This is a genomic window from Psychromonas sp. 14N.309.X.WAT.B.A12, from assembly GCF_030397575.1.
Classification (GTDB): domain Bacteria; phylum Pseudomonadota; class Gammaproteobacteria; order Enterobacterales; family Psychromonadaceae; genus Psychromonas.
Genome location: NZ_JAPNXS010000002.1, coordinates 1 through 57,671 on the forward strand (window position 1 = coordinate 1; position 57,671 = coordinate 57,671).

43 protein-coding genes and 4 tRNA genes are annotated in these 57,671 nt (G+C 38.5%); 7 read left to right on the top strand and 40 right to left on the bottom strand.

Annotated elements, in window-relative coordinates; translation table 11 throughout:
- From OW492_RS03010 to OW492_RS03030, 5 genes are all read right to left on the bottom strand, one after another.
- On the bottom strand, positions 1–817 hold an 817-nt coding region (locus tag OW492_RS03010; protein ID WP_290038343.1), incomplete at its 3' end, for a hypothetical protein.
- Positions 818–1,344: 527 nt separating this feature from the next.
- Positions 1,345–1,420: transfer RNA gene (locus tag OW492_RS03015), tRNA-Val, on the bottom strand.
- A 38-nt stretch (positions 1,421–1,458) separates the two neighbouring features.
- Positions 1,459–1,534, bottom strand: a tRNA-Val gene (locus OW492_RS03020).
- A 28-nt stretch (positions 1,535–1,562) separates the two neighbouring features.
- Positions 1,563–1,638 (bottom strand) — tRNA-Val (locus OW492_RS03025).
- Positions 1,639–1,682: 44 nt separating this feature from the next.
- Positions 1,683–1,758 (bottom strand) — tRNA-Val (locus OW492_RS03030).
- Positions 1,759–2,027: 269 nt separating this feature from the next.
- Here OW492_RS03030 and gltX point away from each other — a divergent pair.
- Positions 2,028–3,452 (top strand): glutamate--tRNA ligase, encoded by a 1,425-nt coding sequence (gene gltX / locus OW492_RS03035; protein ID WP_290038345.1) that lies wholly within the window; start codon positions 2,028–2,030, stop codon positions 3,450–3,452.
- Between the two features lie 86 nt (positions 3,453–3,538).
- Here the strand turns inward: gltX and OW492_RS03040 are convergent, their stop codons facing one another.
- The gene (locus OW492_RS03040) at positions 3,539–4,162 is read right to left on the bottom strand and encodes a DsbA family protein (protein WP_290038346.1); all 624 of its coding nucleotides are present in this window, start codon (positions 4,160–4,162) and stop codon (positions 3,539–3,541) included.
- A 193-nt stretch (positions 4,163–4,355) separates the two neighbouring features.
- Between OW492_RS03040 and OW492_RS03045 the strand changes: the two genes are divergently transcribed.
- Positions 4,356–4,937, top strand: a complete 582-nt coding sequence (locus tag OW492_RS03045; protein WP_290038348.1) for a thymidine kinase — start codon at positions 4,356–4,358, stop codon at positions 4,935–4,937.
- Between the two features lie 81 nt (positions 4,938–5,018).
- Here OW492_RS03045 and ppiD read toward each other — a convergent pair whose 3' ends face one another.
- The 16 genes from ppiD to OW492_RS03125 all read right to left on the bottom strand — a co-directional run bounded on the left by ppiD (position 5,019) and on the right by OW492_RS03125 (position 29,774).
- Complete coding sequence (ppiD, locus tag OW492_RS03050) at positions 5,019–6,914, bottom strand: peptidylprolyl isomerase (RefSeq protein WP_290038350.1); 1,896 nt, start codon at positions 6,912–6,914, stop codon at positions 5,019–5,021.
- A gap of 79 nt (positions 6,915–6,993) precedes the next feature.
- Positions 6,994–7,269 (bottom strand): HU family DNA-binding protein, encoded by a 276-nt coding sequence (locus OW492_RS03055; protein ID WP_290038352.1) that lies wholly within the window; start codon positions 7,267–7,269, stop codon positions 6,994–6,996.
- 152 nt (positions 7,270–7,421) lie between these two features.
- On the bottom strand, positions 7,422–9,779 hold the full coding sequence (gene lon / locus OW492_RS03060) for an endopeptidase La (protein WP_290038353.1): 2,358 nt from the start codon (positions 9,777–9,779) through the stop codon (positions 7,422–7,424).
- A 187-nt stretch (positions 9,780–9,966) separates the two neighbouring features.
- A complete protein-coding gene (clpX, locus tag OW492_RS03065) occupies positions 9,967–11,262 on the bottom strand; it encodes an ATP-dependent protease ATP-binding subunit ClpX (protein ID WP_290038354.1) in 1,296 nt (431 codons plus the stop codon).
- A 19-nt stretch (positions 11,263–11,281) separates the two neighbouring features.
- Positions 11,282–11,905 carry an ATP-dependent Clp endopeptidase proteolytic subunit ClpP gene (clpP, locus tag OW492_RS03070; RefSeq protein WP_290038356.1) on the bottom strand — a complete coding sequence of 208 codons (624 nt, stop codon included), beginning with the start codon at positions 11,903–11,905 and terminating at the stop codon, positions 11,282–11,284.
- Between the two features lie 112 nt (positions 11,906–12,017).
- Entirely contained in the window at positions 12,018–13,325 is a 1,308-nt protein-coding gene (gene tig, locus OW492_RS03075; RefSeq protein ID WP_290038358.1) for a trigger factor, read from the bottom strand.
- Between the two features lie 555 nt (positions 13,326–13,880).
- Positions 13,881–14,495, bottom strand: coding sequence for a MarC family protein (locus OW492_RS03080; protein ID WP_290038360.1), 615 nt, complete (start codon positions 14,493–14,495; stop codon positions 13,881–13,883).
- Positions 14,496–14,760: 265 nt separating this feature from the next.
- A complete protein-coding gene (ybaK, locus tag OW492_RS03085) occupies positions 14,761–15,222 on the bottom strand; it encodes a Cys-tRNA(Pro) deacylase (RefSeq protein ID WP_290038362.1) in 462 nt (153 codons plus the stop codon).
- Positions 15,223–15,286: 64 nt separating this feature from the next.
- Positions 15,287–17,401, bottom strand: coding sequence for an exodeoxyribonuclease V subunit alpha (gene recD / locus OW492_RS03090; RefSeq protein WP_290038363.1), 2,115 nt, complete (start codon positions 17,399–17,401; stop codon positions 15,287–15,289).
- Positions 17,395–21,180: an exodeoxyribonuclease V subunit beta gene (gene recB, locus OW492_RS03095; protein ID WP_290038365.1), complete on the bottom strand. Its 3,786-nt coding sequence runs from the start codon at positions 21,178–21,180 to the stop codon at positions 17,395–17,397. The genes recD and recB overlap by 7 nt, the downstream gene beginning before the upstream one ends.
- A gap of 2 nt (positions 21,181–21,182) precedes the next feature.
- Entirely contained in the window at positions 21,183–24,620 is a 3,438-nt protein-coding gene (gene recC, locus OW492_RS03100; RefSeq protein ID WP_290038367.1) for an exodeoxyribonuclease V subunit gamma, read from the bottom strand.
- Positions 24,621–25,133: 513 nt separating this feature from the next.
- On the bottom strand, positions 25,134–25,388 hold the full coding sequence (locus tag OW492_RS03105; RefSeq protein ID WP_290038369.1) for a hypothetical protein: 255 nt from the start codon (positions 25,386–25,388) through the stop codon (positions 25,134–25,136).
- Between the two features lie 166 nt (positions 25,389–25,554).
- Complete coding sequence (locus OW492_RS03110) at positions 25,555–26,274, bottom strand: NYN domain-containing protein (protein WP_290038370.1); 720 nt, start codon at positions 26,272–26,274, stop codon at positions 25,555–25,557.
- 112 nt (positions 26,275–26,386) lie between these two features.
- Positions 26,387–26,668, bottom strand: a complete 282-nt coding sequence (locus tag OW492_RS03115) for an antibiotic biosynthesis monooxygenase (protein WP_290038371.1) — start codon at positions 26,666–26,668, stop codon at positions 26,387–26,389.
- A gap of 95 nt (positions 26,669–26,763) precedes the next feature.
- Entirely contained in the window at positions 26,764–28,407 is a 1,644-nt protein-coding gene (locus tag OW492_RS03120) for an ATP-binding protein (protein ID WP_290038372.1), read from the bottom strand.
- A gap of 194 nt (positions 28,408–28,601) precedes the next feature.
- Positions 28,602–29,774, bottom strand: a complete 1,173-nt coding sequence (locus OW492_RS03125; RefSeq protein WP_290038374.1) for an SIR2 family protein — start codon at positions 29,772–29,774, stop codon at positions 28,602–28,604.
- A 1,242-nt stretch (positions 29,775–31,016) separates the two neighbouring features.
- Here OW492_RS03125 and OW492_RS03130 point away from each other — a divergent pair.
- The gene (locus OW492_RS03130) at positions 31,017–31,547 is read left to right on the top strand and encodes a peptidoglycan-binding protein (RefSeq protein WP_290038376.1); all 531 of its coding nucleotides are present in this window, start codon (positions 31,017–31,019) and stop codon (positions 31,545–31,547) included.
- Between the two features lie 143 nt (positions 31,548–31,690).
- On the opposite strand, the gene OW492_RS03135 is transcribed toward OW492_RS03130, so the two are convergent.
- Positions 31,691–33,157, bottom strand: a complete 1,467-nt coding sequence (locus OW492_RS03135) for a CotH kinase family protein (RefSeq protein ID WP_290038378.1) — start codon at positions 33,155–33,157, stop codon at positions 31,691–31,693.
- A gap of 242 nt (positions 33,158–33,399) precedes the next feature.
- Positions 33,400–34,314: a LysR family transcriptional regulator gene (locus OW492_RS03140; protein ID WP_290038380.1), complete on the bottom strand. Its 915-nt coding sequence runs from the start codon at positions 34,312–34,314 to the stop codon at positions 33,400–33,402.
- 92 nt (positions 34,315–34,406) lie between these two features.
- On the opposite strand from OW492_RS03140, the gene OW492_RS03145 reads away from it, so the two are divergent.
- Positions 34,407–35,351 (top strand): DMT family transporter, encoded by a 945-nt coding sequence (locus OW492_RS03145; RefSeq protein ID WP_290038382.1) that lies wholly within the window; start codon positions 34,407–34,409, stop codon positions 35,349–35,351.
- Between the two features lie 141 nt (positions 35,352–35,492).
- Here OW492_RS03145 and OW492_RS03150 read toward each other — a convergent pair whose 3' ends face one another.
- The 4 genes from OW492_RS03150 to OW492_RS03165 form a co-directional block, all read right to left on the bottom strand.
- A complete protein-coding gene (locus OW492_RS03150; RefSeq protein ID WP_290038383.1) occupies positions 35,493–35,684 on the bottom strand; it encodes a hypothetical protein in 192 nt (63 codons plus the stop codon).
- A gap of 422 nt (positions 35,685–36,106) precedes the next feature.
- Positions 36,107–37,372, bottom strand: coding sequence for a serine hydroxymethyltransferase (gene glyA / locus OW492_RS03155; protein ID WP_290038384.1), 1,266 nt, complete (start codon positions 37,370–37,372; stop codon positions 36,107–36,109).
- Positions 37,373–37,774: 402 nt separating this feature from the next.
- Positions 37,775–40,078, bottom strand: a complete 2,304-nt coding sequence (locus OW492_RS03160; RefSeq protein WP_290038385.1) for an FdhF/YdeP family oxidoreductase — start codon at positions 40,076–40,078, stop codon at positions 37,775–37,777.
- 6 nt (positions 40,079–40,084) lie between these two features.
- Positions 40,085–40,942 carry a formate dehydrogenase accessory sulfurtransferase FdhD gene (locus OW492_RS03165; RefSeq protein ID WP_290038386.1) on the bottom strand — a complete coding sequence of 286 codons (858 nt, stop codon included), beginning with the start codon at positions 40,940–40,942 and terminating at the stop codon, positions 40,085–40,087.
- A gap of 384 nt (positions 40,943–41,326) precedes the next feature.
- On the opposite strand from OW492_RS03165, the gene ettA reads away from it, so the two are divergent.
- Positions 41,327–43,006 carry an energy-dependent translational throttle protein EttA gene (gene ettA, locus OW492_RS03170; protein ID WP_290038387.1) on the top strand — a complete coding sequence of 560 codons (1,680 nt, stop codon included), beginning with the start codon at positions 41,327–41,329 and terminating at the stop codon, positions 43,004–43,006.
- Positions 43,007–43,290: 284 nt separating this feature from the next.
- Here the strand turns inward: ettA and OW492_RS03175 are convergent, their stop codons facing one another.
- From OW492_RS03175 to tyrS, 10 genes are all read right to left on the bottom strand, one after another.
- A complete protein-coding gene (locus OW492_RS03175; RefSeq protein WP_290038388.1) occupies positions 43,291–43,929 on the bottom strand; it encodes a PEP-CTERM sorting domain-containing protein in 639 nt (212 codons plus the stop codon).
- A gap of 241 nt (positions 43,930–44,170) precedes the next feature.
- Positions 44,171–45,349, bottom strand: coding sequence for a cytochrome c peroxidase (locus OW492_RS03180; RefSeq protein ID WP_290038389.1), 1,179 nt, complete (start codon positions 45,347–45,349; stop codon positions 44,171–44,173).
- Complete coding sequence (locus OW492_RS03185; protein ID WP_290038390.1) at positions 45,346–46,260, bottom strand: sterol desaturase family protein; 915 nt, start codon at positions 46,258–46,260, stop codon at positions 45,346–45,348. The genes OW492_RS03180 and OW492_RS03185 overlap by 4 nt, the downstream gene beginning before the upstream one ends.
- Positions 46,250–47,236, bottom strand: a complete 987-nt coding sequence (locus OW492_RS03190; protein WP_290038391.1) for an imelysin family protein — start codon at positions 47,234–47,236, stop codon at positions 46,250–46,252. The genes OW492_RS03185 and OW492_RS03190 overlap by 11 nt, the downstream gene beginning before the upstream one ends.
- Positions 47,233–48,633 (bottom strand): di-heme oxidoredictase family protein, encoded by a 1,401-nt coding sequence (locus tag OW492_RS03195; RefSeq protein WP_290038393.1) that lies wholly within the window; start codon positions 48,631–48,633, stop codon positions 47,233–47,235. Before OW492_RS03195 ends, OW492_RS03190 begins: the two co-directional genes overlap by 4 nt.
- 130 nt (positions 48,634–48,763) lie before the next feature.
- Entirely contained in the window at positions 48,764–50,170 is a 1,407-nt protein-coding gene (locus OW492_RS03200) for an imelysin family protein (protein ID WP_290038395.1), read from the bottom strand.
- 143 nt (positions 50,171–50,313) lie between these two features.
- Entirely contained in the window at positions 50,314–51,186 is an 873-nt protein-coding gene (locus OW492_RS03205) for an FTR1 family protein (RefSeq protein WP_290038396.1), read from the bottom strand.
- Between the two features lie 3 nt (positions 51,187–51,189).
- Positions 51,190–51,606, bottom strand: a complete 417-nt coding sequence (locus OW492_RS03210) for a cupredoxin domain-containing protein (RefSeq protein WP_290038397.1) — start codon at positions 51,604–51,606, stop codon at positions 51,190–51,192.
- Positions 51,607–52,058: 452 nt separating this feature from the next.
- Complete coding sequence (locus OW492_RS03215; RefSeq protein ID WP_290038399.1) at positions 52,059–52,808, bottom strand: hypothetical protein; 750 nt, start codon at positions 52,806–52,808, stop codon at positions 52,059–52,061.
- Positions 52,809–52,819: 11 nt separating this feature from the next.
- A complete protein-coding gene (gene tyrS / locus OW492_RS03220; RefSeq protein ID WP_290038400.1) occupies positions 52,820–54,091 on the bottom strand; it encodes a tyrosine--tRNA ligase in 1,272 nt (423 codons plus the stop codon).
- Between the two features lie 136 nt (positions 54,092–54,227).
- On the opposite strand from tyrS, the gene mtnN reads away from it, so the two are divergent.
- Together mtnN and OW492_RS03230 are read left to right on the top strand one after the other, a co-directional pair.
- Positions 54,228–54,923 (top strand): 5'-methylthioadenosine/S-adenosylhomocysteine nucleosidase, encoded by a 696-nt coding sequence (mtnN, locus tag OW492_RS03225; protein WP_290038401.1) that lies wholly within the window; start codon positions 54,228–54,230, stop codon positions 54,921–54,923.
- A gap of 14 nt (positions 54,924–54,937) precedes the next feature.
- Positions 54,938–55,891 carry a cobalamin biosynthesis protein gene (locus tag OW492_RS03230; RefSeq protein ID WP_290038403.1) on the top strand — a complete coding sequence of 318 codons (954 nt, stop codon included), beginning with the start codon at positions 54,938–54,940 and terminating at the stop codon, positions 55,889–55,891.
- Between the two features lie 255 nt (positions 55,892–56,146).
- Here the strand turns inward: OW492_RS03230 and OW492_RS03235 are convergent, their stop codons facing one another.
- Both OW492_RS03235 and OW492_RS03240 read right to left on the bottom strand, forming a co-directional pair.
- A complete protein-coding gene (locus OW492_RS03235) occupies positions 56,147–56,761 on the bottom strand; it encodes an FKBP-type peptidyl-prolyl cis-trans isomerase (protein WP_290038404.1) in 615 nt (204 codons plus the stop codon).
- A 162-nt stretch (positions 56,762–56,923) separates the two neighbouring features.
- Positions 56,924–57,481 (bottom strand): bifunctional adenosylcobinamide kinase/adenosylcobinamide-phosphate guanylyltransferase, encoded by a 558-nt coding sequence (locus tag OW492_RS03240; protein WP_290038405.1) that lies wholly within the window; start codon positions 57,479–57,481, stop codon positions 56,924–56,926.
- Between the last annotated feature and the right edge of the window lie 190 nt (positions 57,482–57,671).

Sequence of the window (57,671 nt, forward strand, 5' to 3'; positions counted from 1 at the left end):
CGGCACTGCCGTCATCTTCAGTAAAGTCATTGCTGCTAGTGATAGTTATTTCTGGTGCATCATTCGTCGTGGTTACACTTGGCTCAACAGAAACTGCTTCACCGTCAGTCGTGCCATCATTTGGAATCAAAGTAAATTCAGGTAGCTCTTCGCCGCTGTTGACCAGTGCTGCTCCGGCTTCAGTTAATACAACCGTGCCGTCAACAATTTCATAATTAACGGTATCGCTTAACGTAACAGTAACCTCGTCACCGTCTTCATCCGTTGTTTCGAAGGTCGCAACCACGGCACCTTCAACGGCACTGCCGTCATCTTCGGTAAAGTCATTGGTGCTGCTAATAATGATTGTTGGAGCTGTATTTGCAACAGTTAAAACACTACTGTCATCGGTTGTATCAGTAAATTCTTGCTCGTTTTCAGAGGCACTATCAAACGTAGTTGTATCGAAATTAGTCGTCGCAATAGTCTCTTCACCATCACGTTCAAAATCAACCAGAGAAAAACCACCACCATCAGACTCTTCACCGGCAGCTGTTTCGATGTCTAAATCTAGAACTTCTTCACCAAGAGCTAAAATAGCCTCTAAGTCATCAGTATCAATATCAGTAAGTTCTGTCTGATCATTTTGAATATCTGGTAGTTCAATATTTTCTGCTACAGGGGCTTCAGCCGTCTCTTCTAAAATTAATGGTTCTAGCTCAGGCACGATTGATTCACCAGTTACAGTTAATTGTTCTTCTGTTTGAACTGCCTGCTGATCAGTTAATTCAATTTCAGTTTCACTATTTTCGTTAACCTGGTTATTTTGCTTATCCATTACTATTCCCCACGAGACTATAAACTTCCAAAATTATGTTTTACATAATTATTAAAAACCGACAAAACTTTAACAATTAATACGGCTATTCAGATAACATTTGCTTAAAAAAGAGATTAAGAAGGGCTATATTCAAAGTTCCATCTTCGAAAAACATCCCCCCTAAAGTAATAACTATAGACAAACGCTCGTCAATAGTAAATTTGATTATTAATTAATATTAAAAGTGAAGTAAAAAACTTCTAAAAGGTAGCTTTGTTTCACATTAAATACGACTCTGATATAGCATTAAGTGCTTGTATATAGAGACTTGAACTAAAAATAAGACAAGAAATTTTGATTGGACTTTAATGTGTAGCAAATGGACTAGAGGGTTTAATAAATAAAAAATAAAATCATTAAGAACGAATATTTTCAGTACTTAAATTTGACTTAATTATTATAAACAATAAAAACTTAAGTAAAGTGATAAAGTTAATGATTAGAAAATATGAAGTTTAGATTAATTATAGATAAGAGATTAAAGATGGTGGGCGATACTGGGTTCGAACCAGTGACCCTCGCCTTGTAAGGGCGATGCTCTCCCAACTGAGCTAATCGCCCATCTTTAATTTTTATCTTAAATTGTAACAACTTGAAAGTGGTGGGCGATACTGGGTTCGAACCAGTGACCCTCGCCTTGTAAGGGCGATGCTCTCCCAACTGAGCTAATCGCCCATCTTTAATCTTATTTTGGTATATATCATGGTGGGCGATACTGGGTTCGAACCAGTGACCCTCGCCTTGTAAGGGCGATGCTCTCCCAACTGAGCTAATCGCCCACTTCAAGTTCATAGTTTCAGTTCTTATGATGAACTAAGTAATATGGTGGGCGATACTGGGTTCGAACCAGTGACCCTCGCCTTGTAAGGGCGATGCTCTCCCAACTGAGCTAATCGCCCATATTACTTAATAACAACTGCTTAACTGCTCTGCCGTTGTTTGTGGGGCGTATTATAGGGATAGCCTTTTTTCAGTCAAGGCCTTTTTGAATAAATTTGTAGTTTTTTAACTGACTGCTCAAAGGGTAGGCAACAAACGCTTAATATTTGTATTTTGCTGCATTTTATTATGCAAAATTAGTTTGTTAGCAAATAGTTAATGTAATTAGATAGCTTTCCGTTAAAATATGCGCACTACTCTTCAAGCTGTATTATAAGGAAGCTTTTTAATGACTGTTAAAACTCGTTTTGCCCCTAGCCCTACCGGCTACTTACACGTTGGTGGCGCACGTACTGCACTATATTCATGGTTACATGCTAAAAGTAAAGGTGGCCAATTTGTATTACGTATTGAAGATACGGATATTGAACGCTCTACTCAAGAAGCTGTTGATGCCATATTAGAAGGAATGAAATGGTTAGGTTTAGATTGGGACGAAGGTCCATACTACCAAACTAAACGTTTCGACCGTTACAATGAAATGGTTGAAAAACTATTAGCAGAAGATAAAGCTTACAAATGTTACGCACCTAAAACATTATTAGACGAAATTCGTGCCGAGCAAGAAGCAAATAAAGAGATGGCTCGTTACGATGCCAACCACCCTAAAATTGTTGCAGTAAATGCTGCAGCAACAGAAGATCAAGATTGTGTTATTCGTTTTCGTAATCCAAAACAAGGTACTGTTGTTTTTGAAGATGAAATACGTGGCAAAATTGAAATTGCTAATGACCAGTTAGATGATTTAATTATTCGTCGTAGTGACGGCTCACCGACTTACAACTTCTGTGTAGTCGTTGATGATTGGGATATGGGAATTACTAACGTAGTACGTGGTGAAGATCATATTAATAACACACCTCGCCAAATCAATATCTATGAAGCATTAGGTGCACCGGTACCTTCTTTTGCACACTGTTCAATGATTCTAGGTGATGATGGTGCGAAACTATCAAAACGTCATGGTGCAGTATCAGTGATGCAATACCGTGATGAAGGTTTCTTACCTAATGCACTTAATAACTATCTAGTTCGTCTTGGTTGGTCACATGGCGATCAAGAAGTATTCTCTGAGCAAGAAATGATCGACCTATTCAGCTTAGACAATGTCAGCAAATCAGCTTCAGCCTTTAATACTGACAAACTATTATGGTTAAACAATCATTACATCAAAACATCAGATCCAGCTTATGTAGCAGAACATCTACAATGGCACATGGATCAACAAAATATTGATACAAGTAATGGCCCTGAATTAACAGAAGTTGTTACAGCATTAGCAGAACGTGCAAAAACATTAGTAGAACTAGCAAGCTCAAGCCGCTACTTCTATGAAGACTACGAAGAGTTTGATGCAACAGCGGCGAAAAAACACTTACGTCCAGTAGCGAAAGAAGCACTAGTATTGGTACAAAGTAAACTACAAGCTACTGATGACTGGTCAATGGAAAACTTACATAAGATCATTGAAGACACCGCAACTGAATTAGAAGTAGGTATGGGTAAAGTAGGTATGCCTTTACGTGTTGCCATTACCGGAGCAGGTCAATCCCCTTCTCTTGACGTTACCTTGGCATTAATTGGTCAGGAACGCAGTGTTGCTCGTATTTCACGTGCTATTGAATTTATTGAAGCGCGAGAAAACGCTGCATAAAATCAATTTAAAAGGTTAAAAATAAAAGCCCATTGATACACTGTTATCAATGGGCTTTATAGTATCTTACCGTTTAAAAAACTATATTATTTATTGTTTATTAACTGCGTAATTTGCTTATGGGTCTTTTGCCAATTGTTATAATCAACCGCAATCGGAAAAACGTCTCCCCCTACCGTTAATACCAAAGATGGGAAGCCTTGAATTGGCATCGCCCTACTTACTGAAATTTCTTTCATTAATTTTGTATTAATTTCTTGGCTAGTTAACTGAGTAGCAAAGCGTTCCCCCTCCAAACCCACTTGTTCAGCTAATTCGATTAAAGTACTGCTCAAAGAAGGATTTTTAGCCTGTAAATAGTAAGCTTGTTGAATAGCTAATAGCATCTCTTGTTCTTTGCCCTCTTCCCTTGCAATTAAACAAGCACGACATGCAGGGTAAGTTGAACGTTGAGGCTGACACTCAGTCCAAAAATCAAAATTAAATTCAGTGCCTAACTTAGCATGAATGGTACGCCAAATACCTTGCAGTGTTTGCTGTAATTCTTCGGGCATTACTTGGTCGCTATCTGGGGCTAACCCTCCTAAATGATAATTTATTTCTACTTCATCATTCGCTAATGCTTCCACCAGTTGTAACCACGTTTTCTTAAAACCCCAACACCAACTACACATAGGATCGTAAACATAATGTAAAACAGCTTGATTCATAGTCGCTCCTTATTAACCAATGCAACTTGAAAAAGCACATCGATCATATTTTGACGTAAAACATGAAGCACATAAAAATGATTAGAATAAAAATTCAGTTGCTAATGTTATCATGGGCTATTCCCCCTACTATCCATAAAAAACTGTTATTAATCAATCAAGGGGGCTATTTAATTATTCATAGGACCATGTTTTGGCACAACTTTATTTTTATTATTCTGCAATGAATGCAGGGAAATCGACCTCTTTACTCCAATCTTCTTATAACTATCGTGAACGAGGAATGAATACCTATGTATTAACAGCAGGAATTGATGACCGTTCAGGTATTGGTAAAGTATCGTCACGTATTGGTATCGAAAGTGATGCACACATCTTTAACGAGAATGATGATCTAGCTGAAATGATAGGTAAAGTACATCAACAAAATAAACAACATTGCATCTTAATTGATGAGTCACAATTCCTAAGTAAAGAACAGGTTAGACAACTCACATACGTAGTAGATATTTTAGGAATTCCTGTATTGTGCTACGGCATCAAAACTGACTTTAAAGGAGAATTATTTCCTGGTAGCCAATACCTATTGGCATGGGCTGATAAATTAATCGAATTAAAAACCATTTGTCACTGTGGTCGTAAAGCCAATATGATTTTACGTATGGACGGTAATGGTAATGTCTTACATGAAGGTGCGCAGGTAGAAATAGGTGGTAATGAGAGTTACGTGTCTGTATGTCGAAAGCACTTCAGAAAAGAGTTTTGGGATAAATAAATAGAATGATTGATATAAAAAAGCGGCTTATGAAAGCCGCTTTTAGATTACTTAATGCGATGACTTAAGAATCAATATAGATTATTGGCCCGCGTAAGTAATATCAGCATTGTTCAGTAATAAAGTAATTAAAGCCTGATAAGTCGCTTCTGATGTACTACGTTGTAACATAGCCGCTAACTGTTTTTCAGTTTCTTCTTCAACTTTACTTTCATCTTGTTCAATTACATCAGACAACTCAACCAAAGCAAAATCACCTTGTGCTGTTGCAACATAATCTCGCGTTACTTGACCAGCTTCAGGTTTCGCTAATTGGAATAAACGCTGAATGATTTGCGTATCGTAATCACGGCTGTAACGCGCTAACGTTAATGGTGAAGAGAAAGTAAGATCTTTACTTGCTAATTCACTATCAATTGACTCACCCGCATTTAGCTTAGTCATTAAAGACTCCACAAATTGCTTAGCAGCTTCCGCTGATTTTTGCTCTTCTAACTGCACAGTAATTTGATCAGTTACCTCAGCAAGCGGTTTTGTGGCTGCTTCTTGATAATCTTTAACGCGCACTACAATCGCTTTAGAGTCTGTTAAGTCAATAACTTCTGAGTTAAGACCTTCAGCGCGGAAATTCTCATCAAATACTTGACTCAATACATCACGAGAGTCTAATTCATTTGGTACATCGTCACTTGAGAATAAACCACTTTCTTGAACTGCAACACCCACTTCAGCAGATGCTTCTTCTAAGCTATCAGGAGACTCAAAAGCCACTTCACTTAAACGTTGGTATAAATCATCAAAAATGCTGCGTACTTTTTCATTTTTCAATGCAACTTCGATTTGAGGTTTAACTTCGCTTAATGGGCGAGGAGTATTCTCTTGTGCATCGATCAACTTAATGATGTGGTAACCAAATTCAGATTTAACAACATCAGAAATAGGTGAAGCCTTAGTTAAAGAAAAAGCACTTGAATCAAAAGCTGGATCCATCACGCCACGTTCAAACCAATCTAACTCTCCATCATTTTTAGCAGAATAAACATCTTCCGATTTCGTTTTTGCTAGCTCAGCAAAATCAGCACCAGATTTAATTTCTTCTAAAATAGCTTCTGCTTTTGCTTTCGCTTCATCAGAATCACCTTGAATGAAAATATGTGCAACTTTACGACGTTCTACTTGTTCGTAATCAGATTGATGTTGATCGTAGTAATCTTGAACATCTTGTTCTGTCACATTGACTTCTGAAGTCAATGTTGCCGAATCTAATACAATATATTCTACATTGACTTGCTCAGGGCTTTGAAAAGCTTGGCTATTGTTAGCATAATAAGTTTCAATATCTTCAGCTGTTACATTCGCTTCCGCAACAAAATCAGCACTATCTACGTTTAAGATACGCGCCACACGCTGTTGGCCTTGTAATTGGCTTGTTTGTGCCACTTCAGAAGGTAAAACAAACTCACTGCCTACTAATGTTTCTAATAGCTGAACGCGTACTAAATCAGTCTTAAAGTTAGCACTAAACTGCGCAGGTGAAAGATTGTTATTACGTAACAGTGATAAGTATAAGTTGTTATCGAATTTTCCATCGACTTGGAACTCAGGAGTGTTACGAATCGCTTCTTTAACTTGCTCATCACCAACACGTAACCCCATATCAGCAACAGCTTGTGCTACTAAACGTTCAGTGATCAAGGTTTGTGTCGCTTGAGCACGTACTTGTTGTGCAAAATTAGGGTTAGAAGCTAATAGTTCGAATTGTTCACCGTATTGCTGTTGTAAACGTGCTCTTTCATTTTGATAAGCTTGTTCAACACTTTGCTGTGAAATCTCTTCACCATTTACGGTTACAGCAGCATTCACTGATGAAGTGCCTAAATAGCTACTGACACCAGCTAAAGCAAAAGAGAGGATGATCACAATCAAAATACTTTTTGCGACGACTCCTTGCGAACCTTCGCGCATTCTTTCTAACATAATATTTTACTCTTTAAGACTAAAAACAAAAAAAGCGCATCATAGGACGCGCTTAATACATGGAAGAGCTAATAAACGCTTAAGCGTTGATAGCATCTTTCAATGATTTACCCGCTTTAAATGCAGGTACTTTTGCAGCTGCGATTTGGATTGGTTCGTTAGTTTGTGGATTACGACCTGTACGAGCAGCACGTTCTTTAACTGAGAAAGCACCAAAACCGATTAGAGATACGCTGTCGCCTTCAACTAAAGCTGTTGTTACGCTTTCGATAAATGCATCTAATGCACGGCCCGCAGCCGCTTTGGAAATGTCTGCGCTTTCAGCGATGTTATCGATTAATTGTCCTTTATTCATTTGTAAATCCCCTGTTTATAATAATTGGTGCTATCTTCATCTTGAGTGGCACATTGTAAAAAACTTGAGCTAGGCTACTTCTCTATTCAAATTCAAGCAAGTAAATTTCAATAAAATTAGCGAACTAGCCCGTATTGTATGCGATTAGTCACCTATTTGTCGTTTTTTTCAACAGAAAAGCCGGTGATACTATCTTGTAATGCAACTTCTAATACTTCATCAATCCAGCGTACAGGTTTGATTTCAAGTTGGTCTTTAATATTATCAGGGATTTCCTCTAAGTCACGTGTATTTTCAAACGGAATCAATACTGTTTTAATACCACCACGACGCGCCGCTAATAATTTCTCTTTTAATCCACCGATAGGAAGCACTTCACCACGCAGAGTAATTTCACCTGTCATCGCAACATCAGCACGAACAGGAATCCCCGTTAAACTTGATATAAGCACGGTACACATTGCGGCACCTGCACTTGGACCATCTTTTGGTGTTGCACCTTCAGGAACATGTACATGGATATCACGTTTCTCGTGAAAATCACTGTTAATACGCCATTCTTCTGCTTTAGCGCGTACCACAGTCATCGCCGCTTGAATTGACTCTTTCATGACATCACCCAATGAACCAGTATAAGTTAACTTACCTTTACCCGGTACAGAAGTTGCTTCAATAGTCAGTAGATCACCACCAACAGATGTCCATGCTAAACCAGTTACTTGTCCCACTTGATTAGCAGAATCAGCTTTACCAAAGTCATAACGGCGAACACCTAAATAATCTTTCAAGTTATCGATAGTTACATCAATTTTTTTCAGACTCTTATCTAATAAGATATCTTTCACCACTTTGCGACAGATCTTAGAGATTTCACGCTCTAAGGCACGCACACCCGCTTCACGCGTGTAGTAACGCACAATGCCAATGATTGCACTGTCATCAATAGTAATCTCACTCTCTTTTAAACCATTACGTTTAATCTGTTTGCTTAAAAGATGTTGATTAGCGATATTCAATTTTTCATCTTCTGTATAACCAGAAAGATTGATCACTTCCATACGGTCCAATAATGGGCCAGGAATATTCATTGAGTTAGATGTTGCAACAAACATTACGTCAGACAAGTCATAATCAACTTCAAGGTAATGATCATTAAAGCTATTATTTTGCTCAGGATCTAGCACTTCTAATAATGCAGAAGCAGGATCACCGCGCATATCAGAGGCCATTTTATCGATCTCATCTAATAAAAATAATGGGTTTTTAACACCCACTTTGGTCATTTTTTGAATCAATTTACCCGGCAATGAACCAATGTAAGTACGACGATGACCACGGATCTCCGCTTCATCACGCACACCACCTAAAGCCATACGCACATACTTACGCCCAGTTGAACGAGCAATAGACTGACCTAATGAGGTTTTACCTACACCTGGAGGCCCAACAAGACATAAAATAGGCCCTTTTAACTTGTTGATACGCGTTTGTACCGCTAAGTACTCTAAAATACGTTCTTTGACCTTCTCAAGGCCATGATGGTCTTGATCTAGGATTTCTTGCGCCTTTGCTAAGTTCTTTTTAACAGGACTACGTTTCTTCCAAGGCACATTCACTAAGCTTTCGATGTAAGTACGGATCACACTTGCTTCCGATGACATTGGAGACATCATTTTTAGCTTCTTAAGCTCAGATAATGCTTTCTCTTTTGCCTCTGCAGACATGCCTACCGATTCAATTTTTTCAGCAAGTTGGTCAAGGTCACTTTGCCCTTCTTCATTATCACCCAACTCTTTTTGAATCGCTTTCATCTGTTCATTAAGGTAATACTCGCGCTGGCTACGTTCCATCTGTTTTTTAACACGACTTCGGATACGCTTTTCAACCTTTAAAATGTCTTCTTCGTTTTCCATCATACCCATTAGGTATTCAAAACGTTCCGTTACATTGGTTAACTCTAATGCAGCTTGTTTGTCTTCTAAACTTAATGGCATGTGCGCAGCAATCGTATCAGCAAGACGCTCAGGCTCATCAATCCCATTCACTGATGCTAATACTTCAGGTGGAATCTTTTTGTTTAATTTAATGTATGACTCAAACTGACCAAGTACGCTTCTGACTAGCGCCTCTTCCTCTTTTTCGTCAACACCTTCGCTTTCCAATAATTCAATTTCAGAAAAAAAGTATTCTTCATTATCGATATTGCGAACGATGTTAGCGCGTTGTACCCCTTCCACTAAAACCTTTACCGTACCATCAGGCAGTTTTAGTAATTGTAAAATATTCGCCACTGTACCGACCGGGTACAAGTCTTCAATTTTAGGGTCATCCAAGGTTGCTTCAGTTTGCGCAACTAATAAGACTTTTTTGCCCTGTTCCATAGCTGCTTCTAAGCAGCTGATTGATTTTTTTCTACCGACAAATAATGGGATAACCATGTGCGGATAAACGACAACATCACGAAGTGGTAAGACAGGTAATGTCAACAGCTGATCTGTTTCTAATTTCATATTGTCCCCGGAAAAAGTATTGAAAATGGATAGATAAATAATGACAAGTCGAAAAATGACACAGCTCAACTCGCTATAAAAAATCGTAAGTAACAATAATATTGGGGATGAATTGTTTTTTTTCAAGCATATAAATAAAAAAAGAGAGCTAAAAGCTCTCTTTTTTTAATTTACAGTTACTAACTGCTTATTTATCAGACGAAACGCGTTTAGCATCATCTTCAGAATAGATTAATAATGGCGCAGAATCACCTACGATCACTCCTTCATCCACCACGACTTTAGTTACGTTTTCGACTGATGGCAAATCGTACATTGTATCTAACAATACTGCTTCAACAATAGAGCGTAAACCACGAGCACCAGTCTTACGGCTCATTGCTTTTTTAGCCATCGCTGTTAATGCTTCAGGACGGAACTCAAGCTCAACATTCTCTAAACCAAATAAAGCAGCATATTGTTTCGTAATTGCATTTTTAGGTGCAGTTAAAATTTCAACTAATGCTTCTTCATCTAATTCAGTTAACGTTGCCACTACTGGTAAACGACCGATGAATTCAGGAATTAAACCATATTTAGCTAAATCTTGAGGTTCAACTTTCTTAAAGGTTTCGCTTAATGTTTCTTTTGAATCTTCGTCTCGAACTGTAGCACCAAAACCAATACCTGCGCCTGTATCAATACGCTGTTCGATAATGCTATCTAAACCAGAGAATGCACCACCACAAATGAATAGTATTTTAGAGGTATCCACTTGGATAAACTCTTGATTTGGATGCTTGCGTCCACCTTGAGGAGGAATAGAAGCAACAGTACCTTCAATTAATTTCAATAACGCTTGCTGAACACCTTCACCCGATACATCACGAGTAATTGATGGATTTTCAGATTTACGCGTAATTTTATCGATTTCATCGATGTAAATAATACCTCGTTGCGCTTTCTCAGGATCATAATCACATTTCTGTAATAGCTTCTGAATGATGTTTTCAACATCTTCACCAACATAACCGGCTTCAGTTAATGTTGTTGCATCAGCCATAGTGAAAGGTACATCTAATAAGCGCGCCATGGTTTCAGCCAATAATGTTTTACCACTACCCGTTGGACCAATAAGTAAGATATTTGATTTGCTTAACTCAACACCGTCAGCAATGTCACCATGTTTTAAACGTTTGTAATGGTTGTAAACTGCTACTGAAAGTACTTTCTTAGCAAGGTCTTGACCAATTACATAATCATCTAAAGAGGCACGAATCTCATGCGGTGTTGGTAATTTTTTCTTACTGTTATCCGTATCAGTAGTACTTGTTAACTCTGCAATCTCTTCTTTAATGATATCGTCACAAAGGTCAACACACTCATTACAAATGTACACAGAAGGTCCAGCAATCAGCTTTTTAACTTCATGTTGGCTTTTACCACAGAACGAACAATACAATAGACTGCTATTGTTAGCGTCATTGTTATTTTTATCCGACATAGTTATCAATACCTCTCAATTATTTTCTACGCGTTAAAACAGAATCCACAATACCGTAATCCACTGCTTCTTGTGCACGCATAAAATTATCACGGTCTGTATCACGCGCAATAACTTCAATATCTTTACCTGTATGGAATGCTAATAACTCATTCATACGTTGTTTTGTTGCAATGATCTCTTTAGCATGAATTTCAAAATCAGATGCCTGACCTTGGAAACCACCTAAAGGTTGATGAATCATTACTTTAGCGTTAGGTAATACATGACGCTTACCTTCTGCACCACTTGCTAATAGAAATGCGCCCATACTCGCAGCCATCCCCATACAAATAGTACTTACATCAGGTTTAATAAACTGCATAGTGTCGTAAATCGCCATACCTGCACTAATTGAACCACCTGGTGAGTTGATGTAGATGTAAATATCTTTCTCTGTGCTTTCTGATTCTAAGAATAATAACTGTGCAGAAATCAAGTTTGCCATGTGATCTTCAACAGGGCCTGTTAAAAAGATAACACGCTCTTTTAATAGTCGAGAATAGATATCATATGAACGCTCACCTTTTGCCGTTTGTTCAACAACCATAGGGATAAGTGCGTTACTAATTTGTTCCGTATTTCCAGCAAATGGGTTAGTCATATTCCATCCTAAATTATTTTTATTTATTGTGTCTACCAAAATGAAAATGGCCCGAGTGAAATCACTCGAGCCATTGAAATTTATAACCAATTGAATTAATAGTTAAAAACTATTAAGCAGCAGGTTTATTCATCACTTCATCAAACGATTTTTTCACTTCAGTTACTTTAGCTTTTTCAATGATAAAATCAACTGCTTGCTCTTCTAATGCTACATTTTCCATGTTTTGCATTAGCTCTTTGTTGTTTTTGTAGTATTCAACAACTTCAGCTGGGTTTTCGTAAGCAGATGCTGCGTTTTCGATTAATGCAGAAACTTTATCTTGGTCAACTTTTAATTCGTTAACTTTGATCACTTCACCTAATAATAAACCAACTTTAACACGCTTCTCAGCTTGCTCAGCAAATAATTCTGCTGGTAATTCAGGTAAGTTGTTTGGATCCATTTCTTTACCGTAACGCTCCATAGCTTGCTTACGTAAAACGTTAACTTCGCTATCGATTAATGCTTTTGGTACTTCAACTTCGTTGTTTTCTACTAATGCAGTTAATACATTGTCTTTAGCAGTGTTTTTAACTACTTGATCAAGTTCACGTTGCATGTTTTTCTTAACGTCAGCTTTTAGAGCTTCTAAGTCACCACTTTCAACGCCAAATTTCTTAACGAACTCTTCAGTTAGTTCAGGAAGAATTTGTTGCTCAACTTTAGTTAGGTTGATTGCGAATTGTGCAACTTTACCTTTTAACTGTTCAGCATGGTAATCTTCAGGGAAAGTCACGTCGATTGTGAACTCTTCACCTGCTTTTTGGCCAAGAATACCAGATTCAAAACCAGGAATCATACGATCACTACCTAGAACGATTTGGAAGCCTTCAGCTTTACCGCCTTCGAATAATTCACCGTCGATAGAACCTTCAAAGTCAACCGTTACTTGGTCATCTTTCTTAGATTTACGTTTAACTTCTTTCCACTCAGCATGTTGCTTTTGTAGCGTCACTAACATGTTATCTAAGTCAGCATCTTCAATTGAAGTAGATACTGTTTCAACAGCTAACTCTTCTAATGCATTAAGCGCTACTTCTGGGTAGATTTCAAATGTAGCAGTGAAAACAAAGTCTTCGCCTTTTTTACGCGGTTGTGGTGCAACAGCAGGTGCGCCAGCTGGGTTTAGTTTTTCAGCTACGATTGCTTCGTAAAAGTTACGTTGCATTACTTCGCCACCAACTTCTTGCTCAATAGCAGCACCGAAACGCTTAGCGATAACTGATGCAGGTACTTTACCTGGGCGGAAGCCATCAACACGTTGTGTTTTAGATAGGTGACGGATACGACCATCAAACTCTTTATCAAATGCTTCAGCGGCAACAGTAATTGTTAATACGCGCTCTAGACCTTGTGTAGATTCAACAGAAACTTGCATTGTATTTCCTTTATCTTTTACATTAAAAATTGTTTTTACTGATGAAAGAAAAATGTATTACTTTCATCACTAAGGTGTATTTGCGTGGACTACCGCATTATAGAAATGACACCTTAATTAAAAATTAGTTTGTAATTTATATGGTGAAATTTAAGACGCGCCATTATAGACACTGTTATGACGATAGTCGATAGGCAGTCCATAGGAAAAACGACATGCAAGCCCTATTTTTCATAGATCCACGCTTATTTCACACAATTTTCAGTGAATTGTTAACATAAACAGATTAAATTGATGAAAATCATCACTTAATAAGTGTTCAATAGTTGTACGATAACGTCGAATATCAAACAGATAAAAGATGAAATAAAGAGGAAAATAAATCAAATCCTCATAAGAAATTAAGGTCATTGAAAAGAGTTTAACGTCGCATTTTTATCAGCCAAATAAAGTCTCATATTTTATCTATTGTTACAGCATAAAATAAAACTAGGTTTAACTTTTTTAAGCTAAACCCAATGAATAATCGATAAAGGCTAAATACAGATTAAAACCTTAATGTAATAAAAGAGAATCGACAAAGAACCCTTTCACACCAGAAAAGACAATTTGCGCACCAATCGCAGATACAAATAATCCAGTAATTTTAGGTAACACTTCTAAACCTTGTTGCCCTAATAACTGTTGAATTTTGTTTGAAAAAAGCAACACTGCGGCAATTGATAATACCGCTGCAATCAACGAAGCAATCACACTCATAAAGTCAGTAAAACTTTCTAATTCCGCACCAATTACCATTAAAATACCAATCACACCAGGTCCGATAGCAACAGGAATAGCTAAAGGTACTATAGCAAAGTCTCCGCCGCGCTTATTGGTGCCTTCTGGCATTTCCGTATCACCCTTAATCATCTCCAATGCACTTAAAAACAATACGGTACCCGCTCCGATTTTGAAGGCATCCAAGGTAATACCAAATAAACTGAAAATATATTGCCCAAAAATCAAAAAGACTAAGCTAATAATCAATACCGTAATGCTCAGTTTTAAAATTACCCGCTTCTTCTCACTTGAGCTAAGGCTCTTACTCAAGATCAAGAATACTGACAACACAAAGAAAGGTGTCATCATAAAAAATAGTTTTAAATAAAGGGTAATAAACTGTTCCATTTCGACTCTCATTAACAAATAAACAATTGATCAAGATTTTTCAGCGCGATGCTAACACAGAGTGATTTAAAAGATCTTTAACTATTTAAAAGAAAATGAATAGAAATGATTTATCGCAAATTAATGGAGTAAAGAACAATGAAAAGCTTGCAAGGCGCAAGCTGAAAAAAGGAACCGCAGAGCGGTTCCGGTCATATCACTAGCCTGTCGGCTAATTTCACCCAGCGTTCCTTAAAAACTATTTCTTTTAATTACATTGAGTTAACTATATTAAAGCGACAAAACTAGCCGATAGTATCGATGCTAGATCTTCTGCGTTTAATTGAATTTCTAAACCTCGTTTACCTGCGCTGACATAAATATCTGGGTATAACTTTGCAGTATCATCAATCACTGTGGTGAGTTGTTTTTTTTGTCCTAAAGGACTTACGCCACCTAATACATATCCCGATGAACGTAATACGTCGTTTTTGTCCGCCATCTGTGCTTTCTTGCCTTTTAACGCATTGGCAACTGCCTTCAGATTTAACTGCTCAGTCACAGGTAATATGGCAACCACCAATTGTTTATCGAGATCCACCACTAAGGTCTTAAATACTCGTTTCGGGTCCACATTCATTTTTTCAGCGGCTTCTAGCCCATACGACTCATGTTTTTTATCATGTTTATATTGATGAACTTGAAAGGCAATTTTATGCTTTTCTGCTACTTTAATCGCTGGAGTCATGTTATTTCCTACCTTTACTTATTTCAGCGCCAATAAACCCTCGTTTAATTGGTGTATTACTTTATTAATTAGTTGTTAATCGTTCTGTTAAACGGCTGTTTCTACTTGCTCGGTTTCTTACCGAACTCGCTACCAATGCAAGGTCTGCAATCAAGGTTAAACGCTTTTTAGCGCGTGTGATACCTGTATAAATTAACTCACGGTTCATCACGGGTAATGCGTAATCAGGTAAAGCTAACAAAGTATGTTTAAACTCAGAGCCTTGACTCTTATGCACCGTCATCGCAAATACCGTTTGATGCGCAGGTAAACGGCTTGGTTGAAAATCTGCAACACTACCATCAGGCATTACAAAATAGACTCTTAATTGTCCGTGTTCATCTTCTAAACATAAGCCTATGTCGCCATTGAACAAACCAAGGTGATAACTGTTTTCAGTGACCATCACTGGGCGTCCGACATACCAAGTTTGTGTCATATCAAAACGGCGCACCAACAAGCCTGCTTTTTGTAATAGCTTTTCACAACGATGATTTAATGCATTTACGCCCCACTCTTGCTCTCGAGTCGCACACAATATTTTAAAGTCATTAAAAGCACTCAGCAGTACTTTAGCTTGACCACGATTATCTTGATTAATGATACATAACTCAGAGAGGTAAGGGGTATACCCTTCCACCACTAAACGATCAAAATCAGTAGCGCTTTCTGCATCATTAGCATAATAAGCAAGGTCGTCGTATTTTTCACATAAGGCAGCCAATTTGACAGCCGTTACGCCACCTTTATTCACCGCACTGGCTAAATAACCAATACCAGAGTACTGATCAAATCGGTAACTCTTTCTTAATAAGCACAAATTATCAGACATAGTCGCTTGCGCATGTTTACCTTGTGATAATAAACAATCAAAGCCTGTTAGCTCAGCTAATTGCTGTGCTTTTTGTTGACTGTAGCCTGAGTCAATAAAGGAACAAATATCACCTAGTACCGCTCCTGCCTCCACTGAAGCTAATTGGTCTTTGTCCCCTAACAAAATTAAACGAGCATGATCGGGTAATGCACTGAGCAATTTCGCCATTAAAGGTAAATCCACCATAGAAGCTTCATCCACCAGCAGCAAATCTAAAGTTAATTGATTACCAGCATGATGACGGAAATGCGCACTATTATTTCGTACACCTAACAAACGATGGATAGTGCTCGCATCCGTTGGAATGTTCGGTGCTTTTTGACCATCTGCTGGACTACCCAAATCTAACTCATCTAGAGCATTAGTAATCGACTCAGTCAGTCGAGCCGCAGCTTTCCCCGTCGGCGCGACCATCTTAATCATCAAATCTGGTTGAGCATTTAACAAAAGTGCTAATAATTTCACCACTGTGGTGGTTTTACCTGTACCTGGGCCACCAGAAATAATACAACGTGGAGAGGTTAGTGCTAAGGCAGCACTGATTTTTTGCCAATCACAACGCACTTTATTTGGGATCAATGATTCTAATAAAATCAGATCTTTTGCGGAACTTGCATCAGTAAAGCACTGTTGCACTGCAGGCCAATCAACTGATGCTTGCTCAATCACATCTAAGTATTTTTCACATAACGCTTGAATTGATTGACTGGTATCACTTTGCCAAGCATTCCATAAATAACCATATTGCGGCGTAAATAACTTCTCTAAATACCCTTTGCTAGCCACATCGACTTGTACAGAGATCGGCTGCAATAACTTGTCAGAAATCAACTGCTCAAATTCCGCATAACGAGCCATAAACAAGGCACTGTATTGCAGTCTTAAGGGAGCATCATCACCGCAACAGAGGCTTTCATTCAGTTGATAATGTGTTTGTTGAGGATCATGAAAAATACAAGACACATTTAAACGTTCACTCACTTGTTGAGAATCCAGCGCCAATTGCAAACAGTGTTGATGAAACAATCCCCCCATTTTATCAATAGGTAAACAGATATGACCGCCACCTAGCTGTTGACTGGTTAATGCCGCCGCCAGTTGCATCAAGTTATCTGCACCTAATTCCGCCATAAACTTTGCAAAGTGGAAATCGATAGGTCGAATTTGTTGATTTAACTGACACTGTTTTAATAGCGTTAACATACTGTTTTCTGTTGAACTAACAGTTGTCGACTCAAAGCTTGATGATATTGATTTTTCTAGCATGACAACTCCTCCAGCAACATTTCAGCCGTTAATTCGCCGCTTAATAACTTATCCAATTTATCAATCAACTCAAATTTAGGTTTAGTGAAATAAACGCCCGCTTCTTTAGTACCTTGCATACCACGTAGGAAAGTATAAAACACACCACCTACATGTTTTTCATAATCATAATCAACCAAACGTGAACGTAATAACCGATGTAATGCTAAGGTATAAAGCTGATATTGAAAATCATAACGATGTTCAATAATAGCCTCTGACATAGCTTGTTGACTATAATCAGCCAACTCATCACCTAAATAGTTTGATTTATAATCGAGTACGAAATATTGCCCTTGGTATTCAAACGTTAAATCAATGAAACCTTTTAACATCCCTTGTACTTGATTAAACTGTAATGAGCCAGCTTGCGCAGATAAAGGATCATAATACGCAATTAATCGATTAACCGATGTCGCTTCAATGGGTTGCATAGGAATAAAGAATTGCATCTCCACTTTTTTCTGCGCTTCACTTAATTGAGATAAAGATAAATCAGGGTAAAGAGCCGGCGCTAAAGGGTGTGCCAAAATATGATTAATCCATTGGCTAACAATAGGCGCCCATTCTTCTGGATCTTCGTAATTATTGACTGTTAATCGCTCTTCTAACCAGGGAGTTAGCTGTTTAGATGGACTATCTTGAAAATCAATCTCTTCAAATAGTTCATGCAAAAACGTTCCGTGCTTGGCACCTCTTGGGAAACCAAACACATTCTTAGTTGGCACTTCATTAGTTAACAGTTGCAATTCATTGCTTACTGCGATTAATTCCGCACGCTCTTCAGGGATTTTTTTAGTTTGCTTATTTTCCAAGGTTGGCGCCGTATGAAAACGCGATAAAGCAGAGTAACTGGTTACCCACCAATTTTTTTCAATGACACCGGAGAAGCGTTTCGGCGCGATTAATTGATCTGGCGATGGTGTGGCAACTTGATAGGTCTCACTGGGTAAATCAGGCGCATGGCGAATACCAATGTTATCGGATTGCTGACACACACCTTGCAATAAACGGACTAAATTTTGGTCATCACCGGCTTGTAACTCCTCGCCCGCTTTAATGGTTAAATAACCTAAAGCACTTTTTGTTAAAGGTGTCGCTTTTGCACGGCCTTTTTTATAAGGGCCAATACCTAAATAACAACGATAAACACTGCGCGTTAAACCTACATATAACAAACGAATATCTTCTGCTAACAACTCTTTTTCAGTCTTCTCTTTACTGACTTCACTGCCATCAAGGTCGAATACCAAGCGCTGTTTAGCATCATGAAATAAGTATTCTTTTGGTTCACGATATAACCCACTGAAAGGGATAAATACAATATCGTATTCCAATCCTTTAGATTTATGTAAGGTGCTCACTTGTACCAAAGACTTTTCACTTTCTAAACGTTGTTTTTGTTCGCCCTGCTCACTTTTAGCATGACTAATTTGTTCACTAAACCAACGTAATAAAGCAAATGCCCCTTCAAATACCATACTATTTTTTTGTAACAACTCCGCGAGGTGTAACAAATCCGTCAAGGCGCGTTCACCTTGGCTTTGCGTTAATAGATGCGCACTAATACCCTGCTCATGAAAACATTGTTGCAACATCACTAAGATGCCACTCTCTTCCCACAGAGTTTTATACCGCGCAAAATCTGCAATCTTACTTTCCCAACGAGCCGTTTCAGAAAAAGTATTGTGTACTTCCAAAGGGGTTAGTGAAAAAAGCTTACAGGCAATCGCAGATCGTAAATAACGCTCGTTACTTGGGTGTAAACAAGCGTTTAATAATCGTAATAAGTCCTGCGCTAAGATGCTGGCAAACACACTCTCTTTGAGTGATAAATACACACTATTAATATTTTCTTCTAATAGCGCTTTGCGAATAATATTCGCCTCATTACCGGTTCTCACTAACACCGAAATATTATTAGCATGAATAGGATGATGATTACCTTCTGTGTCTTCCAAATAAGCCTGATTTTGTTGCGATAACAATAACAATGCTTTAATTTCGTTAACCGTTGCCTGTGCACTTTCATGACGGAAAGCGTCACTACTTAATGCACCTTTTACATGTAAAAACTGTAATGCGGTTTGTTGATCATCTTCAGGGTTATTCACCACCAGCTTTTTACGTTTAATCGGTGGCGCTTGCACTGGGTGGAAAGGAATATCTTGGTCATAAATAAACGGCGCAATTTTATGTTGGAAAAAGCCATTCACCGCATCGATCATTTCTGCGCTAGAACGATAGTTGTTATCCAAACTATAATGGGCAGACACCGCATTACGCGCTTTCATGTAAGTAAATATATCCGCACCACGGAAACTATAAATCGCCTGTTTTGGATCGCCAATCATAAATAAACCAAAAGCAGTCTGTGAATTCATGGCTTCAGGCGGCTCATCAACAGCTGGGTCAGCTTGCTGATAAATGGTATCAAAAATTCGGTATTGCACTGGGTCGGTATCTTGGAACTCATCAATCAAAGCAATCGGATATTGCTGTTTGATTTGCTCTCCTAAATGTCCTTCTGGCGAGTGCTGTAATGCAATATCCAAACGTGTCAGCAAGTCATCAAACCCTAATAACATATGCTGCTGTTTAGTTTTTTGTAGGTTGTCTCGCACCCAATGCGTTGCTTTAATTAACAAGGTATTTTTTAGGGAGATATCCTTTGCTAACAAAGACTCGATTAAGGCAAAAGTTGAGTGTGTCGGTGGCTCACCTTTTTTAGTTTTAGTTATCAACTCTGATTGCGAAAACTTCAATAGATTTTTAGGTAAGGTTAAATCTAAGCTATCAGAAGCTGCCCATGCACAAACGTCCTCAAACCATTTTGGTAAATAACGTTTACTGTAACTGCGTTTATCAATACCTGAATACTCAATAATATCTAAGTAATCATCTTTATCGGCATTCCAAGCTTGTTTAACGTCATTAATCGCTTGTAAACCTTGTTCATATTTTGTTTCAAAATCAAAGTCAGTGATTTCTGGTATAAAAGTTAAATCGTGACGAGATAACCATTGTTGTAACTCTTTTTTAAGCGCTTCAGGGTGCGCCCAATAACTATAAACGATCGCAGTTAATGGCGTGGATAATTGATAAAAATGCGCACGCCAAAAGTCATTACAGGCTTGGCTTAAAATATCCGCATCATCTTCTAATAAGGTCTGCTGGAATAAGCTTCCCGATTCGAAAGCATTTTGTTGCAATATACGCTGACAAAAACCATGGATAGTAAAAATAGACGCTTCATCCATCTGCAATTCTGCAAAACGTAATAAACGAATATCATGCTCAAGGTTGCTACTATCATCAATTAACTGCTGACAATAGGCATCTTTACTACTACCGCGTACAAAAGCTAAACGCGTTTCACGAATACGATCCCGGATACGACTTCTTAATTCCGCCGTAGCCGCTTCTGTAAAGGTTACAACTAAAATTTTATCCACGGTTAATGGGATTTGATGTGCAGTTTGCCCAACTAAGCTTGAATCATTAGCATCGGCCTGTGTGCCATGACCTAATAACAAACGAATAAACAAACTGGCGATAGTATAGGTTTTCCCTGTACCGGCAGAGGCCTCTATTAAACGACGCCCGAACAACGGAAAAGTCAGCGCTTGAAGTGGCGTTACCGCAATGCCACCAACGGGTGAACTAGTACTATCCTGTAAAGACACAGGTGCTGATAGGTTATCAGCTTCAATCAATGATAATTGTGTTTCTTCTGTCATGATTATGCCTCTCCCCATTGTTCGTAAATTAAGTCATTTAAATTGCACAATAATGGCATAAACACTTGTAATGCAATGCTTTCAAACTGTTGCCAATGGTCTTCAATATTTTCATATACACGGTTAATATAAGGGTCGCTCGCTTCTGAGTAGCCTCGGCTATTATTAAAGGTTTTTAGTGCTTCTTGTTGCCCTGCTGCACGCGTTTCAAAACTTAATTCATCTAATACATACACTCTCGGTTGTAATTTACACACCGCTTCACACCACTGAAATGCACTTTCAATAAAGAAAGGTAACGCTTGTTGTAAGCCTTGTTGATATAACGCAATCAGCTCAGATAAACGTTGATGTGCATAATCCGCAGGAATCTCTTCAAAATAGTGCCCTTTGGTTTGTCCAAATAACGTCGCGTTTAAATGTTGTCCATGGACAATGCAATAACACAAGTGCTCTACCCATAATTTAAGGAGGTCTTTGCCTTTGATATTACCCGGTTTAATGCGTACCAATCCATTTTCACAATGGTCATCCAAAGCACCGATTAAGCGTTTATCATCAAAGGGAATATCCACCGCAATCTGTTCAATATCACCAATAAAGTAACTGCTATAAATACTCGCTAAATCCACCATCACCTGTAAATCTTTATTAAAAATAAGTTTAGCAAATTCACCGACAGGTAACTTACCTTCTGCTTGTAAGCCCACATATAAAGAGGTTAAAGCTTGATCGTCCAATCCATGTTTAAACTGTTCCGCTTTTAATAAGTATTGTTGTAAATTATCTAAAGCAAAAGGCTCATCGTTTTCTTGGTTGATATCATCCATCTCAAAATAAACATTTAAGCCTTGATTAAAGAAAGCACGACAAGGATTTTGTAAAAAACGAATTAAAGCCGTTAATTCTATTTGCTCGCTTTGTATCAAAGGTAATGGCGTAAACTGTTCATTTTCACTACTCACTGGTTTGTTGATTGCCTCCCACCAGCCTTGCTGATAAGTGACTTGTTTACCTTGAAAATATTGTTCACTGAAACTTTGCATAGGGTAATGATGAGTGAAAGCAGACAACAGGTCTTTCTCTAATTGCCCATCATCTAAAGTTGAATCCAACTGGCTAGTTAACCTAAAGCTTTGCTGAATATAATTAAGTAACTCACTGACTAATACACTGGGCATTTTTTCCCTGTTATCACTGATATCTTTACCAATGTAACTGATATAAAACTGCGATTGTGCTGATAACATTGCCTCTAAGAACAAGTAACGATCTTCATCCCTACGTGAACGGTCGCCACGTTTACGATGACCGACCATTAAATCAAAGCCCATTGGCAATAACGAACGAGGATACAAACCATCATTCATCCCCAACAAACACACCACTTTAAACGGAATAGAACGCATCGGCATTAAGGTACAGAAGTTCACCTGTCCTGCTAAAAAACGTTGGCTATTAGACTGACTTGATAAGTGATCTTGTAAATATTCAACCAACACCAATAACGATAAAGGTTGTTCAAATTTAGCTTGTTCAGTTTGCTCCACCAGCGTTTGCATTTGCTGACGAATTTGACTGAACAACACGCTGTTATCTTCATCTTCTAAATAAAAATCATCAATCAGTTGATTGATAAACAGTTGCCAGTCCGCACAGCTTAAATCTTGTTGTAAGTTAGACTCTAAAATAATCAGCGTATCGATAAACTCAATAAATCGCCCTAGTAAATCGCCCTGAAGACCTTGCACTTCATCATAAGGCGCAATACCTTCAAACAGCTCATCACTCATGGCATAACCAAGCAGCATACGCTTCAAGCCAAACAGCCAGTTATTCTGAGTTAAAGCAGGTAATTCCCATTGTGTGGCCGACTCATTATTTAATCCCCAACGAATGCCACTTTCAGTGATCCAATGTTGTAACAGATCAAACTCAACTTGTTTAATACCAAAACGATTTAAAATCGCAGGTACCTCTAACAAGGCGAGAATATCTTCACGGGTATAACGGCTTTGGTGTAAATTCAATAACTGTAAAAAGCTCGCTAAAATAGGGTTTTCTTGTTGCGCACTCACATCAGAAATAGAGAATGGGATAGTCACACTACTGCCAGTGCGACTAAACACTGCTTCCACATAAGGCGCATAGGCATCAATGTTAGGCACCATGACAATGATATCTTTCGGCGTTAAGCTTGGATCTTGTTCAAACATCGCCAATAAATTATCGTGCAACACCTCCACTTCACGCATCACACTGTGACACACATGCAAGCTAATCGAATTATCCTCATCCGTCACTTCAATACGCTGCGATACATCATTTAAGGTACTTAGCGAGCTATCACTTAACTCTAAAATATCGGCTTGGATATGATGTAACAAACTATCGCGATCAATATCCACAAAGGCATCAATCTCTTGCTGCTCTAAACTGTATAATTGGTATAAAAAGTCACGTCCCATTTTACCCATGGACGCCAATAACGGATTACCGACTTCACTTTCCACATCCCCACTACTCGCCCAAGCTAAATGCTGCTCATCCTTCTGCCAACTCGTTGGGTTTAATGTATTCACTTCACCAGCCAGTACATTTACTTTAGGGCGAGACTGTGCAAAACGCTTCGCTAATAGTTTAGGGTCAACAATATCACCCCAATAAAAACGACACGGATTAGTTAATAGAAAGTGCACGTCACAATGCTCGCCTAAACCTTGTAAGGCCTGTAAATAAGACTCAGGTAACGAGGAAATACCAAACACAAAAATACGTTTCGGTAAGTGAGTCAATTGGTCAGTGGTTTTTGTCGCTAACGTACTTAAAAAATCTTGGTACAAGCCTGCACGGTGATACGCCTTCCCTTGCGATTGAAAACCTTGTTTAATACTCGCCACCAATAAGCGCCAAAGCTTGGCCTGCCAAAGGTGTGTATTCAACCATTCAGGTTGTAAGTTTTCTAAGCTCACTTGGCTGTCTTGTAGGGTTTCCCAGTTATCAATCCACTCAGGGCGATATACTAAATATTGGTCAAAGATATCGGCAATTTTACCGCTTAACTGAAAACGCTTACGCAGGTGCGTGTCATCCTGTAAATAATCTTTTAAGGCACTAAAGTCTTCATCTTCTAAACAGTCAGGTAATAACTTCATAATCTGCCAAGTCATCGACTGTTTATTAAAGGGGCTATTATCCGGCACATCATCTAAAACATGTTTGAATTGCTGCCAAATAAAACTCGCCGGTAATGGGAAATCAATATTCGCCGCAATACCCGTAGACTGTGCAATCTCTAACTGCAACCACTGCGCCATACCAGGGCTTTGTACTAATACCGTTTCATTTTCAAAAGGATTACTTAATGGAGATTGATTGATCAGCGCCAGCAATAGGTCTTTAAGCAAACTGATTTGATTAGAGTGATAAACTTGAAACACACGCACCACCTTTTGAGAAAGTTGTTTTTATTGGTTTTCTAAACTGAGATTTCTTAACTGGTTTTTCTTAATAAGCCTAAAATAGCATAACTATGATTAGAGTAATTAATAGAGTGATGAAAAAAGTAAATTTAATCATTGGGTTGAGGTTATAGTCAGCCTTACGAAGCCTCTACAATATGAATTAATGCTCAATGCATTTGTAGAATAAACGAGTCTGATTCAAACCTAGTAGAAATGTGGCATTAATTAAATTCTTGAAACCCCTATTTCGAATGAAATACCAAAAGATATGAAAATACTTTTTACGAGGTATATTTATATTAAATGTTAGCAAAATATTTATTGGTTAGTCCTTCTTATTTTTGCAAAATCATGAGTGAAAACTGTCTGATTTAGTTTTAACTCAAATTAAATCTTAATGCCAAGCCTAATAAAACGTACCGAAAGATGAAATGAACTAAAGTGGAGAGTGATAAAGTAGAATGAGGCGATATATAACTGACTGTATTGTTAAGCTTTAGTTACCCTATCATATATTTTTACTGTTTCTGAAAGCTCTGAATCTTTTAATGAAGTTTTTAATTTTTCAACTACACCTGGCTTAACAAGATCTGATTCAGACTGGTGACCTTGTGCCGTTAACTTTAGGGCAATAATATTAACCTTAAAACTAGTACTCCAAAAGCTAGAGAAACCAATACCTTGAGTTTTATTACTCGAACACTGCAATAATCCTTGGCCCTCTAAAATTTGTAAGTGAGACACTAATTTATTTAACTCAAAATCATTGGCCCTGAATCCTTTAAATTTTCCTTGATTTAAGTTGAAGGCTGGATACTAATCCTCTAGCACTAAAGAATTCTTTATATATTCGATATTAACTCTCATAAATTCTCCTAAATATAATTATAGATATAACATGGTATTAAGTTTACTTGCGAGAATCTTTAACAAACATAGATGATCGATCACTTCTCCATTCAAACTCAAATAACTGTGTTGCTCGAAGGAGATCGCCTAGCTTTTGATAGCCATAATTAACTGGTGAGAATGAACTACTATTAGATATGTAATTTCCTACTTTCCCCAAGTATGACCAACCATCATCTTCCGATGTTTGCTCTATTGCAGTTCTGAGTAATTTTACCAATGTTGTGTCTTGGCTTAGTAGAACACTTTCTTTTTTAGGTGTAACTGCATTATTTTTTTTAACTTCCCTAGCAAAATTTTCAGTATAGATAAATGTTGAACAAGCATCTACAAATGGTTTTGGGGTTTTCTTTTCTCCAAACCCATAAACAGGAAGCCCACTTTCTAGTAAGCGCATTACAAGAGGAGTAAAGTCACTATCACTAGTCATTAAGGCAAATCCATCAATTGAATCGCTGTATAAAAGATCCATTGCATCAATAATCATTGCGGAATCAGTCGCATTTTTACCTGTTGTATAAGCAAACTGTTGCATCGGTCTAATTGCATGAGGGTGTAGTTTATCTATCCATCCAGATAGAGTTGGACTATTCCAATCTCCATGAGCATGCCTAACGTTAACCATGCCAAATTTAGAAAGCTCTTCAATAACCCCTTCTATGGCATTATGGCTTACATTATCACAATCAATAAGTAATGCTATTCTGTTTAGTTCTGCCAAAAAACTCTCCTTAGTATTTAGCGCCTCATTAAGAGACAAGTAAAAGTAGGTTAAAATAAACGGTGAAGTAGCAAAATCCACATTTCTGTCCTGTTTTAAACTTGTCATACGTTTAGTCAACACTGCTTATTTGATAATACCTTTCTACGTCCTTAGTTATCTCACCCCATTTAGATGACTTAACTCTGGCTTGGTGATTATCAAAGGCTATTTGATTTATAAATTCTTCGTAAACATGAAATTTATGAGGATTAACATCATCTGGTGTAACTGTAAAAGTTAAGCAACCTATCTCCTTTAAAGTAAGTTTTTTATGAATAACCAGTTCACTTTTAACAATTTCAAGATCTGAAGCAGGTACAATTATAAATCCTATCAACATAATCTTCGTCAATACTGAACTCCTAAAACATAAAATGCCTCGCTCACGGTAAATTATGAGCGCAGAAAGTAATTTATCCGCGTGAATTACTTTGTTATAACGCACTTCTAACTACACATTCTCTCTGATATTTCTTTCAATTTATCTATATCCAGGCGATCACTCGCCCACCCCTCAGCAAATGGTATCGTATTTGATTTCGGTAATTGGTTTTCTTTTAGATCTCTTATTCTGACCCTAGAAGGTAGAGCAGCGCCTTCACCAACAAAAATTGCTTCTTGCTGAGATAAAATCGGTAACGCACCTACCATTCCAGACAATCCATCTGGTAAAAATCGTGCGACATGTTGTTGATCAGCTGAATTTGTAAGTCTTAATACAACCCAAGTACCACACTGAGAAATAACTGTACTGTCTACATCGGCTGGCCGCTGACTTACCAGCATCAAGCCAATTCCGTATTTTCGGCCCTCTCTTGCTATACGTCTTATTGCCCCCTGAGCAGCTGCGTACTGGGCCTCCCCATGATCTGGAACATATCTATGTGCTTCTTCACAAACCAGTAGAATAGGATCTTTCTCTTTCTCTTCTTGAGTCTGGAATACTTTATACTGAAAAAGTAACCTAGCTATTAGTGCAGTCAGTGGGCCTGCGACTTCATTTGGCAAGCCTGAGATATCAATAATCCTAATATCTTTACCTACCTGACTAGGCGCACCAATAAATTGATTCAAGACTTGGTGTAGCTTTATTTGTTCCTCGTTATCAACCCAGCACCTCATCATAAATGACAGTCTAGTATCTCTTCTCAGAACTTTTAATTTATCTAAAACAGAAGGTACTGGTGACTTAGCTAATTCAGAGTTGGTCATACTTTCATGGTTATTACGGTTTATCCTACCGCCCTGAATGTACCTAACATGACTTTCAAACTCACCTAAGCAAAATGGTCTAGGTTTATCACGGTCAAATTCCAGAATGTTTGAAGTATCTTTGCCATCGCACAAATCTGGATCATCAAAATTTTCTAAATGGTTGAGGGCCTCTGTACCAAATTCTCTCGGGCAAGGTTTGACAATTCCAGCGGCAACCATTCTTGCATGGGCAAGTGCTTTTTGAACTACATTGTTTTGACTAGTAGCGCTTCTTTCCGTTTTACCGATAACTAGGTTTGTGAACTCATCACTAGACATTAACCAATACGGTAGTTTTATCTCTTCTTGGCCATCGTCGCCTGCTGCGATGTCATATGCTCGGTACTGTATCGCTCTATCTTTAAAGGCTATACCATACTCGCCGTGAGGATCAACAACCACTATCTGAGGAGACAGCTCTTTCTCATTATTTTTATGCGATAGTACGCTATGAATGATCGCAGCAACGGTACCTGACTTACCAGAACCTGTAGAACCAAGAACCGCACAATGCATACCAAACATTTTATTAATGTTAGCCCTACAGGCTGTAGATTCAGAAGCACTGTAAACGGCAAAGGGGACTAATGGATCCACCCCATCATCTCTTGTACCTTCAGCGGAACGGTAGACAAAAGAAATTTCCTCGTTAGTTAGAAGAAATACACCTTGCTGGGGTAATGGGTAGGTTTTAATACCACGCTTGAAAGCCAAAGTTGATTTTGTATTATTCCAACTGCCTTCAGCTAGCAGTTGGACTTCCATTACACGCTGATCTGAATCAGCAGTTACAGGCATACCAGCTTCAATTAACTCTTCTGATCGCATTCTGAGCATTGTCACCAAGCCAAAAATTATTTTGCGGCCATAGTGAATCTTAACCATGCTACCTATTTGACCGATAGGGTAAACGCGACCATTGAAAGTCCTAGACAGCTCAGAAATTTTATCAGAGATCTCTACCTTAATATTAGTTCCAGATACTTCAACAACCTGTCCAATCTTTAACTCTTCTTCCGATGTAAACATAACTAAACCTCGCATCCATTCTTTAGTACTGATGTTACACCTTTGAATGTCCACCAATAATCATTATCGCCTTTTCTTTTAAATGGTCCTTGGCCACCGACATATAAACCACTCAACGAAGCAATAATCACTCTTGAACCAAAACTAGAACTACGCCACTTTTCTAAACATGCTGGTATGTCATCCCTACACTCCAAAAATACCAAAAGCACTGTTTTGTTTTCTCCTTTAGATAAAGCGAACTCAATTTCATTATTAATGTGGTCATCGCCAAAACTGTAACCACAAACCGCTAACGTATTACTTTGAGGAGAATTTAAAGATTTTCTAAATAAATCAAACTGAGAAGAAAACGGATCTTGCTGAGTAGCAATGTATTTTGTTGCTTGAGGGTAAATTAGAACACGACGATCTGCCTTGGGATAGCGGTCATTATCCCTAACGCGCCAGACATAGCCTTTATTACAAAGAAACCAATCTATCGACCCGTGCATCTTGATTAAGTTTGCGCGCTGTCCATTTGTTGGTGCTGGTTCGCCATATCTCTGAGTACGGTGAGCGACAGCTCCTCCAGCAAAACCGTCCCAATACGGCACTTTGTTCAGAGCTAATGCATCTTCCAAAAGAGTGTCGTAGTTAGTTGTGAAAATATTGACTGTTTTTCTTCGTTCATGAACACCAGCAGACGCATGATTAAACAGTGTGTCGATAAACTCTAAATGGGACTCAATATCGACAATTGGCTCTGACAACGTACCTTCTTCATCTGCCGTTTCATCACTGCCTTCAACATAGCCACAACGGATAACATTTGAGATAGACTCAAGAATTATGTTATGTACTTCTTCTAGAGTAGCTAGTTCAACTTTCGTCCCTCGAATTACTGTTTTCTTTTCTTTGTTTCTTTCAGCTAATGCAGCATAGTCGCCTAGATGACTAAGAACATGCTCTATATGGCATTGCCCTGGCAACTCTTCAAATAGTGGAGTAATAATATTGTCATATAATTTCTTATGGCTAGCTTTTATATCCTTCTTAACTTTATTCGTTAAAGGGTACATAAGCGGCAGTTTAGCGTCGAAACTTATTCCTGCACCCAGCAGCCAACTTTGCTCACTACACTTTAAGTGTTCCTCTACTTGCAAGAACAACTCGTCATCAATCAAATCATCCATTCTATTTCCTTCTTATAGAGTTGTACCGAAGTGGCAACCAGAGCGTTATAACATATAATTAGATAACAAAATGTCATCTCCCCATTGGAAAGATGACAAATATCTAATGATTAATAATAGACTTAGGTTACTGCAATTATCATTTTAATCAACAATGTAAAATATAAATCATCTGAAAAGGCGACAAAATGCAATATTTACGGCGGAAAGATGGCTAGTACAGTACACAGTGTAAATAAGTAATATTATGTAGTTAAAATACAAATTTGCTCAATATGACTACGTCTATTCACCCCATTGAGTTTTGCTGAATGATTGCCTTTAGGACACAAAGTGCTGATCAGCCATTAATTTAATTAATATCAATCAGTTAAAACAAAACTTTGCTCAATATAGCTGCTACTTCCCGACTGTTGAACTTTCCCAAATCCTTCTTTGCTTTTAGCAAAGCCAAACAATATGTTTGAGTTAGGCTCAATATGACTTCGTCCACTCCCCCTGTTGAGTTTTTCTGAATGGATGAGTGCCTTTAGCAACCTAAGGCATGGATGCCGTTGCTAGCTGAGTTCGCCACATGGACGTGGCGTATGAGCGGTGCGTTAAGAAGGTAGTTATTTATTCAGATTAAAAAACGAATTGGGGCCAGTCTCTTTGCTTACTTTCTCTGCTGGCAGAGAGAAAGTAAAGTCGCCGACAGGGTGAAATTTCAGTAAATAATCTACAACATGACTGGATGAGCGCAGACGAAATATACTCAGATGCTTTCAACTAATGTAAATATTAAAAACAAGCAGGCTAAAAAAAGGAATCGCAGAGCTCTTCCGCTCGTGGTACTAGTCTCTCGGCTAACTCTCCCAGCGCCCCGAATAAAACCTTGCTCGATATGGCTGCAACTCCCCCACCGTTGAACCTTCCCAAATCCTTCATTGCTTTTAGCAAACCCAAACAGGATGTTTGGGTTAGGCTCGTTCTGGCCATGGATGGCCAGCAAGAGTCGCTGCGTTATAAAAGTAATGAAGGATTTGGATAAGAAAGTGATTCGGTGGCCAGTCTTTTTGCCTACTTTTTCTTCTGGCAAGAAAAAGGTGGTCGCCGACAGGGCGAAAACACAGCAAAGAAGAATCAAAGTGATTGGACGAGCGCAGACGAAAAACCACTCAAGAAAAGCAGATCAATATGAACTTATCTTGTTGATAGTTGACTCAGATACAGCAATTAACTCTCTAGGAAGGAACGTAATAAATGAAATTTTCAACTTTAATCATGATATGTGGATTAGTATTTACCCAACAAGCATTCGCTGAAAATAATGGGAAAAACACCTCTGATTGTCATTCAAACAATACTCAAGACTGTACAACAACAAACAATAATAATGCAAAACAGCAAGGTTCAAAAACGGTTGTACAGACAACGACTAAGACAACTGTAACAACACAGCAGAAATCAGGTAATGCTTCAAAAGAAGTTGTGCAGACCTCTAAGCAAACAGAGCAATCATCAAAAGCTTCTGTAAAAAACTCGCCAGAAGTACAGAAAAAAGCAGTCACAACGACACGTACAACAACAAAAGCCGTATCAGGGCGTTCTTTAATATTGCAAACACAACAACAATTAAATCGCCTTGGTTATAAAGCGGGTAAAGCAGATGGCTTAATGGGTAAAAATACACGAGAAGCGATTAAACGCTTTCAAAAGCAGCACAACATTCGTGTTGACGGGAAAAGTAGTTCAGCATTGCTAGCTTTATTGAAAAAAGCGAATAAGAAGTAATTTAATGTTTACATTTGAAAACACAAATATAGCCGATAGGTAAGTTGATAGACTCAACGATACCAGTAAACTGGTTCGCTATATTTAGTATTAAACCACCTACCGTTAATTTTATAACGGTAGGTGTGATGAACAATCTGCTATTACCAACCGATATAACGTTGTGCTGAATCATATCGATCGCTTGTATGCCCAATCAATGTTTCAACTGCTTCTTCAAACTCCTCTTCAGAAGTAAAGGTATAATCATTGCCTTCACTTGCAACGTAATCCTCTATCAAACTTTGAAAGCTAGTAAATTCATCATTAATATTATATTCGGTGGAACTATCACTATTAAAATAGCTTTTAGCAAATGTTTCTAAATAGGTTTGATATTGAGCTTCGTAAGTTGCTTGGTCAAGAATATAACCAATCAATGGCCATTCATCTTCATCTACTGAGGTCATTGTAATTGATAGTGCTCGGTTGTTATCAACTAGTGCTTCATTGTTGTCCCAGGGTATCCACTCAAAGGTTCCGGTATCAGGATTATGATATAAAAAGAAGTTGTGTGGCATTACGCCATAAGTGTCCCAGTTCTGCATAACACTATTTGCGGCAAGCCATTTTAAGAAAGTATCGACATCAAAAACGGCTTCTAAATTAGCTTGCCATGCTTCGTCATCGCTACTGGTACGTGAACTGTCATTAATAACATCATAAAGTGCTGCTATGTCCTCATAAGTCTCGTCATCATCAGTTTTTAAGCCATACTCGTCTTCATCATAAGTGCCGCTTGCAAATGTTGCTGCATCGTCTTCTGGTTTGTATAAGTTACCATCATCATTATCGTAATATTGAGTTTCGATAACTGTGTCATCAACTTCTTCAACGAGTGTATAAAGTCCATAATAAATATCATTTTCTTCATCACCACTACCATCCACATTAAGGTATAAGGCGTAAAAAGTAGAATGTGCACTGGCTAGACCGAAATCTCTAAAAATATCATTAGCGACTACTTCATGCATTTCTGATTGATCATCGTAGTTATTTTTTAGGTTTAATTGTTTGAACCCATAAAAACGCTGATTTTTTATTTCTGGGTATTCGTCTTCAAATTCATCAAAATCAAGTTTAAACGGTAGTTTACTATTACCGGCATTATATAGGCTTGAGTTTCCTTTAAATCTCACACCTACTTTATACCATTCCGTCCAGGTATCATCTTCTTCGGAATAATAAAATACTTCAGAAGGGACGAAAATAGGGTTATCAAGGTCGCTAAAATCTGTCGAGCCATTAAGTTCTTCGGTTAACTCTTCAAGGTCATCATTCATCACAGTCCAGTTTTCAGATTCAATAACAATGCGTAGTTTCTGTACCTCACTAGTATTAAAAACAACATCGATGTTTTCAATAATTTCATCTGTGGTTAGCTTTTCATGAGTGGCTTCCGACCAGTCATCAGTATTATCTAATTCACTATAAACAATATCTGACTCATCGGTAGAGCTTGCTGTCACTGAGTCTGAATCGTCTGACTCTGTACAAGCAATGAGTGAAAATAATGAGAGTACAATAGCCATTATTTTTAAATAACTAAGGGTATGTTTTATCAACATCATATAAGTCCTTTTATTACAATGATTTCAATGGGAGTATCTAGGTGCTTCCCGTGACATTAAGTTTGCGATCAAGATGAAATCAACAATCATCTTCTATGAATGTAAATATAACGGTCAAATGAGCAAACAATGTGCAAATCGATATTGATTTAATGAGTAGGTTGAAAAGAGTAAAGAAATTGATATGGGAAGCTTTAAAGTACAGGCTCCTAGTCTATGAAACCTGTGCTTTAATGGATTTATTAATGGCTTTGTAATGCCTCCGCTAAATAATTCACAAAGGCTTTTAGCTGACTGGGAATAAATTTCGACTGCGGATATTGTGCAATAATACCGCCTTGATAATTACCTAATGTCCTCCATTCAGGTAGCAATTGTACGAGTTGCTTTGAGTCAATCTCTTTAGCCACTGAGAAATCAGGAAACAGTGCAATACCAATACCTTGAAGTACAGCCTCTCTACGAATTTCACTATGATTAACAGTAAATGTGCCTTGAACGTTTATTTCACACACCTGTTTTTCATGTTGGAACTTCCATTGACGATCTTTTGTCACCTCACCGAGTACGATGCAGTTATGATCTTTTAATTCATTAGGGTGTACTGGTGTGCCATGTTCTTTTAAATAAGCAGGCGTTGCACATAATAGCTGTTTGCAATTGCCTAATTTCTTAGCCACTAGCCCTTCTATTGGGCTATCTGTAATGCGAATAACTAAATCTACTTCATCGCCAATTGGGTCAATGATGTGATCGGCCACTTTAAAATGAAAGGATACTTTTGGATACAGTTTTAAAAAATCCATGACCATTGGCATCAAGACTTGTCGCGACAATGCTTTAGGAGCAGCAATACGTAGCGACCCAGTAATATCAGTTTCATTAGATTGTGCCGCTGAAACAGCCATTTTGGCAGAGGCTAGCATGTCTCGACATTGTATAAAGACTTGCTCACCTGTAGGCGTCAAACGCATTTTCCTGGTGGTTCTTTCTAACAGCTTTTCTTCAATGGCGAGCTCTAAACGCGCCACACTGCGGCTGATTGATGAGGGTGAAACGCCAATTGCTTGAGCCGCTTGAGATAAGCTACCAGACTCCACCACTTTAACAAAAATAGCCATTTCAGAAAGAAGAGGAATCAATTTATTAATGTCCACAGCGCAATTATCCTTTCCATTTATTAGTATTGTTTCATATAAGTTAATTATTAATACTCTGCTTGTCAAAATCATTATTAAGAAGAGTCCTTATGAACACACTAAACAGTACAGTAAGCAACGCGGTAGATAAGCGTTCAGGTTTCATTTTCACCAAGTATTTGCCTAAATTTCCATTAACTGAAATGTTGTTACTATTGGTCGCTATTTTTTGGGGAACAAGTTATGGGTTAACCAAAGAGGCGCTTATCTTTACTAGCGTATTGTTGTTCATTGCCATTCGTTTCTCGTTGACCAGTTTATGTATGGCACCGATTGTGTTTAAGGAATATCGGGCAGGTAAGAATAAAGATTGGAAAGTGGCTATTCCAAGCGGTCTGATTTTGTCTGCTATTTTCCTATGTGAAGTTTATGGTATTTCACAAACATCAGCCTCTAATGCGGCTTTTTTAATTAGTTTGTCGGTGATATTAACGGCTTTTTTTGAACCTTTAATTAACCGTTCTAATATCTCACCTTCATTAATTTGGTTGGCCCTCTGCTCTATTGTGGGAGTGTATTGTTTAACTCACTCTGGCTCTACAACAATAACGCTCAACACAGGCGACTATTTCATTTTATGTGCGGCTACCTTGCGTGCTGCGATGGTCACTGTGACTAAGCGATTATCTGAAGGGAAAGATATCACTACCTCTATGCTGACTGCTATTCAGTCATTTATTGTTGCGATCAGTGCGCTTGTCTTATGCTTTTTAACACAGCCCTTTGCTGATATTAACTTACCAGCAACAATGTCATTTTGGCTAACGATGACTTACCTTGTGTTGTGCTGTACTTTGTTTGCTTTTTGTATTCAAAACTACGCAATCAGAAAGATATCTCCTACTAAAGTCTCTTTATTGATGGGTAGCGAACCGTTATTCGGGGCTTTATTTGCAGTAGTTTGGTTGAATGAGTCATTTACTGTGTTGCAGATGATTGGCGGCGGATTAATCCTTGCCAGTGTGTTGGTGACTTCAATGAGAGCAAATAAATAGAAGTAGGTACGACATAATCATTAACAATATAGAGACTATGTCATTGCAAAGCAGTGTTAAAAATGATCGTACTTATCGGTTAACCAATGCCTTGGCTAGCTAGATTAGATAAGTACGATGCACTTGATGGTAATAACAGTTTTAATTAATTGACGCGGTCAATGCTTTATTTATATTTTGTTGTTCAATGATTTTGTGTGTATTTAATTGCTCATTGGCAAATCTAGGACCGCCACCGCCACCTGGACCACCGTGAAATAAAGGAGCACAAGCTGACATCCCTACTGTAGTCAGCAGCGTGACACTTAACACTAGTAATTTTGAATGTTTCATAAACCCCCCCGTTATAAAAATCAGATCACTTTCGCGTAACGTTTTAAGTGATGTCGAATAGACTAGATTAGCTATTTAATTGGTATAATACGCCTGCTTTTTTCATCTATCAATACAGAGGTAGTAATACCAATCGCAACAAATAGCTTTTACAACAGTCCACTTCCTCCTTGTAAATTTGGTAAAGGAAATAGCCATTAAAGAATTAACATCTTTTGGTTAATTCTCCGATAGACGATTAACCAAGTTAGCCGTCGAAAGGGTTAGTTTGCGCCTTGAATGGAATTGTTTTTCCAGTGCAAAAATTTAAATAATATATTTAATGTCTCTGTATAAGTGCATTGGATTCAACAAATTAAAGACAAAAAAAATCCGTGTTTGCTAAAAACAAACACGGATTCTTTAAAGCAGATAATTAACTACTATGCATACACTGGGTGTGCGCCACAGAATTTAGCTACTTTCACTTTTACTGCTTCAATAGTAGCAGCTAGTTTTTCTTCATCTTTAATTGCATCAAGCACGTCACAAATCCAACCAGCTAATTCAGTTGCATCTTCAGTGTTTGCACCACGGCGAGTGAATGCAGGTGTACCGATACGTAGACCAGATGTAACAAATGGAGAACGTGGATCGTTTGGTACAGAGTTCATGTTCACTGTGATGTGAGCAAGACCTAATGCTGCATCTGCTTCTTTACCTGTGATGTCTTGAGCAATCAAGTCAACTAGGAAAAGGTGGTTTTCTGTACCGTTAGATACGATTTTGTAACCGCGATCTTGGAATACTTTAACCATTGCTTTAGCGTTTGCTAAAACAGACTCTTGGTATGCTTTAAATGCAGGCTCAGCACATTCTTTGAATGCAACTGCTTTAGCAGCGATAACGTGCATTAATGGACCACCTTGACCGCCTGGGAATACAGCTGAGTTTAATTTTTTCTCAATTGCTTCGTTAGCTTTAGCAAGGATAAGACCACCACGAGGGCCGCCTAATGTTTTGTGTGTTGTTGTTGTTACAACGTCAGCAAATGGTACTGGGTTAGGGTAAAGACCCGCAGCCACTAGACCAGCAACGTGTGCCATATCAACGAATAGGTAAGCACCTACTTTATCAGCGATTTCACGGAATTTAGCCCAATCTACGATACCTGAGTATGCAGAGAAACCAGCAACGATCATTTTTGGTTTGTGCTCAACAGCTAAACGCTCAACTTCAGCGTAATCAAGTACACCAGTATCTGGGTTGATACCGTATTGAACAGCGTTGTAAACTTTACCAGAGAAGCTAACAGATGCACCGTGTGTTAAGTGACCACCGTGAGCAAGGCTCATACCTAAAACAGTATCGCCAGGCGCACATAAAGCAGCGTAAACAGCACTGTTTGCTTGAGAACCAGCATGTGGTTGTACGTTTGCGTAGTCAGCACCAAATAAAGATTTAGCACGTTCGATTGCTAGAGATTCAGCAACGTCAACGTATTCACAACCACCGTAGTAACGCTTACCTGGGTAACCTTCAGCATATTTGTTTGTTAATTGACTACCTTGCGCTTCCATCACGCGTGGACTTGTGTAGTTTTCTGACGCAATCAGCTCAATGTGATCTTCTTGGCGTTGAACTTCATCAGTCATTGATTTCCATAATTCTGGATCGTAATCAGCAATATTCATATCTCGGTTAAACATGTGCATCTCCTGGTAGGAATTTAAAGTATAAGTCAATTTGATGGTGCGCATTTTACGCAATCTTTACGCTATTGCATAGAGCAATGACGTGAAATATATCGTTACTCAACGTGAAGATTGGTAATAATGACAGTAAATAACCTCAGTTCTGGTTTATGGAAGCGAAACATCATATAAAATCAGATAGCTAAATCATTTAATAGGCAATTCTGCTAGTTGCGTGTAGTTCAGGCAAAGGTCAGATAAATTATTGAAACAATAACGGGTTATTGAGAAATAATTTAACGCAGAAATCCGTATAAATAGCGGTGTTGGCTCGCTTTTCTTATCCAGTATTGAGGTTAATGGTTGGTTATTAAGTAAAAACCTAATAACCAACCATTTTTTCGCACAATATAACGATTATACGATGCGTTGAGGCGCAGGATCACGTGCAGCGGTGATCACAATAGCTATCGATTTTGAATTTGGCGTAAATGTATAATCGCCATGGTTAGCCAAAGCCACTAAAGGGTTGGTTTCAGGATAGTAAGCGGCAGCATTACCCATTGGGATATCGTAAGCTAATACCGTAAAGTTAGTCACTTTTCTGACCACTTCATCACCCCATAACGCTTCAATATCGACTTTATCACCTGAGCTTAAACCAATGGCACTGATATCCTTTTCATTCAGCAATACAATATGACGGTCGCCACTTAAACCACGATATCTGTCACTGAAGCCATAAATAGTGGTGTTGTATTGATCATGTGAACGAAGAGTTTGCAATACAAATACAGGGTTTTTACTTAACGCGCGTTGCGATGCAGGCACGATTGCTTCAGGCAAAGGCGCACGATGAAATTGTGCTTTTTGATCACTGGTGTTCCATTTGTGCTCAGCTGCTGAGTTACCTAAATAAAAACCACCCGGATTCGCCAGTCGTTTGTTCATATCAGTGAAGCCAGGAATAGTTTGGCTGATTAAATCACGAATGCGATCATAATCTTCTATTAAAGCTAACCAATCTACTGGTTCATTGCCCAATGTAGCATGGGCAATGCCAGCAATAATTGCAGGCTCTGAACGCATTTTTCTGATATCACTTTTCACCACACCTTGTGATGCATGCACCATTGAAAATGAATCTTCCACAGTGATTTTTTGCGGCTTACCCTGTTGTAAATCGATATCTGTTCGACCTAAGCAAGGTAGGATTAGCGCATTTTTACCCGGGTATAAATGTGTTCGATTTAATTTCGTGGCGATATTCACGGTTAAATCACAACGACTCATGGCTTGTCTGGTGACTTCGGTATCAGGCATGGCTGCAGCAAAGTTACCACCTAATCCAATAAACACTTTGCTGTCACCGCGTAACATCGCTTCTACCGCTTGTACTGCGTTATGGCCATGCGCTTGTGGTGGCGTAAAGTTAAATGTTTTTTCTATATTATCTAATAAGGTTTGTGGTGGTTTTTCATCAATGCCCATGGTGCGATCACCCTGTACATTTGAATGGCCACGCACTGGGCATAACCCAGCCCCTTTTTTACCAATATGACCAAATAATAATTGTAAATTGGCTAATTCATTAACCGTTGCCACTGAGTGTTTGTGTTGAGTGATCCCCATCGCCCACGTGATAATCACGCGTTTAGCATCTTGAAAAACAGTCGCCGCTGATTTAATTTGATCTTTAGATAATCCAGATTGCTCAGTAATTAATGACCAAGGCGTGGCTTTAACTTCTTCTAAATACGCCTCTAAACCACTGGTATGTTTTTCAATGAATTTTAGATTGAATACACGGTCGCCATTTTCAATGGCTTGTTCATGGCGTTTTAGTAGCACTTTTACCATACCGCGCACAGCCGCCATATCACCACCTAAATTAGGTGTAAAATATTGGCTCGTCAGCTTAGTTGAACTCCCAAACATCATATCCACAGGCGATTGAGGGTTCGCGAATCGCTCTAATCCTCGCTCTTTTAAGGTATTAAAAGTCACAATATTAGCGCCACGATGTGCGGCGTGGTTTAAGGTATGTAACATACGAGGATGGTTTGTGCCGGGGTTTTGGCCAAATACAAAAATAGCATCTGCATGCTCAAAGTCATTTAATGTGACTGTGCCTTTACCAATTCCAATCGCTTGTTTAAGCCCAATACCGCTTGCCTCGTGGCACATATTTGAACAGTCAGGAAAATTATTTGTACCGAATTTTCTTACAAATAACTGGTATAAAAAGGCTGCTTCATTACTTGCACGGCCCGAAGTATAAAATTCAGCTTGGTGAGGACTTTCTAAACCATTTAAGTGTTTGGCAATTAATTCAAAGGCCCCTTCCCAACTTACCTCAGTATATTTATCTGTTTCGGCATCGTACATTAAAGGCACTGACAAACGACCTTGATCTTCCAAGAAGTAATCGGTTTGAGTGCGCAGTGTTGACACTGAATATTGGTCGAAAAACACCGGTGTTAAACGACGAGATGTTGCCTCCCAATTCACTGCTTTTGCACCATTCTCGCAGAATTTAAAGCGGTCTTTTTTACCCTCTTCGCCCCAAGCACAACCCGGGCAGTCAAAACCATGGTCTTGATTGGTCTTTAATAAATTTAATACATTTTTTGCGACATTTTCACTGTGCAACAAATGTTTACCTGTACTAACAAGTGAACCCCAACCACCAGCGGCACCTTTATATTTTTTAACGGTCATTACTGCCTACCTATTGATTTGATTAGTCTTTTTTAAACGAAAATCACCATGGTAGACATTGCAAGTATGGTCACTCACAAACCCTATTAAGGTGATGTTAAATTGCTTTGCAACAGCTACTGCTAGGCTTGATGGTGCACCAATCGCAACCACCACAGCCATTTTAGCGGCTACCGCTTTTTGCATTAATTCGAAACTAACTCGTCCACTGAGCATTAATATATTTTGTTTGTCTAATAAGTTTTTAGTGACCAATTCGCCAATTACCTTATCCACGGCATTATGACGACCTACATCTTCATGCACTGCTAAACATTGGTCTAACGTAAAGACACCTGCGCTATGCACGCCACCCGTTGCAGAGAATAACGTTTGCTGTTCTCTTAATTGAGAGGAGAAAGTCAGTACTTTTTGAATCGGCAACCATTCAGGTGCTTGGTCAATATTGAGGTCAAAGGTGTGCGCTAACTTTTTTACATCATTCGCACCACAAATGCCGCAACCAGAGTGACTAACAAATTGACGCGTTAATGAGGCCCAATCCAACACTACATCATCACTTAATAGCACATCACATTGGTTAAACTCTTCACTTTCAATAGATTTGATTTGAGTGCGATCTTGAATAATTGCATAGGAAAGCAGTAAACCAGTCACCAATAAGGCATCTTGCCCAGGCGTTCTCATGCTCACCATAAACGTTTTTTCTAATTGTTGCTGAGTGTCTTTACAAGTCCAATGTAATACGATGTTTAACGGATCTTCACTGATCACTACATCTTCACTCAAGCGCACATCAATATCTCCCTCGGGCATTAATCGATAACGTTGTCGATTAACATACTGATAGGACTTTGCACTCATTACTAACCCTTGATACTTTGATTTTTAAGAAGATTCAGGCTGATACTGATTATTAACAACCAGTAGGAGGATGATTCATAGTATTCAGCTTTATAACATATTATTCACAATTTTTTTAGGGGGAATGAGTAATTTTATTAAAAATAATAGTCAAAATTAATCAACAGGCTTCGCAGTCTGTTTTATAGAATATTAATGTGAGTATTAAGGTAACCTTAATTATTATCTATACCCAGTTTCTAATTAAGTGTTTTCTCTATTTCCATTCCCTTGCTTGTCCCTTTTCGCATTTTTGCTCACCTAAGCCACGCCCTTCTGTTGCTTGTTGTTCGGTAGATACTTACAATAGCTGGCAATTATTTTATTCATTATAAAGGATTCCCTATGGCTCAAGCATTGCCTGATAAGTTCATTTATTCTATGTCCCGCGTTTCTAAGGTGGTTCCACCTAAACGTACGATTTTAAAAGATATTTCATTAAGCTTTTTCCCTGGCGCTAAGATTGGTGTGCTTGGTCTAAATGGTGCAGGTAAATCTACCTTATTACGCATTATGGCGGGTATCGATCAAGAGTTTGAAGGTGAAGCGCGTGCTTTAACTGGCACTAAAATCGGTTACTTACCGCAAGAGCCTATATTAGATCTAGAAAAGAATGTGCGTGAAGTTGTTGAAGAAGCAGTGTCTGAAGTGAAGTCAGCATTAACTGAATTAGATGCAGTTTACGCAGCATACGCTGAAGAAGATGCAGACTTTGATGCATTAGCAAAACGCCAAGGTCAATTGGAAGATATTATCCAAGCCCATGACGGTCATAACCTTGATAACCAACTAGAGCGTGCTGCCGATGCACTTCGCCTTCCTGCTTGGGATCAACCAGTGAAAGTATTGTCTGGTGGTGAACGTCGTCGTGTTGCGTTATGTCGCCTACTGCTTGAAAAACCAGATATGTTATTGCTCGATGAACCAACTAACCACTTGGATGCTGAATCGGTTGCTTGGTTAGAGCGCTTCTTACATGACTATGAAGGTACTGTTGTTGCTATTACCCATGACCGTTATTTCTTAGATAACGTTGCGGGTTGGATCTTAGAGTTAGACCGTGGTTACGGTATTCCATGGGAAGGTAACTACTCTTCTTGGTTAGAGCAAAAAGATGAGCGTTTAAAACAAGAAGCATCACAAGAGAAAGCGCGTCAACGTCAAATTGAGCAAGAGCTTGAATGGGTTCGCTCAAATGCAAAAGGTCGCCAATCTAAGAGTAAAGCGCGTTTATCCCGCTTTGAAGAGCTTAATAATCAAGACTTCCAAAAACGTAATGAGACTAACGAGCTATTTATTCCTACTGGTCAGCGTTTAGGTGACCAAGTGATTGATGTCAATAACCTCACTAAATCATTTGATGGTCGAGTGTTAATTGATGATTTAAGCTTTAGTATTCCTAAAGGTGCAATCGTAGGTATTATCGGTGCCAATGGCGCGGGTAAATCAACGTTATTTAAAATGTTAGCTGGTACTGAGCAACCTGACTCTGGTGAAATAATTGTTGGTGAAACAGTTAACATGGCCAGTGTTGATCAGTTCCGTGATCACATGGATGACAAATTAACGGTATTTGAAGAAGTGTCTGGCGGCAGTGATATTATCCAAGTGGGTAACATTGAAATCCCAAGCCGTGCCTACTTAGGCCGTTTCAACTTTAAAGGTTCTGATCAATCTAAGATTGTCGGTGATTTATCAGGTGGTGAGCGTGGTCGTTTACACTTGGCTAAACTGCTTAAATCTGGCGGTAACTTACTACTACTGGATGAGCCAACCAATGATTTAGATATTGAAACCTTACGTGCGCTTGAAGATGCGCTACTAGGCTTTGCGGGTTGTGCTATGGTTATTTCCCATGACCGTTGGTTCTTAGACCGTATTGCTACGCATATCATCGATTACCGCGATGAAGGTCAAGTTAACTTCTACGAAGGTAACTACACAGATTACGAAGCATGGTTGAAGAAAACCTTGGGTGCTGCAGCAGTAGAACCAACACGTGTGAAGTACAAGCGTATTAATTAACCTCAATCAATACTGGATAAGAAAAGCGAATCGACACCGCTATTGATACGGATTTCTGCGTTAAATTATTGCTCAATAACCCGTTATTGCTTCAATAATTTGCCTTGAACTACGCACAACTAGCAGTATTGTCTATTACATGATTTAACTATCTGATTTTATATGATGTTTCGCTTCCATTAACCAGAACTGAGGTTAGTTAAGTTAAAAATAATAAGCATAAAACAAAAAAACCATTCAAGTTGAATGGTTTTTTTATGTGCGAAGCTTTGTCTATGTAGAGGTTAGCTAACCTTTTTACGGCGGCTAATAGAAAAACCTAGTACCGCTAAAGCAAAAAGTCCCAACATAGCAGGTGCAGGCACTGCAACAGGAGCTGACACTAAAAAATTATTAACGATTAATTTTGATTTAAAAGCATTATCATTCACATTCAACACACCTACTGTGTAGGTTAATAAACCAGACTCAGTAGCAGTCCATTCAAAAGACCCCGTTGTCCAATCTGGTGTTGCTGTATCAGCAAGCCAATTTAGGTCACCTAAGCTTAAGTTAACAAAGGCAAAATCATTATAATATGAATTTGAATTTTCAGCGCTGTACCACAACCAATCAAATGAAAAGACTGAGCCGGTATCGACTGTGACACTATTTTGATATGCGGAGCCCGATACTGCGTTTCCTGTTGAAATGCTGTCGAAAGTACCTTGTTCAACACCTGCAAAAGTACTGACTTTACTATCACTCTCACCATCAATTGAATATATATATAAACTATCTTGATATGTTTTTACTGCTCCAATGGTATTAGATCCAATGGTATTGCCAGAGGTATGTTTGCCACTTGTTTTATGACTCATGACTGTTGCTTGTGCTGCCACTGAAAATAACAATGGTACTAATATTGAGATGATTTTTCTCATCAACCTTTCCTTTATAATTAACTAGGTAAAATCTACCCACAAAGAGCGATCAAGCAATAAGCAAGCCAAAAATGTAAAGCACTGAATTTAAATAGATTAGTTGTAAACAAAAAAATAAATGAAATAAAGTGTTAAGTAATTCGACACAACAGAGGGAAATAATGACTATAAACTTAATAATTTATAGTCGTTATTCTGAGGTTATTATCTGCCAGTATCGACTGGCAGATAATAATGATAACTAGTGAGCCGCTTGCTTCGCTTCCTCACGCTTTTCTTGCTTTTCTAATAACGGCTCAAATCGTTTATCCGTTAATATTTTCATAAAAGCAATCAATGCATCAATCTTACGGTCTGTTAATACTTGAGCTTTAAGATCCTCTAAGTCAACCGTTGCAGGTACTTCAGGTGCGCGCCAAGGTTTGCCAGTTTCTGGATTAATAGTGCGCTTAGGATTATTAAAGTGATCATAAAACTCCATCACGGTACGTAAATCTTTAAATACACCATTATGCATATAAGGTGCTGTTACGGCGACATTACGTAATGATGGATTTTTAAATTTACCATCGTATTTAGGATCGTCAACCGCTGGATTTTCTAGTAAACCATGGTCAATAAAGTCATCTTTTACGTGGCCCAATGCAATCAACTGAGCATTAGAAGGAACACCAATATTACGATATTGATGGTTAGTGAAAGGCTCTTTTTTACTATCTTCTGTTTTCAACATATGACAACTATTGCAGCTCACATTGTTATTAGAGAAGAATAAAGTACGCCCTAAATCTTCTAACACTGTTAGCTCGTACTCGCCTTTTAAGAATCGATCATACTTACTATCATAAGTTGCAAACTCATCAGTTTGTTCAAATGCTTGAATAGCACGGGCAAAACCATTAAAAGCAGGTAAAACACCATCTTCTTTAGCTTGCTGCTCAAAGACTGTTTCACCATAAATACGTTTAAAGTTATCAATGTAAAATGGATTTTCTTGAATACGCTGTACTACCGTTTCAGCATCAGGAAAACCCATTTCAACAGGGTTTAATGGCGGCCCCATTGCTTGATCAGCTAAGGTATTCGCACGACCATCCCAGAATTGCCCACCAACATATTCATTGAGCTCTTGATTAAAATGAAATGAAGGCGATGTATTGGCATAAGCGGCCATTGGCGTATTACGCGTGCCAAGAGATTTACTATCGTCACCCAGTGAAACCATAGTCAGTCCAATATTGTCACGGTGATCACTAAAGCTTGTTGAAGGCTCATGGCAAGTTGCGCAAGACATAGTTCTGTTCACAGAAAAGCTCGGGTCGAGAAACAAGATCTGCCCTAACTGTGCCTCTGTTAGTTGAGCAGCATTCGCTTGAGAAAAGCTCATACCAATGAAGAATAAATAAAGAAATTTTTTCACTTAAGTGTCCGTTTTATACTTGTCATTATATTAAAAAAGGGGCGAACCATAATTTTGCTAACACTATCAAAGTCTTGTCTTTTACCTTCCCCTAAACCAAATTTTTGCACCGTAGCGGCATCCTTGGTTAGTCTCAATGAACCAAACAACCAATCCCATAAGGCTAATACGCTACCGTAATTTTTTCGCATACTCTCTTGTTGATGATGTACTTGATGTTGCGCTGGAGAAATCAATAATCGTTCCATCCAACGCCCATAAGTTAAACGAATATGGCTATGTCTTAGGTTTCCAGTAAAAGAAAATAAGGCAACTATAAACAGGTTACCACCTAATACAGTATATAAATCAACACGCGCACCAAAACAAAAGATGAAAATACCTGTCACCACACCTGCAACAATCGCGTTGCGCAGCGCAAATAATAATATTTCTACCGGATGCAAACGGTAGAAGGTTAACGGGTTTAATGACTCGGCACTATGATGTACCTCATGAAACTTCCACAACCAACGATTTGTATGCATCAAGCGATGTAACCAATAACGACTCAAATCCCCTAATACAAATAAGCACAAGGTATAAGACAAGACGATATCGCGATAATACCAAGATAGAAACAGCGGTTCATAATTTGAGTTTAAATAATTTAAAACCCACAATGCGACCGTTTGACCTGATAATAATAATGGAATAATTAGCAGTTTTTTTAACAGCCAATTAACCAAAAAATAGCGATAATCAAGTTTGGCATCAGCATTCAACCAATAGGCTTTCATGTTAGTAATAGAAAGCTTATGCCCTTGCCACACATACCAAACTGTTGCTATCAGCGCGCTAGCAATTAGGTAGCCCCAAAATATACGTTGGCTACCGTTTAAGAACAGCGCTAATGGAGAATCAATCGCCATCGGCATCGATTAAGTTAGCTGATACACCAATACGGCTCACTAACTCTCTGTAAAAGGCTTTTTGTACATCCAATAGACCTTGGAAGATTGGGATCATGTCATTCAGGTTAAAGTTATGGTCTGCCGGTGTATTGTTATACGCTTCTACTGATGCAGTCAGTGCATTTTGTACCGCTTTAATACCTTCACTACCGTGTTTTTCGTAAGCAATAGTCGCTACGTTAGGTTGCTTATCTTCCGCTAGTAGTTGTTGATTGGTTTCCAATACTCCACCAATGAATGCCCAAGATGCTTCACTGTATGGGAACTGTTGGTGTTCAGGTTTAGTTTCACCTAAGTTTGCCTTAGTTAACCCACTCACTTGAGCAATACGCCAATCACGAGTTTTGTAAATATGCTCAATTTGCGCATTAACCACTAACGATAAACCTTTATCAACGTCAAACAGGAACGCATCACGGTTTGCTTTGTAACCGTCGCTAATTTGCGTAAAGCGCTTACATACATTAGCAACCATTACCTCTGCAAACTCTTTTCTGCGCTCAGACCACTCACCGCTGAACATTACTGAATCAATAGCGGTCATGGTTTTGTAAGAGTTTTTGTATAATGCAGTCTGTGGTTTTGAATCACGGCCAATTAAACGTTCGATACTGGCATGAATATCTTCATTTCCACTGTGGAAAAAATCCACCATCAATGGGTAATCCATGGCATTCATGTCGTAACCGCCAAGAATGTAACTAGCTTGCACTTGCCCCCAGCCTTTTGCCAATTGTTCGAATGCTTGATGACGTACTTCACCTGAGTCACTGTCTAATGCACCTTGTAAATCAGCACAGTATTGCACTGCGTTATCAGCATTTTGCTGAAGCACATTGTCATAAATAGAGGCATAAGGGTCTTTTTGCACGGCATAACTTAACATTGGTACGCTAAGTAAACAAATGCATGACAGATGTGTAAAAGTTTTCATAATTGCTCCAAAAAGTGTAGCAAGGCCAAGCGTTGCTCTTGGTCTAATTTAATAAATGTTAATTTCGCAGTTTCTGCTTCTCCACCGTGCCAAAGAATCGCTTCTTCCGGTGTTTTTGCTCGTGCATCATGTAAAAAACGATGTTTCGCTCTTAATCTAGCCCCAACACCCCATAAAGGTGCGGTACGATACTCTCTTTCTGTGGCTAAAAATTCCGGGCGACCGTCTTGTAATTGTTCACCCATATCATGTAATAACAAGTCACTGTATGGATGAAATTCAACGCCTTCGCTAGTTGTCATTGTGGCCCGATGGCAAGCGGCACAGCCTGTTTCTACAAATAGTTTTTTACCTTGGCGTCCTTGTTCATCCAAGCGCACCGTTTGTGGTGCTTTATGGTCACGGATAAACGCGCTAATCGCCTGTAAACGCAACATAGGTAAATCTAAACTACCAAGCGGCGTATTATCCCCTTTAGGCGCAGCTAAACAATCTTTTTGTGCAGGTTGACAACGTTCTTCGGTGAAAAAGGGATTTGTTAAGCCTAAATCATGAGCGGCTGCATTAGCCGTTTGATTAACTATGCCAACGGCACTACTTTTCCAATTAAGGCGACCTAATATTTTTTCATCTTGATTTGGTGCATTTAACCAGTTTGCACGACCACTAATACCATCTTCATTTTCATCTGTTGGGTCTTCCCAAGCCAGAATATCTGCAACTGGGACTTGTTCAATTAATCTTAAACCAGCTAATGTTGGCGGCTGTCGTAAAGAGATGGTTGTCTCTTCTGCTAACGGACCATAAGCTAATTTATCTAAATAAGGTTTAAATTTGGTTAAGGTCAATGTCTGACCATCCGGGTAAGTAAATGGAACAGACTCCACTTTTAACCTGGTTTGTGCTTCAGGCATTACTTTGCCATTGCCTCTAATCGACACCTGTGATCCATAAACTGGGTCAGGTACATTATCGTGGGCAGGTGTATCGATATTATTAATTAACCAACGTGAAGCATGTTTGCTAGGTTGAGTTAATTTAAAAACTAATGCTCTTAGAGGTTGGTTTTTACTACTCAGAGTAGGTGCACTGCCGTTATTTTCATGACAACTGACACAGGTATTGGCACTAAAGTGTGGACCTAAACCATCACGAGCAGTCGTTGCACTAGGTGCTTCTACCCAGGGGATAGTAAAAAATGAGCGGCCAAGAATATATTGGTCAAACTCTTTATCATTCATTTTTATTGGATGTGAAAAAGGCTTGCTGCCACTGGCATCGCTAAACTCATCGGTATTAAACTTAGTGCTGTCAGCCTGCGCCATATTATTAAGGCTAAAAAACAAAAAAGCGCCGCGAAGAATATGCTTCGAGACCTTGGAATAATTACTTTTCATAGATCACTTTCAAAATGAATGGTATACCTTAAGGTGAACAGATAACGCAAAACGCCACCGACCGAATACGGTAAGTGGCGTTTGTTATTTCATGCTGGACTACATCGCTGTATTACAGCGATATAAGGTCTTATAGCTGAGTTTCTTCAGCATCCGTTACATCATTTGTAGTCAGTGAAATACCGTAAGCTTTAGACACAACAACCATTTGGTCGCCTAAACGACGTAATTGGTTTTTAAGCGTTACAATGTTTTGAACACTTTCTTCGTTTTCTGGACGAATTTGGTAATCAAAGTGCATTGTCGTTGTTGCTAATGTATTGATAGTAGCAATACGTGCTTCAATGTCTGTCATTAACTCAGTAATAGCAGCTTGCTCTTCAGTTGATACGTTATCAATAAATCCAGGGCCAACTTTTTTACCTTTGTATTCACCTAGTAATACGTTTTTAATGCCTTGATAGTTCAATGCAATATCACGGTGCGTGTTATCAGAGAAACATGAATGCTCATCTTCTTCACTTGGTGTTAATACAGCAACAGCAATACGTTCGTTTGCTAGTTCTGATTTAGAGAACACGCCAACACCAGCAAAGATTTGCTTAAGTGCAGTTGCTAGCTCGATATTTTTAGACGCTTGGTCACCCGTTAGTTGCTCTAGTAAAGCAGCGCGGTAAAGACCGTTATCACCACTTACTTTATCTTCCCAAGCACTTGCCACTACAGATAGATCATCAACCATTTTTTCAGCAACAGCACCAAGGTAAGCAAGACGACGCTCTGCTAATTTGTCTGTTGTGAAATCAGTTAGTGGGCGTTGACCTGCTGTCATTGCGCCATTGCTGATAGTGTCTTCAATCATGTTGTTGTAGTCTTGATCTTGACCCCAAAGCATGAATTCAATTGCATGGTAACCAGCTGCTACGTTTGCATCACCACCGTTAGTGTTTAACTCACCTAAAACTTCTGGTGTTAGTGTTGTTACATCAACCGCTGTTACGTCTTCACCACCTGGTGTAAACATACCTTGCGTATCGATAATATTACCACTAGTACGCTCGTTATTTGCATTCACAGTGTAATCAATCATGTTTTCATCTAGTGGCCAAGAGTTAAGTTCACCTTCAACACCACCGTAAGTCTCAGCTACCCAACCATCTTCAGCATCAATTGGACCGTTAGAAAGACGGAAAATCTCAGTGGTACCGTAACTTTCACGAGAAACTAACCATGCGTCTTTTGCTGCTTGTAATGTTGCCTCTGTTGGCTCAGCAACAAACTCGCTAATCGCTGTTTGTAGTGCTTTTGCATCTTTTACTGCATCAGAGTAGTTAGCAGAAGCAATACTTGCATAAGTTGATAATGTTGCTAGTTTATCGCTCTTAGATAAACCTGTTGTCGCTGCTTCACTCGGAGCAGCTGCTTCTACTGCTGCAGGTGCTTCAGTTTGTGCTGCAGCTGGTTTTTCAGCTTCTGAGTTACAAGCAGAAACTAATAGAGCTCCTGCAATCACAGTGCTTAACATTGTCTTTTTCACTTTTATTACTCCTGGTTTTACGTTTAAACGTTAGGAGCTTTATTACTATCAATAAAGCTCAAGTTATTAATTGCTTCCTGCAACTATGTAAATTGTGTTCTGCAATTTGTTTATAAAAATTTACTACTAATATTTGTTACTGGTTAAGCATGCTCAGCCGTCACATATGCAACAGGCTCTAATTTAGCTTTTGTTTGCCATTTAAGAATAACGATCACAGCAACCCAATAAGCACCTAATACAGCTAAGTCCCAACCTATCGGCTGTGAACGATAGGCAAATAATGAGGCTAATAAGTTGCCAAATACTGAGCTATCGCTCAATACACTGCTCATATCCCAGATATTGCTGTATAACCAGCCCGGTAAATCAGTTGCAGCAAGCGGCCCACCTAATAGTTTTTCCGAAGCAGCCAAGAACAGGGCAGATCCAAGAAATAACAACATGATTTCAGTGACCTTGAAAAACCATTTCCACGAAATGAACTTGCCACCTAATTGCAATGCATAAAACAGCACCATGGCTAAGGCTAAACCAATAGCGACAGCACTAAAAAAGCTCACATAAGAAGCTAAAGTACCCAATTGTAAAAGCGAACCATATAGGAACATCACCGTTTCAGAACCTTCACGACCAACGGCAATCATCGCGAGGAAGAAAACACCCCACCAGCTTTTTTTGCCTTGTAAGCTTTTCTCTAATCCAGCTTCTAGCTCTTTCTTTAATGTACGTCCATGAACTCGCATCCACAGCACCATTTGGACAATCAATGCACTGGCAAACGTTAACATGCCGACTTCAAACCAAGCGCGGCTTTCGCCACCTAATAAATCTGATACACCAATTAACGTTAACGTTAATAACGCGGCTAAACCAAAGCCACCTACTACCCCTGCAAGCAACCATTTTTTACCTGTTGCTGCATCCGCTCTTCCATCCATCCAAGCATAAAGAATTCCGATCACTAAGAGTGCTTCAATGCTCTCTCTACAGACGACAAAAATTGTTTGTCCCATCTTTTAATCCTTAGCTTTAACTACTATTTTACCGTGTGTTGTTGGTGCGAAGTCATCAAAGTAATCATAACTACCCACATCGAGAGGAATAATCACTAATGTCGTTTCAGCGCCCATAAAGAGAACCTTTTCTTGGCGTAACTGGTTACTTTCAAACTCAGCAGGTTTATTACCAAGATTACGTACTACCAGACGAAATTTAGTTTTTTCAGGTACGACTAATTCAGCTGGCGTTAACACACCATCTTTCATCTCAACAAGATAGGTTTTTAATTTTTTATAACGTGGATCATTCATTTCTACACTAAAACCATCAGCATCTAGTTGTGCTGTTTTGGCTGCTTCGCTAGCAAAGGCTGATGAGTTGATTGTCATGAGAGCAATAAATGAGGAAAGGAAAAAAATACGGGTGAACTTCATTAATAATGTTCCAAAAAGTATTAAGTTAAAATTGATTGATATAAATACAATAAACAAGAAATAACATATCAAATGATAATTATTTAGATTCGTATTGTGATTTATTTAACCGAACGATGTCAAGTAAATAGTACAAAGCGACTTATTTAATATGTTTGAAAGACTTATTATTTATTCTTTTTTTTAAAATAAGTGCGCTTCGCGGCACCTACCAATAAAGTTTCAATGACGGGGTTTTACTAAACGTAGAGAGTGAATGAAAGGACTAATTTGTTGCCAATGTGCTCATAATTAAACCAGTGATAATATTTACACTATGCTAAAAAGTACTTTTATTTCAATATAATCCCCTCCTTTAATTACAAAAAAGGCCAGAAGCATAATGCGTCTGGCCTACTATTAATAATCGTTATCTGTTTAAAGGATAAGGTTATTTGATGAATCAGCAAAGATTAAAAAGCGAAGGTTACATTCGCAAGGAAATCTTTATCATCATTAACACTTGCACTGATACCAAAAACATCAGAAATTTGAACACCAGCATCTAATGTCGCTGTCCATTCATTTAAGTCTTCGCCTTTAAAGCCATATGCATAAGTTGGTGTTACACCGACCCAGTACATGTGGTCAAATCGGTAACGAGTCGTTGCATCGAATTTAACGTAAGTTGTATCACTGAAATGATCGCCCCAAATAAAACCAACGCTTACTTTAGGGTGGAATCTTACTTTATCTTCCATGAATGGCAGTTTAGCGAAAAAACCGATTGAGTTGTCATTCAGGTCATCATAATCAGTGTGATCAATACGCATGTCTTCACTCCAACTATTATCAAATGCAACACCTGAATTAGAAGCAGAGTTCAAGATAAAATAGTTGGTTTCGTAATGCTCTAAATCTTCACGTGCTGCAAGTGTAAAGCTATGCTTATAAACACCGCTTAAGTAGCCACCATAAGTAGCCGATAAATCAACACCTTGATTACCACCACCAATACTTGCGTGAGAGTAGATAGCCGTTGGATCACTCATATCAACCCAAGTACTAGGATCACTTTCTGTTTCAGTAAGTGGCACAGACTCTGTTACTGCAGGAGTATCATCAGAGAAAGTAACATCTTCATCTGCTGCGAATAACGATAAAGAAGAAAGACTTAACAATGAACCAACCGAAGCGGTTAAAACACATTTTTTTAAAATCATATGATTCTCTTTTATTTCCAAATAAATAGATTAAATAAACGTTTGCCGCGTTTAATTAACGTGTAGCGTGAGAATAATGCATCAGCTTTTGTAATAGTCGCTTCAGTATCGGTTATTTTCTCACCATTTACCATCACCGCGCCATTATTGACAAATTCACGAGCCATCTTGTTTGAAGCCGCTAACTCACAACTTGTTAATAGTTCAACAATTGAAGCACTATCATTATTCACATCCGTCGCTGGTAAACCATCTTGTGCTAATTGCGCAAGGTCAGACTCACTTAGGTTGCTTAAGTTCCCTGAAAATAACGCTTCTGTAATACGCTCTGCCGATGCTAAACCTTCTTCACCATGCACTAAACGGGTTACTTCACGTGCTAAGATGCCTTGACCTTGTGGGCGTCCTTTAATGTTTTTATCTGTTTCTTCAATTTCCGCAATCTGTTCGACGGTTAAGAAAGTAAAGTAACGTAGGAACTTGTAAACATCAGCATCTAGCGTAGTGATCCAGAATTGGAAGAAAGCATAAGGTGATGTTTTTGCAGGATCTAACCAAATGGTACCTGATTCAGTTTTACCAAACTTAGTACCATCTGCTTTAGTTACTAGCGGCATAGTTAGACCAAATACTTTCTCTTGGTTCATACGACGAGTTAGATCGATACCACCAGTAATATTACCCCATTGATCAGATCCACCAATTTGTAACGTACAGTTTTTCTCTTTATTTAATGCCGCGAAATCATAAGATTGAAGCAACATGTAGCTAAACTCAGTAAATGAGATACCTGCACCTTCACGATCAATACGTTGTTTAACAGACTCTTTTTGAATCATAGCGTTAACACTGAAGTGCTTACCAACATCACGTAAAAAAGAGATGCTGTCCATTTTACTGATCCAATCTAAATTATTTACCACTTCAGCTGCGTTATCTTGTTCGCCAAATTCAATAAAAGCACTTACTTGCTTTTTAATTGAATCAACCCAGTTTGCAACAATATCATCACTGTTTAATTTACGTTCAGCGGCTTTAAAGCTTGGGTCACCAATTAACCCTGTTGCTCCACCCACTAATGCCAATGGCTTGTGACCAGCTTCTTGGAAACGTTTTAAAATTAATAACGGTACTAGGCTACCAATATGTAAACTATCAGCTGTCGGATCAAAGCCACAATATAATGTACGACTTCCACTTGATAAATGTTCATGTAACTCTTCATCAGCGGTTGTTTGAGCGATTAAGCCACGGGCTTTTAGATCTTCTATTAAGGCATTCATTTACTTTTCCTGGTTTACTAGCAATAATTGGCTAGGATTTTACACAGTTACTCACCACAAAAAAACCTTAGAGTGAAGATATCGTCAACAATATGATAGCATTACACTTTTATAGGTATAACAAAGAGAAAAACAGATGAAAATAGGCATTATTGGTGCAATGGATGAAGAAGTTAGCATCTTAAAATCAGCGATGAATAACGTTACTACAAGCAAAGTCGCAGGTTGCGAATTTTACCAAGGTGACCTTAACGGCAAACAAGTGATTTTAACTAAATCAGGTATAGGTAAAGTCGCTGCAGCTGTTGCAACGACATTATTACTGGATCAGTTCTCTCCTGATGTCGTCATTAACACAGGTTCAGCTGGCGGATACGACACGGCATTAAATGTAGGTGATATTGTTATTTCTACGGAAGTAAGGTTCCACGATGTTGACCTGACTGCTTTTGGTTATGAAATTGGACAAATGGCACAATTGCCAGCTGCTTTTGAAGCAACGTCTTCTTTAGTTGATATTGCTGAAGATGCAGCAAAAACATTACCAGGTTTAAACATCATCAAAGGATTAATCTGTACTGGTGACATCTTTATGGCTGACCCAGTAAAAGCAGAAGTAGCGCGTAACAACTTCCCTACTATGGCTGCATGTGAAATGGAAGCTGCAGCGATTGCTCAGGTTTGTTTCCAATTCTCAGTACCATTTGTCATTATTCGATCTCTATCTGATATTGCAGGTAAAAAATCTGAACTCTCTTTTGATGAGTTTTTACCTGTTGCAGCAAAAAACGCTTCTATATTAGTAGAAGCCATTGTAGATAGATTGAATTAATGCAATCCCTTTTAATGTTAATAGAACAGCACGCAGCCTTTTTCAGTTTTTTAACTGCGGCCTTGTGCTCGTTCTGTTTTTCATTACCTAGAGATCTAAATCCTCTTTCTGCTTTTGCACTTATTTTTCAACGTATCGCGCTCAAAGTAAATCGACCTGATCGCAATGATGGCTATAAACGACTAGCAAGCATGTTGGCGTTTTCGCTAATTTTCTTTCCCATTGTATTAATTATTAGCCAACTTTACGTTGTTGCTTTCAAGCCTTTTATCATTGATTTAGTCGCAATTTATTTACTGTTATCTTGGCACGATAAAATGCACGTATATAAACAGATAGACAACGACTTGCAATATGAAAGCCTAGCCACGGCTAAGTTGTTATTAGATAAGCTTACCCTTAGAGAAACAAAACCTTTATCCCAATTAGGCACACATAAAGCAACCATTGAGTCTTTAGTGTTACAGTTAACCAACGGTTGGTTTGCAGTAATATTTTGGTATTTAGCGACAGGCATATACGGCGCTCTATTTTATCAACTAATGCATATTTGCGGGCAACAATGGAATTGCAAGTTACCGCAATATAGCGCATTGGGAAAACTCCCCTCTTTAATTACAAGCTTATTACAAATTCCTGTACATATTATTGTTAGTTTCACTTTTGCTTTATACGATAAACCAATAAAAAACTTATTTAAAAAGTTCAAACAGGGTGCTGATTGGCATCACTTTTCATCTGGTTTGTTATTAAGTAGCTTTGGTTTAAGCACGGAAACACAATTAGGTGGAGTACGTTTATACGAAGAACAGAAGATCACCTACGCCAATATCGGTTTTGACCAACAGCCAAGCGCACAAAAAGTGAGCCTAGCCATTCAACGTATTAGCTTAAGCGCCTGGTTTTGGTTGGTGTGTATTAGCGGATATGAATTCCTTCCTTTGATATTAGAGCATTTTAGTCAGTAGTGGGTAAGGTGGAAGGTTAAAGGTTAAAGCAGCACGCCTCTAAAACCTATTTCATCTTTTTCATCGATAAAAGAATGCCAAAGCGAAGCTACTATCCCCCTGAAAAACATAAAGTCAAAGCAAGCACCCCTTTAATGATGTTTTGTTAGTTTATAATCACATAATCAAACACGTAGGCTAAAATAAATCACCAAGCATAAAAAAACCTTCCCTGTTACCAGAGAAGGTTTTTAAGCTAAAACCAATTAAATAAAATTATTTAATTGCTAGTAGTTCAACTTCAAATACTAATGTAGCGTGTGGACCGATTGCAGCACCTGCGCCACGTTCGCCGTATGCAAGACCAGCTGGAATAGCTAGTTTGTATTTAGCACCTGGAGACATTAATTGTAGTGCTTCAGTCCAACCAGCGATAACGCCGCCAACTGGGAATTCAGCTGGTTGACCACGTTCAACAGAGCTATCAAATACAGTACCGTCGATTAAAGAACCGTGGTAATGAACACTTACTGTAGATTCAGCAGTTGGTTTTTCGCCTTCACCTTCAGTAATAACTTCGTATTGAAGACCAGATTCAGTGACTGTAACGCCATCTTTTTTAGCGTTTTCAGCTAGGAATGCTTCACCAGCTGCACCTAATACTTTCGCTTGCTCAGCAGCAGCAGCTTGCATACGCTCAGAGATTACTTGGAAAGCAGCTTGAAGGTCTTGTTGTGAAACTTTGCTTTCAGCGCCAGCGAAAGAATCAGCAATACCAGCAGAAACAGCAGAGATATCTAAACCCTCAAAAGGATTAGAAGCAAGTTGCTCACCCATTTGTAAACCGATACCGTAACTTGCTTGTTGCTCTTGAGTAGTATATTCAGACATAATTATTCTCTTATATAATTGAATTTTTGGGTTTCCCCATCGATGTTATTAATTATATGGGGAACAAAAATAAGATTTAAAGGGAAAAACCATAAAAAATTACATTTTATTTAAATAAATTAAAAAATCCCTTATAAAACAAAGATAATCTATCTAAACTCTTTATTTTAATTGCTGTTTTAACCCGGCGGTTAACAGATAAACCTGTTCAGATAGTGCAGCGACCTCCTGATTTAATTTACCTAATTGATCCGTATATCGCCTTTGTAATGGTGTTTCTCCAATCAAACCGCAACCGACTTCCCCGGTCACGATGATCACATGACATGTTGCATCTCTTAAAAATGCCAATAAGGCAGCTTGCTGCTCTGCCATTATGTCTAGATTCTTTTGAAGCGTATTATCCAATGATAAATACCAACCAACCCAAGTGGATAAACATTCAATTAAAACGATATTGTCAGGTTTATCGAGAGATTTTAAAACAGATAACAAATCTAATGTTTGATAATTCAGTTCATAGGTTGTGATCGGTTGTCCAAAACGTAACTCACGATTTTTTTGATGTAGTTTGATACGCTCAACCGTTTCTTCACCAAAGGCAACACTAGTGGCAACATAGGCTGGCTTCATTGCGTTATTGTTGGTCAGTTCCAATAACAGATCTTCCGCAGCATCGCTTTTACCACTGCGCACACCACCTATAAATAATTGAATCATGTTTACCCTTTGATATTGATATGACTATGTTGTTCATAATACAGAATATAGTTATAAATTAATGGTTTAAATATAACGCTCTATCGTAGACATAAAACAGAACCCAGTTCGGTGTTAACTATTATATACAAAACCTTGAATCTGTTTCATAACAAGCCCTGTTTATCAACAAAACCAATTGTAATAAATT

Excerpts from the sequence above, each read along its gene's own strand:
- gltX (WP_290038345.1), top strand. The coding sequence starts at position 2,028 with ATGACTGTTAAAACTCGTTTTGCCCCTAGCCCTACCGGCTACTTACAC.
- OW492_RS03040 (WP_290038346.1), bottom strand. The coding sequence starts at position 4,162 with ATGAATCAAGCTGTTTTACATTATGTTTACGATCCTATGTGTAGTTGG.
- ppiD (WP_290038350.1), bottom strand. The coding sequence starts at position 6,914 with ATGTTAGAAAGAATGCGCGAAGGTTCGCAAGGAGTCGTCGCAAAAAGT.
- OW492_RS03055 (WP_290038352.1), bottom strand. The coding sequence starts at position 7,269 with ATGAATAAAGGACAATTAATCGATAACATCGCTGAAAGCGCAGACATT.
- lon (WP_290038353.1), bottom strand. The coding sequence starts at position 9,779 with ATGAAATTAGAAACAGATCAGCTGTTGACATTACCTGTCTTACCACTT.
- clpX (WP_290038354.1), bottom strand. The coding sequence starts at position 11,262 with ATGTCGGATAAAAATAACAATGACGCTAACAATAGCAGTCTATTGTAT.
- clpP (WP_290038356.1), bottom strand. The coding sequence starts at position 11,905 with ATGACTAACCCATTTGCTGGAAATACGGAACAAATTAGTAACGCACTT.
- tig (WP_290038358.1), bottom strand. The coding sequence starts at position 13,325 with ATGCAAGTTTCTGTTGAATCTACACAAGGTCTAGAGCGCGTATTAACA.
- OW492_RS03080 (WP_290038360.1), bottom strand. The coding sequence starts at position 14,495 with ATGGAACAGTTTATTACCCTTTATTTAAAACTATTTTTTATGATGACA.
- ybaK (WP_290038362.1), bottom strand. The coding sequence starts at position 15,222 with ATGACTCCAGCGATTAAAGTAGCAGAAAAGCATAAAATTGCCTTTCAA.
- recD (WP_290038363.1), bottom strand. The coding sequence starts at position 17,401 with ATGCTAGAAAAATCAATATCATCAAGCTTTGAGTCGACAACTGTTAGT.
- recB (WP_290038365.1), bottom strand. The coding sequence starts at position 21,180 with ATGACAGAAGAAACACAATTATCATTGATTGAAGCTGATAACCTATCA.
- OW492_RS03120 (WP_290038372.1), bottom strand. The coding sequence starts at position 28,407 with ATGCTCAGAATGCGATCAGAAGAGTTAATTGAAGCTGGTATGCCTGTA.
- OW492_RS03125 (WP_290038374.1), bottom strand. The coding sequence starts at position 29,774 with ATGGATGATTTGATTGATGACGAGTTGTTCTTGCAAGTAGAGGAACAC.
- OW492_RS03130 (WP_290038376.1), top strand. The coding sequence starts at position 31,017 with ATGAAATTTTCAACTTTAATCATGATATGTGGATTAGTATTTACCCAA.
- OW492_RS03135 (WP_290038378.1), bottom strand. The coding sequence starts at position 33,157 with ATGATGTTGATAAAACATACCCTTAGTTATTTAAAAATAATGGCTATT.
- OW492_RS03145 (WP_290038382.1), top strand. The coding sequence starts at position 34,407 with ATGAACACACTAAACAGTACAGTAAGCAACGCGGTAGATAAGCGTTCA.
- OW492_RS03150 (WP_290038383.1), bottom strand. The coding sequence starts at position 35,684 with ATGAAACATTCAAAATTACTAGTGTTAAGTGTCACGCTGCTGACTACA.
- glyA (WP_290038384.1), bottom strand. The coding sequence starts at position 37,372 with ATGTTTAACCGAGATATGAATATTGCTGATTACGATCCAGAATTATGG.
- OW492_RS03160 (WP_290038385.1), bottom strand. The coding sequence starts at position 40,078 with ATGACCGTTAAAAAATATAAAGGTGCCGCTGGTGGTTGGGGTTCACTT.
- OW492_RS03165 (WP_290038386.1), bottom strand. The coding sequence starts at position 40,942 with ATGAGTGCAAAGTCCTATCAGTATGTTAATCGACAACGTTATCGATTA.
- ettA (WP_290038387.1), top strand. The coding sequence starts at position 41,327 with ATGGCTCAAGCATTGCCTGATAAGTTCATTTATTCTATGTCCCGCGTT.
- OW492_RS03175 (WP_290038388.1), bottom strand. The coding sequence starts at position 43,929 with ATGAGAAAAATCATCTCAATATTAGTACCATTGTTATTTTCAGTGGCA.
- OW492_RS03185 (WP_290038390.1), bottom strand. The coding sequence starts at position 46,260 with ATGGCGATTGATTCTCCATTAGCGCTGTTCTTAAACGGTAGCCAACGT.
- OW492_RS03190 (WP_290038391.1), bottom strand. The coding sequence starts at position 47,236 with ATGAAAACTTTTACACATCTGTCATGCATTTGTTTACTTAGCGTACCA.
- OW492_RS03195 (WP_290038393.1), bottom strand. The coding sequence starts at position 48,633 with ATGAAAAGTAATTATTCCAAGGTCTCGAAGCATATTCTTCGCGGCGCT.
- OW492_RS03205 (WP_290038396.1), bottom strand. The coding sequence starts at position 51,186 with ATGGGACAAACAATTTTTGTCGTCTGTAGAGAGAGCATTGAAGCACTC.
- OW492_RS03210 (WP_290038397.1), bottom strand. The coding sequence starts at position 51,606 with ATGAAGTTCACCCGTATTTTTTTCCTTTCCTCATTTATTGCTCTCATG.
- OW492_RS03215 (WP_290038399.1), bottom strand. The coding sequence starts at position 52,808 with ATGATTTTAAAAAAATGTGTTTTAACCGCTTCGGTTGGTTCATTGTTA.
- tyrS (WP_290038400.1), bottom strand. The coding sequence starts at position 54,091 with ATGAATGCCTTAATAGAAGATCTAAAAGCCCGTGGCTTAATCGCTCAA.
- mtnN (WP_290038401.1), top strand. The coding sequence starts at position 54,228 with ATGAAAATAGGCATTATTGGTGCAATGGATGAAGAAGTTAGCATCTTA.
- OW492_RS03230 (WP_290038403.1), top strand. The coding sequence starts at position 54,938 with ATGTTAATAGAACAGCACGCAGCCTTTTTCAGTTTTTTAACTGCGGCC.
- OW492_RS03235 (WP_290038404.1), bottom strand. The coding sequence starts at position 56,761 with ATGTCTGAATATACTACTCAAGAGCAACAAGCAAGTTACGGTATCGGT.
- OW492_RS03240 (WP_290038405.1), bottom strand. The coding sequence starts at position 57,481 with ATGATTCAATTATTTATAGGTGGTGTGCGCAGTGGTAAAAGCGATGCT.